Annotated in this window: 44 protein-coding genes (1 of these 44 cut by a window edge); 33 read left to right on the top strand and 11 right to left on the bottom strand. The window is 38.7% G+C overall.

Annotation, left to right across the window (positions count from 1 at the left end):
* Positions 1 to 732: 732 nt before the first annotated feature.
* From FFS26_RS07620 to FFS26_RS07585, 8 genes are all read left to right on the top strand, one after another.
* Complete coding sequence (locus tag FFS26_RS07620; RefSeq protein WP_137904729.1) at positions 733 to 1,968, top strand: exonuclease SbcCD subunit D; 1,236 nt, start codon at positions 733 to 735, stop codon at positions 1,966 to 1,968.
* Between the two features lies 1 nt (position 1,969).
* Positions 1,970 to 5,704: an AAA family ATPase gene (locus FFS26_RS07615; protein WP_137904728.1), complete on the top strand. Its 3,735-nt coding sequence runs from the start codon at positions 1,970 to 1,972 to the stop codon at positions 5,702 to 5,704.
* A gap of 15 nt (positions 5,705 to 5,719) precedes the next feature.
* Positions 5,720 to 7,717 carry an ATP-dependent nuclease gene (locus FFS26_RS07610; RefSeq protein ID WP_137904727.1) on the top strand — a complete coding sequence of 666 codons (1,998 nt, stop codon included), beginning with the start codon at positions 5,720 to 5,722 and terminating at the stop codon, positions 7,715 to 7,717.
* The gene (locus FFS26_RS07605) at positions 7,710 to 9,557 is read left to right on the top strand and encodes a UvrD-helicase domain-containing protein (protein WP_171006262.1); all 1,848 of its coding nucleotides are present in this window, start codon (positions 7,710 to 7,712) and stop codon (positions 9,555 to 9,557) included. Before FFS26_RS07610 ends, FFS26_RS07605 begins: the two co-directional genes overlap by 8 nt.
* Before the next feature lie 122 nt (positions 9,558 to 9,679).
* Positions 9,680 to 11,104 carry a DUF3375 domain-containing protein gene (locus FFS26_RS07600; RefSeq protein WP_137904725.1) on the top strand — a complete coding sequence of 475 codons (1,425 nt, stop codon included), beginning with the start codon at positions 9,680 to 9,682 and terminating at the stop codon, positions 11,102 to 11,104.
* 2 nt (positions 11,105 to 11,106) lie between these two features.
* A complete protein-coding gene (locus FFS26_RS07595) occupies positions 11,107 to 11,676 on the top strand; it encodes a DUF4194 domain-containing protein (RefSeq protein WP_137904724.1) in 570 nt (189 codons plus the stop codon).
* A gap of 8 nt (positions 11,677 to 11,684) precedes the next feature.
* A complete protein-coding gene (locus FFS26_RS07590) occupies positions 11,685 to 15,092 on the top strand; it encodes an ATP-binding protein (protein ID WP_137904723.1) in 3,408 nt (1,135 codons plus the stop codon).
* Complete coding sequence (locus FFS26_RS07585; RefSeq protein WP_171006261.1) at positions 15,085 to 16,251, top strand: Wadjet anti-phage system protein JetD domain-containing protein; 1,167 nt, start codon at positions 15,085 to 15,087, stop codon at positions 16,249 to 16,251. The genes FFS26_RS07590 and FFS26_RS07585 overlap by 8 nt, the downstream gene beginning before the upstream one ends.
* 272 nt (positions 16,252 to 16,523) lie before the next feature.
* On the opposite strand, the gene FFS26_RS07580 is transcribed toward FFS26_RS07585, so the two are convergent.
* From FFS26_RS07580 to mnmE, 5 genes are all read right to left on the bottom strand, one after another.
* Positions 16,524 to 17,630, bottom strand: a complete 1,107-nt coding sequence (locus FFS26_RS07580) for a site-specific integrase (RefSeq protein ID WP_137904721.1) — start codon at positions 17,628 to 17,630, stop codon at positions 16,524 to 16,526.
* A 78-nt stretch (positions 17,631 to 17,708) separates the two neighbouring features.
* Positions 17,709 to 18,089, bottom strand: coding sequence for a helix-turn-helix transcriptional regulator (locus tag FFS26_RS07575; protein WP_047387998.1), 381 nt, complete (start codon positions 18,087 to 18,089; stop codon positions 17,709 to 17,711).
* 117 nt (positions 18,090 to 18,206) lie between these two features.
* Positions 18,207 to 18,488 (bottom strand): hypothetical protein, encoded by a 282-nt coding sequence (locus FFS26_RS07570; RefSeq protein ID WP_066694917.1) that lies wholly within the window; start codon positions 18,486 to 18,488, stop codon positions 18,207 to 18,209.
* A 119-nt stretch (positions 18,489 to 18,607) separates the two neighbouring features.
* Positions 18,608 to 19,177: a helix-turn-helix transcriptional regulator gene (locus FFS26_RS07565; protein WP_098971571.1), complete on the bottom strand. Its 570-nt coding sequence runs from the start codon at positions 19,175 to 19,177 to the stop codon at positions 18,608 to 18,610.
* A gap of 551 nt (positions 19,178 to 19,728) precedes the next feature.
* A complete protein-coding gene (mnmE, locus tag FFS26_RS07560; protein ID WP_110010585.1) occupies positions 19,729 to 21,114 on the bottom strand; it encodes a tRNA uridine-5-carboxymethylaminomethyl(34) synthesis GTPase MnmE in 1,386 nt (461 codons plus the stop codon).
* Between the two features lie 500 nt (positions 21,115 to 21,614).
* On the opposite strand from mnmE, the gene FFS26_RS07555 reads away from it, so the two are divergent.
* Entirely contained in the window at positions 21,615 to 22,616 is a 1,002-nt protein-coding gene (locus FFS26_RS07555; protein WP_137904720.1) for a hypothetical protein, read from the top strand.
* 13 nt (positions 22,617 to 22,629) lie between these two features.
* Positions 22,630 to 23,145 (top strand): hypothetical protein, encoded by a 516-nt coding sequence (locus FFS26_RS07550; protein ID WP_228406528.1) that lies wholly within the window; start codon positions 22,630 to 22,632, stop codon positions 23,143 to 23,145.
* A gap of 78 nt (positions 23,146 to 23,223) precedes the next feature.
* On the opposite strand, the gene FFS26_RS07545 is transcribed toward FFS26_RS07550, so the two are convergent.
* The gene (locus FFS26_RS07545; protein WP_110010588.1) at positions 23,224 to 23,694 is read right to left on the bottom strand and encodes an Lrp/AsnC family transcriptional regulator; all 471 of its coding nucleotides are present in this window, start codon (positions 23,692 to 23,694) and stop codon (positions 23,224 to 23,226) included.
* A gap of 142 nt (positions 23,695 to 23,836) precedes the next feature.
* Between FFS26_RS07545 and FFS26_RS07540 the strand changes: the two genes are divergently transcribed.
* From FFS26_RS07540 to FFS26_RS07505, 9 genes are all read left to right on the top strand, one after another.
* A complete protein-coding gene (locus FFS26_RS07540; protein ID WP_110010589.1) occupies positions 23,837 to 25,225 on the top strand; it encodes an MFS transporter in 1,389 nt (462 codons plus the stop codon).
* Positions 25,226 to 25,346: 121 nt separating this feature from the next.
* The gene (locus FFS26_RS07535) at positions 25,347 to 26,093 is read left to right on the top strand and encodes a metallophosphoesterase (RefSeq protein WP_137904719.1); all 747 of its coding nucleotides are present in this window, start codon (positions 25,347 to 25,349) and stop codon (positions 26,091 to 26,093) included.
* An 85-nt stretch (positions 26,094 to 26,178) separates the two neighbouring features.
* Positions 26,179 to 27,093 carry a helix-turn-helix domain-containing protein gene (locus FFS26_RS07530; protein ID WP_110010591.1) on the top strand — a complete coding sequence of 305 codons (915 nt, stop codon included), beginning with the start codon at positions 26,179 to 26,181 and terminating at the stop codon, positions 27,091 to 27,093.
* A gap of 218 nt (positions 27,094 to 27,311) precedes the next feature.
* A complete protein-coding gene (locus tag FFS26_RS07525) occupies positions 27,312 to 28,457 on the top strand; it encodes an efflux RND transporter periplasmic adaptor subunit (RefSeq protein WP_137904718.1) in 1,146 nt (381 codons plus the stop codon).
* Between the two features lie 9 nt (positions 28,458 to 28,466).
* Entirely contained in the window at positions 28,467 to 31,607 is a 3,141-nt protein-coding gene (locus tag FFS26_RS07520; RefSeq protein WP_110010593.1) for an efflux RND transporter permease subunit, read from the top strand.
* A 17-nt stretch (positions 31,608 to 31,624) separates the two neighbouring features.
* Positions 31,625 to 33,037 carry an efflux transporter outer membrane subunit gene (locus tag FFS26_RS07515; RefSeq protein ID WP_228449408.1) on the top strand — a complete coding sequence of 471 codons (1,413 nt, stop codon included), beginning with the start codon at positions 31,625 to 31,627 and terminating at the stop codon, positions 33,035 to 33,037.
* Positions 33,038 to 33,095: 58 nt separating this feature from the next.
* Positions 33,096 to 33,647 carry a DUF2652 domain-containing protein gene (locus FFS26_RS07510; protein ID WP_137904716.1) on the top strand — a complete coding sequence of 184 codons (552 nt, stop codon included), beginning with the start codon at positions 33,096 to 33,098 and terminating at the stop codon, positions 33,645 to 33,647.
* A 318-nt stretch (positions 33,648 to 33,965) separates the two neighbouring features.
* Entirely contained in the window at positions 33,966 to 34,580 is a 615-nt protein-coding gene (locus tag FFS26_RS22755) for a hypothetical protein (RefSeq protein WP_228449407.1), read from the top strand.
* Between the two features lie 51 nt (positions 34,581 to 34,631).
* Complete coding sequence (locus FFS26_RS07505; RefSeq protein WP_228449406.1) at positions 34,632 to 36,152, top strand: TonB-dependent receptor domain-containing protein; 1,521 nt, start codon at positions 34,632 to 34,634, stop codon at positions 36,150 to 36,152.
* Positions 36,153 to 36,587: 435 nt separating this feature from the next.
* Here the strand turns inward: FFS26_RS07505 and FFS26_RS07500 are convergent, their stop codons facing one another.
* The 5 genes from FFS26_RS07500 to FFS26_RS07480 all read right to left on the bottom strand — a co-directional run bounded on the left by FFS26_RS07500 (position 36,588) and on the right by FFS26_RS07480 (position 42,705).
* Positions 36,588 to 38,798, bottom strand: coding sequence for a glycoside hydrolase family 3 C-terminal domain-containing protein (locus tag FFS26_RS07500; RefSeq protein WP_410493499.1), 2,211 nt, complete (start codon positions 38,796 to 38,798; stop codon positions 36,588 to 36,590).
* 279 nt (positions 38,799 to 39,077) lie between these two features.
* Positions 39,078 to 39,887 (bottom strand): methionine ABC transporter substrate-binding lipoprotein MetQ, encoded by an 810-nt coding sequence (metQ, locus tag FFS26_RS07495; RefSeq protein WP_137904714.1) that lies wholly within the window; start codon positions 39,885 to 39,887, stop codon positions 39,078 to 39,080.
* A 123-nt stretch (positions 39,888 to 40,010) separates the two neighbouring features.
* A complete protein-coding gene (gene metI, locus FFS26_RS07490; protein ID WP_110010601.1) occupies positions 40,011 to 40,667 on the bottom strand; it encodes a methionine ABC transporter permease MetI in 657 nt (218 codons plus the stop codon).
* On the bottom strand, positions 40,660 to 41,688 hold the full coding sequence (locus FFS26_RS07485; RefSeq protein WP_110010602.1) for a methionine ABC transporter ATP-binding protein: 1,029 nt from the start codon (positions 41,686 to 41,688) through the stop codon (positions 40,660 to 40,662). The genes metI and FFS26_RS07485 overlap by 8 nt, the downstream gene beginning before the upstream one ends.
* Before the next feature lie 18 nt (positions 41,689 to 41,706).
* Positions 41,707 to 42,705, bottom strand: a complete 999-nt coding sequence (locus tag FFS26_RS07480; protein ID WP_110010603.1) for an EamA family transporter — start codon at positions 42,703 to 42,705, stop codon at positions 41,707 to 41,709.
* Positions 42,706 to 43,276: 571 nt separating this feature from the next.
* Between FFS26_RS07480 and FFS26_RS07475 the strand changes: the two genes are divergently transcribed.
* From FFS26_RS07475 to FFS26_RS07410, 14 genes are all read left to right on the top strand, one after another.
* On the top strand, positions 43,277 to 44,209 hold the full coding sequence (locus tag FFS26_RS07475) for a ring-cleaving dioxygenase (protein ID WP_171006260.1): 933 nt from the start codon (positions 43,277 to 43,279) through the stop codon (positions 44,207 to 44,209).
* 59 nt (positions 44,210 to 44,268) lie between these two features.
* The gene (locus FFS26_RS07470; protein ID WP_047433770.1) at positions 44,269 to 44,565 is read left to right on the top strand and encodes a GNAT family N-acetyltransferase; all 297 of its coding nucleotides are present in this window, start codon (positions 44,269 to 44,271) and stop codon (positions 44,563 to 44,565) included.
* A 219-nt stretch (positions 44,566 to 44,784) separates the two neighbouring features.
* The gene (locus tag FFS26_RS07465) at positions 44,785 to 45,738 is read left to right on the top strand and encodes a VOC family protein (RefSeq protein WP_110010605.1); all 954 of its coding nucleotides are present in this window, start codon (positions 44,785 to 44,787) and stop codon (positions 45,736 to 45,738) included.
* A 5-nt stretch (positions 45,739 to 45,743) separates the two neighbouring features.
* Positions 45,744 to 46,364 carry an alpha/beta hydrolase gene (locus tag FFS26_RS07460; RefSeq protein WP_137904712.1) on the top strand — a complete coding sequence of 207 codons (621 nt, stop codon included), beginning with the start codon at positions 45,744 to 45,746 and terminating at the stop codon, positions 46,362 to 46,364.
* Positions 46,365 to 46,765: 401 nt separating this feature from the next.
* Positions 46,766 to 48,376, top strand: a complete 1,611-nt coding sequence (locus tag FFS26_RS07455) for a Na+/H+ antiporter (RefSeq protein WP_137904711.1) — start codon at positions 46,766 to 46,768, stop codon at positions 48,374 to 48,376.
* Between the two features lie 285 nt (positions 48,377 to 48,661).
* Positions 48,662 to 48,973: a hypothetical protein gene (locus FFS26_RS07450; protein ID WP_137904710.1), complete on the top strand. Its 312-nt coding sequence runs from the start codon at positions 48,662 to 48,664 to the stop codon at positions 48,971 to 48,973.
* Positions 48,974 to 48,984: 11 nt separating this feature from the next.
* Positions 48,985 to 49,569: a Crp/Fnr family transcriptional regulator gene (locus tag FFS26_RS07445; protein WP_137904709.1), complete on the top strand. Its 585-nt coding sequence runs from the start codon at positions 48,985 to 48,987 to the stop codon at positions 49,567 to 49,569.
* Between the two features lie 462 nt (positions 49,570 to 50,031).
* Complete coding sequence (locus FFS26_RS07440) at positions 50,032 to 50,907, top strand: pirin family protein (protein ID WP_110010610.1); 876 nt, start codon at positions 50,032 to 50,034, stop codon at positions 50,905 to 50,907.
* 45 nt (positions 50,908 to 50,952) lie between these two features.
* On the top strand, positions 50,953 to 51,642 hold the full coding sequence (locus FFS26_RS07435) for a hydrolase (RefSeq protein ID WP_110010611.1): 690 nt from the start codon (positions 50,953 to 50,955) through the stop codon (positions 51,640 to 51,642).
* Between the two features lie 59 nt (positions 51,643 to 51,701).
* On the top strand, positions 51,702 to 53,474 hold the full coding sequence (locus FFS26_RS07430) for an amidohydrolase (RefSeq protein ID WP_137904708.1): 1,773 nt from the start codon (positions 51,702 to 51,704) through the stop codon (positions 53,472 to 53,474).
* A gap of 229 nt (positions 53,475 to 53,703) precedes the next feature.
* Complete coding sequence (locus FFS26_RS07425) at positions 53,704 to 54,135, top strand: DoxX family protein (protein WP_110010612.1); 432 nt, start codon at positions 53,704 to 53,706, stop codon at positions 54,133 to 54,135.
* Positions 54,132 to 55,499, top strand: coding sequence for an alginate export family protein (locus FFS26_RS07420; protein ID WP_137904707.1), 1,368 nt, complete (start codon positions 54,132 to 54,134; stop codon positions 55,497 to 55,499). Before FFS26_RS07425 ends, FFS26_RS07420 begins: the two co-directional genes overlap by 4 nt.
* A gap of 260 nt (positions 55,500 to 55,759) precedes the next feature.
* Positions 55,760 to 56,488 (top strand): M17 family peptidase N-terminal domain-containing protein, encoded by a 729-nt coding sequence (locus FFS26_RS07415; RefSeq protein ID WP_137904706.1) that lies wholly within the window; start codon positions 55,760 to 55,762, stop codon positions 56,486 to 56,488.
* Between the two features lie 407 nt (positions 56,489 to 56,895).
* On the top strand, positions 56,896 to 57,671 hold the start of the coding sequence (locus FFS26_RS07410; protein ID WP_137904705.1) for a type IA DNA topoisomerase. The gene runs 1,351 nt beyond the window's last position; 776 of the gene's 2,127 nt are visible here — the first part of the coding sequence; its start codon is at positions 56,896 to 56,898; its stop codon lies off the right edge, out of view.

Raw genomic sequence — 57,671 nt, 5'->3', positions numbered from 1 at the left:
TGTGCTGTTCCTTCAATCCCTTTCGGAGATCCATTGGGAGTAAATAATTGGATGCCGGGGATTTTCTTTTTACCAAAGGGTAAATTACATACAAGCCATCATAATCCCAATCACAGGAGTAATAGATTGGTAATCCTCTTGTATCTGCATAATCCAACTTGGTAACATTTTTACCTCCTGCATATAATATTGGTAATATGGCTTAATCTGTTTTAAGTTATTCAATTTTATAAATTGTTGGAATTAAATTTTGACTAATTCAACTAAACATTTCCTCCCAAAAGGCATTTTAAAAATCTAACGAAATATAGGTTAGCAAGGGTATTTATCTGTCTAAAATCTTCTAGTAAAAATGAGAGGATTTAGGATTAGCAGATTAAAATTAAGAGTTATAAAGTATATTCCGTATAAAAATATACGTCATTTCCTTACTGTTTTCCGTAAACTCATCTTGTTTTATATAAGTAGTTTAGCCAGATATTTTGATAAAGCTTAAAGAATTTATGAAGAGCATGCAAAATTGCTTGAATTTTACTCGTGGTTTTGAATTAATTATTAAATTGCATCAACTAATAACTCTCACCATGAAAAACCAAATACACAATCCTCTTTAATTTAACAGTCTGCTTCATCAAAAGTATGGAATGATTTGTCCGGAGATTAACAGACAAGTCAGGTCTTTATGTATCCCCAATTTATTGGGATACAGATTAACCATCCTAAAACTGTATTATGAAATTTCTACACACTGCAGACTGGCACATTGGTCAGCTGTTTCACGAATATGACCGCAGTTATGAACACCAGCAGTTTCTAAATTGGCTGGTAGAAACTTTAGTAGCTGAAAAAATCGAAGTACTGCTGATCAGCGGCGATATCTTTGATAGTTCCAATCCATCTGCAGCCTCAGTTCGGATGTTTTATCGTTTTCTCAACCAGGCAACAACATTATTGCCAGGTCTACAAATTATCATTACGGCAGGTAACCATGATTCGGCGGCACGTTTGGAAGCACCGAAACCTTTACTGGAATCTTCTAATGTTCATATTATCGGCTTAGTAGAAAAAGATGCCGAGGGAAATATTGATTACGAAAAACTGCTTGTTAAAATAAATGATGCTTCGGGAGCCATCAAAGCCTGGTGTCTGGCCATTCCTTTTCTGCGTATGGGCGACTATCCGGCCATTGCTGACTGCGCCAACCCTTATACCGAAGGTGTGGCGGTTTTATATCAGGAGGCTTTCAACTATGCAGAACAACATAAATCGGAAGGCCAACCAATCATTGCCATGGGACACCTGCATGCACAACAGGCAGAGGTCACTGATCTTGATAAAACTGAAAGGCTGATCATGGGCGGTGTGGAATGCATTTCAGCCATGGCCTTTCATCAGGATATCAAGTATGTAGCGCTGGGACACATCCACAAAGCACAAAAAATTGGTGGAAAGGAACATATCCGTTATTCGGGCAGTCCCTTGCCGATGTCTTTCTCCGAAATTCATTACAAGCATCAGGTGATTGTTTTTGATCTTGAGCAGGAAATCAGCAATCTGAAAACCGTAGAAATCCCGCTGTTTGTGCCGCTGCAAAGGGTCCCGCTTCAATATAGGTCTTTGCATGAAGTCATTTCCCTTTTGGAACAATTGCCATTAGCCGATTCCAATCCGGAAAACCTGCCTTATCTGCAAGTGAGAGTCTTGCTGGAAGGACCTGAGCCCGCTTTGCGCCATAAAATAGAAACAGCACTAGCCGGTAAAGGCGTCAGGCTTGCGAAAATTGATGTCCAATATCCGAGTGCAACTAAAGAAACACCGAAACTGATCACACCTGAAAAGCTGAATGAACTGCAGCCGCTTGATGTATTCGGCAAAGTCTACCAGTCCCGATACAACAGCGAAGTTCCTGATCATCTGTTGCAGCTCTTTCAGCAGGTGGTGCAGGAAGTAAACCATAAAGCCGAATAAGATGAAAATCCTTGCCATACGCATTAAAAATTTAGCTTCTTTAGAAGGAGTTACCGAAATCAACTTTACGGAAGAGCCTTTATGTTCTGCTGGGATCTTTGCCATTACCGGTGCTACCGGAGCTGGAAAATCAACAATCCTGGATGCTTTATGCCTGGCCTTATACGGTAAAACACCCCGTTATCTCCAGGCCAGGGAAACCGGCGTTGAAATTCAAGATGTACAGGGCAGCACGCTAAGCCAAGGTGATGTGCGGGGCATTCTGCGCGACGGCACGGCTGATGGATTTGCTGAAGTCGATTTCAGAGGAATCGACGGGCAAAATTACCGCGCTAACTGGAGTGTGAGACGGGCCAGGAACCGTGCTGATGGAGGCATACAGTCTGATTCCATAACGCTCAAAAACCTTAGCACCGCTGTTGATATGCCCGGCAGAAAAGCAGAAACCTTCAATGAAATCGCACGATTGGTCGGCTTGAATTTTGAGCAATTTACCCGGTCGGTGTTGCTGGCGCAGGGCGACTTTACCGCTTTTATGAAAGCCAACCGCGACGAGAAATCTTCTTTGCTCGAAAAACTGACGGGAACCCATATTTATTCTGAAATCTCCCGGAAAATCTTTGAAAAATACAAGGCCGAAGAATTACACCTACGCGATCTCCATGCCCGTAAAGAAGGTATTGTCACCCTGAGTGATGAAGAACAGCAGGTCCTATCTGCAGATCAGGAGCTGCTGGAAAGCCGGATCAAAAGCCTTGAAGCAGAGATCGAAAAATACACTGCCGGGATCGGATGGTACGAACAACTCACCAACTTTCAACAAAGCAACGATGAAGCGCAAAATGCCTTACAAGTAGCTGCTGAAACCAAAACTTCCGCTTTGCCGAGAAGCCTTAAATTACATGCGGTCGAACAGGTACAGCAAACCCGAAGCTGGGCAGATGCCTTACAGCAAGCGCAAGCACAACAGATCGATAAATCAACCCTGCTGATCTCTTTAAAGGAAACCCTGGCTTCACTGCAAGTACAACAGGAAATACTTGAAAAGCAGCTAATAGCAGCTGACCATCAGCTTTCCGCTGAACATAAAGCCCTTGCGGATGCGCAGCCATTACTGGAAAAAGCAAGGAAGCTCGATACGCTGCTGTCGGAGAAAAAAGAGCAGGTCAGCCAGCTGAAAGAAGAGGCTCAGAAAGCAAATGAAGTTAACCAGCAACATCAGGCTATACTTAAAAATAAAGAGGAAGCATTTGCTGCACTGCTGGGAGAAATAGAAACCATCAGCCAATGGCAGACTGAACAAGCTGCCCGAAAGCCGGTTGCCGAAAATAAAGACCTCATCCTCTCCAAACTGGAAGATGCCCAAAAACTGTTGGAAGCGCTGCAAAATGCTGCGACAAGTTTAGCACAGTTACAGAATAAAATCCAAACTACCGAAGCCCAAAAAGCCAATATTGAGCAGCAGTGGAAACAGCAGTTGCAGGCTTTGGAAGATCAACAAAAAAGCTGCAATGCCCAATCCAAAGCATTACTGGCCATTCCGATTGAAACCCTGAACCGCAATAAAACTGAAACTGACGTTCAGGTAGAAGATCTGATCAAGGCACAGACACAATGGCAGCTGTACTATTATGCACAGACCGAATGCGAAAGTTTAAAGCAGAAGCAAGTACAGGATCAAACCGATCATCAAAACAAACAGGTGCTTTTACAAGAGCTGGACCAACAGCTGCCGGTCATCAAGGCGGAAAGAGATACGGCTGATCAACTCCTGCAACAGGTCCGGCTGGCATCGGCAGAAAATGTAGAAACGTTGAGGGAAGCACTGACCGAGCATGAACCCTGCCCGGTATGTGGCAGCACACACCATCCTTATGTGGTGGAAAATCCCCAACTGGAAAAGATTTTGGCTCAACTCGAAAAAGCCCATGAGGAAAAAGAGCAAATCTATCTGGCCAGCCATAGCAAACATCAGGCCTTAGAGCAGGAATGCGAGCGCCTGCAAATCGCTATTCAACGGCAAGAGGAAGATCTTCAGGCTAAACAATCCGCCCTTGAGATCCAAAGACAAGCCTGGGAACAATCGGATGCGGCGAAAAAAAGTCTTTCCATAACCGATGCGGAAAAAGCAGCCTGGATCGAAACCCAATTGCAGGCTTTTAAAACAAAACAAACTGATCTGCTGACCCAATTACAAACCTACGCTAACCAAAAACAAGCGCTGGAAACGGCTAAAAACGTGATGGATCTGCTGAAGGAAAATACCGACGGCCTGGCGAATCAAATCAAAGATATTCAGAACAACCTGTCCTTGTTTCAGGAACAGCAAAACCAGGTGAAACGCGAACAAGAAGTAGCTGCGACCCATTTGAAAGGAATTGAAGCACTTCTCTCGCCATATTTCTCCGCAACCGGCTGGATGGAAAACTGGAAAGCTGCCCCTGCTACATTTACAGATGGTATTACAACTTTTGCCGGACAATGGAAAGCCCATACCGAAAAACTGGATCAATGTACTCGAGAAAAAGCTGTCCTGGAAGCGACTCTGAAAGAAATGGGACACCAGGCAAAAGCACTGGCATCAGAAGCCGTAAGGAAAATGGAAATCAATCTCTCGCAACAGGAATTGTACCTGGATCTGAGTCAACAACGTAAAGATCTGTTTGCCGGGCAGCTCGCTGATGACAAGGAACTTCAATTGAAACAGGCGATCACCGAATCCCAGGAAATATTTGACCAACTTAAAGCCAGACAACAACAACTGGCCATCGATCATACCAAAGCCCTTACACGGCAGGAGGAACTCACGACCGCCTTAAGCACACTGGAAGCCACAATACAGAAAACTTCACAGAATCTGTTGGATTGGCTGAAGGCGTATAACCAAAAGAATGATCAGCCACTCAGCCTCGAAGCACTTCATAATTTGCTGGCACTGGGCAACAACTGGATAGACACCGAACGCAAGGCATTACTGGCCATTGATGAAGAACTGACCAAAGCCAACAGCATTCTTATGGAACGGCAACAGGCTTTAGCACGTCATCAGCAAAATGGTGCATCGCAAATCCCATTCGAAGAACTCATCTCCCTCAACGCTGCGGCTAAATTGGAAGAGGAAGAAAAGAAACACAAAAAAGGAGAAAATAGTTTCCGATTGCAACAGGATGAAGTCAATAAAAACAGGATTGGCGAACTGCTGCAAAGTATCGCAATGCAGGCAACCGTCACCGAAAACTGGGCCAAGCTCAACGAGATTATCGGTTCGGCCGATGGAAAGAAATTCCGGCAGATTGCCCAGGAATATACCCTGGATGTGCTATTGGGTTATGCCAACATCCATTTGCAAGCCTTGACCAACCGCTACCGGATCGAACGCATTCCGGCATCGCTGGGCCTCCAGGTGGTGGATCAGGATATGGGCGATGAGGTGCGTACGGTTTACTCGCTTTCGGGTGGGGAATCTTTCCTGGTGTCGCTGGCCTTGGCCTTAGGTCTTGCCTCGCTGTCATCCAGCCGCATGAAAGTGGAATCTTTATTTATCGATGAAGGTTTCGGTTCGCTGGATCCCAATACACTCAACATCGCCATGGATGCCCTCGAACGCCTGCACAACCAGGGCCGAAAAGTAGGTGTGATCTCGCACGTCCAGGAAATGACGGAACGGATCCCGGTGCAGATCAAAGTGAGCAAGCACCAGAGCGGCAGGAGTAAGGTGGAGGTTAATCATAAATAAAAATCAAATAAGAATATGGCACAATTTAAAAATCCATACATATCAAGAGTACAAATAAAAAATTTTCGAAACTTTTTGGATGTGGATGTGGCTTTGGATCACAAACAGGTGATTATTGGAGAGAATAATGTTGGGAAAACAAATTTTTTAAGAGCAATCCAATTAATCTTGGATAAAAGTTATTCCGATACTGATCGAGAATTACTTCCTGAAGATTTTCATGAGAGTATTGAGTCTCCTATGGAAAATGGTGAGGTAATCGAAATTAATCTTGAAATAAGGGGGTATGAACATAATAGTAAACTTAAGGCCCAGTTTGTAGATGCAGTAATATCAGATACTCCTCCAACTCTTAGATTCACCTATAAGTTTAAGCCTAATGTTGATGAATTCGGTAATATCATTAATTATAAATACGAGTTATTTAAAGGGAATAATGAAGAAAAAAGATTTACTAATGAAGACCGCAATTATATTAATATTTATGTTATAAAGGCATTGAGAGATGTTGAACGAGAATTAAAAGCAAACAAAAACTCTCCATTGTATAAACTTGTCAAACAGTATGAAATATCTTCTGAACATCTTGAAGAAATATCGAACGCTTTGAAATATGCAGCGAAGGGAATTCTTGAACTCGATGAAATTGAACATATAAAAAATGTCCTTACGAATCAGTTCACTACATTGTCTGGATTACATACTGATCACCAAATTACATTAAGAACATTCGACATTGATACTGAAAGATTGCTATATACATTGCAGGTATATATGGGATTAAAGGAAAGATCTGTCTCGGAATTAAGCTTAGGCCTGGCCAATATTCTTTATATCTCTTTAATGTTACTCCTTTTAAAAGACAAAACTATATTGCCCATTATAAAACCTGCCCAATTTGAATCATTAGCGGCCGAAGATGGAGGTGGATTATTAGCAGAGCTATATGAAGTAAGTGATAAAGGAAACTATATCTTGAAGCAAGAAATTGAAGATGGCAAGGTTGAATCATTGTATGATTTTATGGATGAACATAATTATAAACATCAGGCATTTACAATTTTAGCGGTAGAAGAACCAGAAGCGCATTTACATCCAACATTACAGCGGTTGATCTATCGAGAGGTATTGCATAACAGTAATACTTCAGTAATATTTACCTCTCATTCAACTTATATTACATCTGTAACGCCACTAAACTATATTGTCCATATTCGAAAAGTAAGTGAAAGCAGTAAAGCTTTCTCAACAGCTAATTTATCCCTTGATGATAAAGAAAAAAAGGATATAGAGCGTTATATCGATGCGAAGCGGGGAGAAATTTATTTTGGCAAAGGCGTTATTTTGGCTGAGGGTATTACAGAGGAATATTTTATTCCTGCTGCTGCAGATTTAATGGATACACCATTAGATAATTATGGGATTGTAGTATGTAATATCGACTCTACGAATTTTAGGCCATACATTCAATTACTTAAAGCACTAAATATTCCATGGGTGCTATTTACAGATGGAGATTATTATGAAATTGAAGAACATACAGATGAAGACGGAAATCATAAGACCAAACGTGTTTATCATATAATGGATCAAAATACAGGTAGGTCTTGGGGGTACAAAGGAAATGAGAATATTGTAAATATTCTTACTATGCTTAGAATAATAGCAGACGGCTCTACATTAGAGGAAGAAGAAATAAGAGATAAAGGAGGTTTTATAGGAGAATATACTCTTGAAGTTGATATGATGAACAATTCAGGCGATGAAGGAATTGAAATACTCAAAACCGTATACGATGAGCTCAAGCCGGGAGGAGATGAAATGCAAGAGAATTTTGAAGGAGCACTTGATAATAAAGATTATTGGTCTGCTCTTAAAAAGATCGAGGGAAATATTAGCAAAGGACGTTTTGCCCAGCGATTAGCTGAAGAACTTATTCTAGAATTAGTTCCGGATTATATAGGCAAAGGTATTGAAGCAATTATTCAAAAGGTTAATGAGTCTTATGAATAGTCAATTTTTTCAAGATTTAGAGCTGATAAAAAAAGATGCTAAACAGTACGAAGCTTATCAATCAATGGAGAGTTCTGTAATTGTTGCAGGTCCGGGGAGTGGTAAGACTCGTGTATTAACTTTAAAAGCTGTAACGCTTGCTAAAAGCCATATTAATAAACCGTCTGGACTAGCTTGTATTAGTTACAGCAGAGAATCTGTTAGAGAGCTTAAGAAAAGATTAAGGGCTTACGGTTATATTCCTACTAACAAAGACTTTATAGGAACAGTTCATAGCTTTAGTTTATTGCATGTTATCCAACCTTTTGCGCATCTATATCCCCAATATAATGTAGCATACCCGATTAAAATTATCCCAGATGATATAAAGGATAATCTCTACAATTCTGTACTTAAGGAACTGAATGTTGAGGATTCTCGTCAATTATCTCTGGCTGATATCAATAAACACAGGTCCCTTTCCCTAAGAGGTCGCAGTATGGTTCAAATGGGCACAACTGACCTCATTGCGAAAGGAGCGGAACTTTATGAAGCTAAGATTAATGAGACTGAGTTTATAGATTTTATTAACATTATCAACTTATCTGCTAAAATCATAAATGAACAGCAATATGTTAGGGAAACATTAAAAAGTCAGTTTCCTTGGCTATTAGTGGACGAGTACCAGGATTTAGGTAAGGCATTACACGAAATGGTGCTTGAACTAGTATTTAACGCTGGAATAAAATTATATGCGGTTGGTGATACAAACCAATCTATTTATGGGTTTAACGGAGGGTATCCAGATTTCTTATTGGAACTAATGTCAAATGATAATATAAAAACTATTAATCTTGTTTCAAATTATAGAAGCTCCCAACACATTATCGACGCTTCCATTGAAGCATTGCAACCAGTTCCTCCTTATCCAAAATATATAGCAGGGAAAAGAAATGATGATATAGCTGATTTCACTTTTATTACTTGTGACAATGGGATGGAACCTCAGTATGAGATTGTAGCAAAAAAGATAATTCCTAATTTGTTAGCTAAAAGTGTTCCTCTAAATGAAATTGGAATTATAACTAGTTCTAATGCTCAAATTCAGCATATGGCAACTTTTATGAAACAAGAAGAAATCCCTTTCTTTATTGTTAAATGGAGTTTTGAAAACAGTGCAGTTGTTGTATGGTTACAAGATTGTGCCCAATGGAGTATTGATAAAGAAACACAATCATTTGATGAATTGTTTAATTTTTGGAGAAGATTAATAAATAATCATAATGATGCTAGGAAAGATAAAGAAGAAATATATTTAAAAACAAGATTTTATAAAGTACTTGCTAATAGTTTGGAAAGTAATAATTGTTTTGAATGGCTAAGCCATATTATAAACCAATTAGAGCTTAAAGAGACGCTTAGTAATTCTGAGATGTATCCAAATGAAGTTGATAATTTAAATAAGCTATTAGACGAAGCTAACTTACGCAATTTAAAAGATGCAGAGATAAAAAGATTTGCAAATCTTGGATCTCCCGAAAACGAGGTCACTATTACAACCAGGCATAGCTCAAAAGGATTAGAATTTGAGGCCGTAATATTATTAGGAATGGAGGAAGGAAACTTCCCATATTATTTAAATATAGGTAATGAAATTGCGCTAAATGAAGATCAAAGACTTTGTTATGTTTGTATTAGCAGAGCAAAACAAACATGTATCCTTCTGAGATCGGAGTCATTTACTAGGGAAACTAAGTATGGTGTAAAGACCTTTCCTTATCCTCCCTCTAGATTTTGGGTTAATCTACACGATAAATTTGGAAATGAAAATAATACATTTACCGCGGAAAATTATAAATAATTAAATTTTTATTTATCATGTAATCACCAATCATTAACGCTCCATCAGATTAAAAGAAACCGTTCAATTTTTTGTCTAATCCTAAAAAATAATTCCAACAACTCCCCGAATTCTTACCAAAAATGAACTACGAAAAAGCGCTCTCCCTCTACAAAAACGACAAAACCCTTCAGCTCCTGCGGGCTGAACACTTTCCGCTGCTGGTGAGCTTTTTCCACCTCGTCTTCAAGCAGCAGGACAGGATTTCGTACCTGCAAACCGAATTGCAAAGCATCCTGGGCGATTACATCTTTTCGCTTCAACGGCTGGGCATTGAGGATTACCAGAAAGCACCCGTAGATTATTTACAGAAATGGGCGGAACAGGGGTATCTTCGTCGATATTATGAAAGGGCCGACGAACCCATGTACGAACTTTCCCCAGCGACGGAAAATGCGTTAAAATGGCTCGAAGATCTGAATAAACAACAGTTTGTGGGCACCCACAGCCGGCTCATCCAGTTTTTTGATCTGCTGCAGCGCATTGTCAATACCACTTCCGGGCCTTATGAGCGCATCCAGCAGTTACAGGAAGAACGCCGGAAAATTGATCAGGAAATCGAACAGATCCGCCAGGGCAATTATGCGAAACCTTCCGATACCCAGCTGAAAGAAAACTATTTTCTGGCCGAGGAAACTGCGAAACGTTTGTTATCCGATTTCCGGCAGGTCGAAGAAAATTTCAGAGAATTGGATAGCCAGACCCGCCAGACCATCATCAAAAGCAATCTTGCCAAAGCAGATCTGCTCGATAATGTTTTTCAGCAGCAGGATTTCCTCTGGAATACCGATCAAGGAAAAAGTTTTAAGGCTTTCTGGGAATTTCTGATGAGCGAGCAGATGCAGGAAGAACTCGAAGAATTGCTGGATAAGATCAATGCCATCCCGGCGATTGTCGAAATCAAAAAAGAACAGACCGTAGATCGTATCAAAACCAACCTGGTGGATGCCGGTGATAAAGTAAACCGAAGCAACGACGGCCTGATTGAGCAGCTCCGGAAATTTGTGGAACAAAAAAACCTGTCCGAAAGCCGTCATATCCTCCAAAGCATCGAAGAAATGGAAAGCTTGCTGCTGGAGCACAAAGAAACGCTTGATCAGCAAGCCGCATGGATGGAAATTGATGAGGTTTTTAAACCCTCCTTTACCATAGACCGCCCTCTTTTCAATCCGCCGGTTAAAGTTACCTTTGCAGCTACCGAAATTGCCGATGGCGTGGCTACGGCTGATACCGACCTACTGTTTGAACAGTTTTACGTGGATGTGGAAGTCTTACGAAATCATGTGAAAACCCTTTTGAAAAGCCGTTCACAGGTTGCGCTTTCCGAGTTGCTCAACCATTACAAACCCACCAAAGGCGTTGCTGAAATATTGGGCTATGTGCAAATCGCAACTAACGAAGGTAAACATTTCGTCAACCGTGATCAATTCGAATATCACATCATCGAAAACAAATCCACCGGAAAAACCTATCGCATGCAAACCCCTATCATCATCTTTAACCGATAAAAATGGAATACCGTTACTCTGCAAGCCTCATTGCTTTATTGAAAGGAATTGTATACAGCCACCAGAAGGAAACCTGGGAAAACCTGCTGCAATATGAACCCGATGTCAAAAAATATTTTATCCCGATCGGGCTGGAGCTCTTTCTGGATAAGAGCGAAGGCTACGCCTTTCTCCGCCAGAAGGAATGGGAAGAAGACGAAAGACCTTTGCCGAGAATAGCTGAAAAACGATCGCTCAATTTCATGACTTCTTTAGTCTGTATTGTCCTGAGAAAATTCTTACTCGAACACGATGCACAGGGTGGCTCGGTGCGCTCCATTATCGGCGAACACGAAATCATCAACCGGGTGAAAGTATTCTTGCCCAATGTAAATGATGAAGCCAAACAACAGGAAAAGATCAACACCGCTATCAACCGCGTACTCGACATCGGATTCCTCAGAAAACTGGAAGACCAGGAAAAAAACTACGAAATACACCGGATCATCAAAGGCTTTGTGAATGCCGATGTGATCGATGAAACCCTGCAGAAGTTCAGGAACTATGCTGCTGAAAACCAACCTAAAGATTAAACTCATTTATGGAAGAACTATTTGATACCCATCCTGAAGAACTCAATCTGGCCGGTTACCGGCTTCAATACCTGGAAGTACTCAACTGGGGGACCTTTAACCAGGTGCGCTGGCAGATCCAGCCCAATGGACAAAATGCCCTTTTGACAGGCGATATCGGTTCAGGAAAATCTACGCTGGTGGATGCCCTGACCTGCCTGCTTGTGCCGCACCATAAGATTATCTTTAATAAAGCCGCCGGTGCCGAAGGAAAAGAGCGCAACCTGCTGAGTTACGTTAGAGGAGAATTTAAAAAAGAAAAGGAAGAAATCACTAAAACCGCAAAGAAGGTTTACCTCCGTCCGGATGATCATACCTATACCGTTATTATCGGAAATTTTTATAACAAGGGCTATAATGAACACATTTGCCTGGCCCAATTTTTCTGGATCGGCAAAGAGGGAAAAGTAGAAAAGTTGCTGATCATCGGCACGATTCCTTTAACTATTAAAGATCATTTTCAGCATTTCGGCGATATCACTGAGTTGCGAAAGAACCTGCGTAATACGCCGGGCATACAATTATTCAATGATAATTTCTCGCAATATAGCGAACATTTCCGCAGGCTTTTTGGCATGAACAGCGACAAAGCGATCGACCTGTTTTATCAGACTGTTTCCATGAAGTCCGTCAGCAGCCTGACCGATTTTGTCCGCGAGCAGATGCTGGAAAAAACCGATGTCAAAGAACAGATTGATGCCTTGCTCAAACGTTTTGATGACCTTAATAAGGCCCATGCCGCCGTAGTGCATACCAGGGAACAATACCAGATACTAAAGCCTTTGGCAGAGGCCAGTGAAACCTACGAAACGGTTACCCGCGAAATTGAAGATATAGAAGCCATGCTGGAAGTGATGCCGGTCTGGTTTGCCGAAAGGAAATGGGAATTGCTGGAACAGGCCATTGCAGATGCCGGTCAGGAACTCTCAACATCAGAACAGCAGCTACACGCCATCACCCAGGAAATTGAAGCTTGGGAGGAGCGGCGGCAAACTATTGTACAGGACATTGCGAGCAACGGAGGAACACGGATCGAACAAATTGCCGGAGAGATAAAACGGCATGAGCAAGACAAAGAAGTCAAGCAAAAGGAATTCGATGATTATGAGCGTCTTGCCTTGCAGACCGGGTTAGCAAGTATAAAGCAGGAAAGTGATTTTCAGAACAACATCAAGCGGGCTAACGAATCAATGGAGAAATGTGATCAGATAGAAGAAAAACTTCGGGAACAACGCGATAACGAGGTCAGTGAACTGCGTAAACAGGAAGCGGAATATCAGGCAGAGCGAAAAGAACTGCAATCACTCAAAGAACGAAAAACCCAGATCCCGGCATGGCTGATTGCCTTTCGGTCACAACTTTGTGCCGATTTGCGGATTGACGAGGAAGATTTGCCTTTCGCCGGGGAATTACTGAAAGTGAATGAACAGGAAACCGAATGGGAAGGCGCAATCGAAAAACTGCTCCGTGATGCAGGCATCAGCTTACTCGTTCCCGGAAAGCACTACCGGAGTGTCAGCCGTTACGTCAACAGCAATCCGTTAAAAGGCGCTGATGGAAGAGGCATCAAGCTTACTTATTTGGAAGCAGATCTGAATAGTAACGCTCGACTTCTAAAAGAATTGGATGAAGACAGCATCGCTTATAAAATAAATATTAAACCTGAAACGCCTTTTTACGATTGGCTGGAAAATTACCTGCAACGCAGCTTTGGCGATTATATCTGTACTGATGTTGACGGTTTGCCACATGTTCCTTTTGGCATCACCCGGCAAGGTCTGATCAAGAGCGGCCGCATCCGGCATACCAAAGACGACCGCAAACGGATTGACGACCGGCGTAATTATGTATTGGGCTGGAGCAATGCCGAAAAGATTAAAGCACTTGAAAATTCGGTAGATAAGCTGGAGCGAAACATTTATGAGCTAAAATCCAGGCTAAAGGACATTGAAGAAAAAGAGAAAAAGAACAGCGAACAGAAGCAACTGCTGGGACATTTGCTTTACGTGAAAGACTTTTCCCGCATCAACTGGCAATACCATATGGCCAAAATCTATGAACTGGAACAGGAACGCGATCAATTGCTGAATAACAATGATAAGCTTGCGCAGCTGCAACATAACAAAATCGAAGTGGACCAGCAGATTATGGATGGAAGGACCAGACAAAAACAATTCACGGAAGATATCGGCGGATTCAAAACAAAGATTCAAAACTATCGGGATCAGCAACACCATGCCATACAGCAAAAAGAACAATTAGCCCCTCAACTGAAAGAAAAATGGTATCCTTTGATCGACGAAAAACTCACTGGAGTAAAGATTAACCTCAGGGGCATAGAAAATCGGCAGGAAGAATTCCGAAAACAATTTCAGGGAGAGAATGGCGAATTGAAAAGGCTTCGTGGACGTCAGGCTGGCCATCGAACCCACATTGAGAAAAAGATGCGGGAAATCAAAGAACATTCCCGTGCCGAATACAGTGAAGTTACCGACAACATCGATGCCCGTACCGAATACATTAAAAAATTCAGACAACTGGAGTCTGAAGACTTAAAAAGGCACGAAGAGCGCTTCAAGGAAGAACTGAATAAAAACGTGATCAACAGCATCGCTGTCTTCGACAGCCAGCTACAGAAACACGAAAAAGATATCAAACTGAAAATCCGGACGATTAACGAACATCTTTCAGAAATTGTTTACAATGCGGTGCAGGATACCTACATCACCATTCTGATGGATACCACCCCTAATAAGGAAGTACGGCTATTCAGGGAAGAATTAAAAAAATGCTATATCCATTCCTTTAGCAGCCATAATGATCTGTATACGGAAGAGAAATACGAACAGGTAAAAAGGATCTTAGACCGTTTTGCAAGTATGGAAAATGCAGACCGCGAATGGACTTCAACTGTTACCGATGTACGCCAGTGGTTTGAGTTCAACGCCAGTGAACGTTACCACTCTGATGAAACAGAAAAAGAGTTTTATGAAGGTTCTGGCGGAAAAAGCGGTGGACAAAAGGAGAAACTGGCATACACCATTCTGGCCAGTGCACTGGCCTATCAGTTTGGGCTGCAGTTCGGAGAGCGCAAAAGCAAAAGTTTCCGTTTCGTGGTGATTGATGAAGCTTTTGGCAGAGGCAGCGACGAAAGTACCCGTTACGGACTCGAATTGTTTAAAAAACTGAATCTCCAACTGTTGATTGTAACCCCGCTGCAGAAAATCCATGTGATAGAAGGTCATGTCAGCTCTTTTCACTTTGTGAGCAACCGGGAAGGTAACAATTCGCAGGTGAGTAATTTTACCAAAGAAGAATATGAAATCGAACGCGATAAACACAACGGAATCTTTCCTAATACCCCTGAAAATGATTAGCCCGGCAGAAATAAGAAAACAGGCGTTGAAATGGTGGAAGCCCTTGCTGCAAAGCCATATCCAGGAAGAACCCTTTTTTCCTAAAATAATAGACCGTATCGGGAAAGTGAAATCGGGTCAGATTACAGAACGCTTTGAAATGCTGCAAAATGAAATAGAAGAACTGTATCGTTATTCTAAAAATCAAACCGGCAAAGGCTACCTCGTGCAAACCGCCGGTCGGAATTTCAGGCGGACAGGCAGCCATGATTTGCCGGATACCATTATTTTTGAAAGTTTTGAAGACTACCTTCATTTTACGGGCTATCAAAAAGATTGGACCGTTTTTCTGAAGCATTATGACATGGTCATTAGTAACATTCCTGTATTAAAAGACTGGACTTTACAGCATTGTTTATGGTTAACGGATCGCCATATCAACTGGGAAGATGTGCTGAAGGTTTGCCGATATTTTATAAAGACACCCCGGCCTAACCTTTACCTGCGGCAGCTGCCTATCGAGATCCACACCAAATTCATTGAAGAAAACAATACGCTGATTCAATCCTTACTTGATTTCCTGATTCCGGATCATGTGCGTTCGGCTCAACAAAAACGTTTCGCCGACCGTTTCTTTTTACGGTACGATGAACCGTTGATCAGGCTCCGCTTTCTGGATGAAAACCCGAATCCGGATTTTAAATTCAGGGACATCAGCATCCCGCTCTCCGATTTTGAAACCCTTGAACTTCCGGTGGAAAATATCCTGATTACGGAGAATAAAATGAATTTTTTAACCTTACCGCTGTTAGGATCCACTGTCGCCATCTGGAGCGGAGGGGGCTTTAATATTTCTTTTCTCAAAAATGCGGACTGGCTGTCAGACAAAAAGATTCGGTATTGGGGCGATATCGATGAACATGGCTTTCAGATTCTGCATCAGCTACGATCATACCATCCGCATACGCAAAGCGTCATGATGGACCGGACGACTTTTGAAACTTTTCAAAATTATGCAGTAAGTGGCGCAAGAAATAAATCCCAAAATCTAAACCTCTTGAACAAAGAGGAAAACGATCTTTTCCAGTATTTAAAGGCTTTGGAAAAAAACAGGCTGGAACAGGAGAAAATTCCGCAGATGTATGTGGATAGATGTTTGAAGAATAGGATCGAATCATGAACTGGTTGCATAAAACTATATCAGTAACTGTATTTAGAGCCAGTATTGCTTAATAACAGTAGAGTTAATGGAGTATAAATCTCTAATTTTTGATGGGTATGTTAGTATATTTTTTTTCTGATAATTTTTCCAAACCAGCCCTACTACAGCATATCAATTTAGAGTTTCATCAATATCTTTTAACATTGTTTTATCAAACAACAATGGATAATAATATATAATATGCTTTAATACACCAAACTATAATAAGCAGTAGAACAATTATTCAGATTTTAATCAAAATCTAACTTAATTTTTAATGACGCTTCCCTGGCAACGGAATCTATTATTTTGGTATAAATTTCTGTTGTCTTAAGGTTTCTATGACCCAACAGTTTAGAAATTGTATAAATAGATGTACCTGATGCGAGCTGTAATGTAGCAAATGTATGTCGAAAGCCATGAAACGTAAAGTATTTGTTGATGCCGGCATTCTTTAACCATGGTTTAAGAAACTTAACAACATCATCATACTTAATTCCTTCAAAAACTTTTTCATTGTTATCCTTTGGAAGCCCTAATATTTCTAATGTCTTATCTGATATAGGGTAGTATTCTGCATTTCCAGTTTTACTTTGTTTGTATAAGATGTAAAAATTGCCGTTAGAACCTTGTATGTCACCCCATACAAGTTTTTTAATATCGGAAAAACGAAAACCTGTTAATGCAGAAAATAAACCAGCTTTTTTAACTAATTGTGATTCACATTTTGCATCGGCCATACTTTGTAGCTCATTTAAGAACAGGAAACATCGATGAGTTTCCTCTAATTTTATTCCTTTGACCACAGTACTGAGATCTGTTAAAAGATATTTATTAATGAAAGCACTCTTAATGGTATTTCTAAATTTGTCAAAATAAGATGATGCAGTATTAAGACTGATTTTTCTTTCGTATCTGCCAACAGATGGATTAGATAATAGAAAATTTTTAAACTGTTCACATGTAGAATAGTCGAGATCAATAAAAGGTAAATTTTTTCCGCAAAAATTCTGAAAATACCTTACAGCCATTTGCCAATTGTATGAATCTGGTCTTTTGTTTGCTTCAGCTTGAAAGAATTCCGTAAAATCTGATATCCTTTTTTTGATTAAAAATTCATAGTTTTTATTTTGAATATCTATTAAACGTTCGGCTTTTCTATATTCCACTAATTTCAAAGTTTCAATATTATGTAGTTTTTCTACATTATTTTTAGGATTCAAATAGGTGTGTAAATGTAGAAAATACTTTCTCTTAAGTTCTCCCGTTATTGGATGTGCTATGGGAGGATAGATATCCAAATAATGAGATTCTTGTCCATTACTTATGGGCTTTTGTCTTAGTTTTACCCTTGTCATCACCGGTTTATTTTCTCATTAATAAAACATAGTTTAAAGGTCAAAAGGTCTTTTTCACAATTGCAATTTTTTCGACTGCTAATTCTCTTTGACTTTTCGAATACTAATCTTAAAAAGATTATCAATTTCTATTCTACTAATTCTGGTATTTCTTACAGATAGTTTTATTGATTTTAAACGGCCAGAATTAACTAGATCATATATCATTTGCTTACTACATTTCAATAAGCAGGCTGATTCTTTAACGGTTAGAAAAGCAGAGCTATTTATAGTATCCATAGAGGATTCTTTAAAAAATTGAGTGTTGATGTTACTTTTTTCTATTTTTTTTGCTTTTAGTTCAGCTTTATATGCTTTTTTATTACAGGTATGGCTGCAGTACTTTGTGACTGTTGTTTTTGCGATAAATTCCTTGCCACAATATTGGCATATTCTTATGATCTCAATGTTAGAACTCATATCAATGTTTTTAAAGTGGACTGTTAACCAAATAATTTAATATGGGATTAACCCATAACATTTTTGCAATGTGTATCCATAATAGTGGATACTGTAATGTTTGAAAATTCTAGAAGTTTAGTAATTTCCTGATAATATACTCATTCGTAGTTTATTGCTAATCCTATTATTATATACTTCAAGCATCATTTTTACTCTTAAATTTTCTGCTAGGAACAGTGTTTGGTCATTATGTTTTTTTTCAAGTTGCGATTTAGGCATGCGATACAGAAAAAGTTTTAAATAAAATTTTCGCTGCGATTTTCCAGTTAATGGATCATAGATAGGAGGATAGGCATCTAAATAAAGTCTAACAGTATTTTTAGCTGCAGGCTTTTTACGTAATTTAATAAGTGTCATAATATTTTGTTTTAGAGTTGTCTACAAAAATATTATGAACTCTATTTAGTTTTAAATTATGTCTTTGAAAAGCCTAATTTGTCTTTTATAGGCCTTTCAATAATATAAAATCAACTATATTAATTATTATTTTTGATAACTGTATTGAATAGCCTACGTATAATTTCTTTAGATACATAAACAGATTTTCCCTTCTTTATTTTAATTATATTATATATTTTCAATTTATTGTAAAGGGCACTGGCAGAGATTTTATATAGGTTAATGATCTCATTTATTGTCCAACAGTTTTTTATTTTTGTATCTTCATCTTTAAATATAAAAGGTTCTATTTCTGTTTTATTTTGATATAATAACTTTTCAATCTCTTCCTTAAAAACTCTGGTTTTTCTCTGACTAAAATTAATAGAAGATAACTTTCCTTTTTTGATCATATCATAGATTGTAGTTCGGGCGCATCCTATAATACTGGAAGCTTCTTTTATCGTCATGCAATCAAAGGGAGAATAAGTGTACATTTTAAAATTGCATAAATTCTTATTTTCTATTGTTTGAGATGAATTTTTATTATATCTCTTATACATTTTTGTCCTACATCTTTGACTGCAAAACCTTGTTACAGTGGTTTTGGCTGCAAATTCTAATCCACAATATTCGCATGTTTTCAATATGTGGATATGTGTACTCATTGCTTTATTCTAACTAGTTGTGCATCTTGAATGTATATCTAAAAATAGAATGGTTGTAAATGAATGCAATAAATTGTCCAAAGTCTAAAATAATACAGTTAAGTTGTCTCAAAAGTGGATTATAAAATGCTTAAAAGAATCTTAGAAATCAACTTTAATAATTGTTAATCAATTTATATAGAAATTAGATTCATTAAGTACAGTAAATTAACCTTTATACTAATGGTAAATTGTTTAAATCTAAATCGTTTTGTATGAAAATGAACTATCATAAAAAAGGCTGTAAAAGTTCTAAAGAATTACCTTTAAATAAATACTAATTAATTCATTTAGAGTATGCTAGTATATATTACGTGCAGTGAATTAACCAATAAAATCGTACGATTTTTATTTTGAAACTAGGGGACAAAACTGGGGACAAATTTAACTGATTTATAGTGCTAATTTTCTTTTGTAAAACACATAAAATGCTGTAATACAGTGATTTATAGTATATTTAAAAGGATTTGCTTGGTTGCTGTAAGTTGTTGATTTTCAGTTATTTAAATACATTATTTCCCGATACAAAACTTAGAAAAAATATTCCCCAGCACTTCATCATTGGTTACCTCTCCGGAGATTTCTCCAAGATGTTCCAGTGCATTTCTAAGCTCGTACGCGAGTAATTCTGTAGAGATCTGGAAAGAAATAGCTTCTTTTACTTTATGAACGGCATCCATGGATTTTCTTAAGGCTTCAAAGTGTCGTTGATTGGTGATGACAACGTTATTTTCTTCAGTTTTTAGATGTTCCACATACGAAGAAAGTTCATTTTTCAGATCCTGGATGTTTTGATTTTCAACGGCTGAGATTTTAATAAAATCAAAATCATGAGAAATGGCGTTTCTGAAAATATCTTCTACCGTTTCGTATTTTGTGGGAATTACTTCGTCAATTTTTGTTGCGCAGATAATCAGCTTCAGATCTTCTCTTAACAAGGATTGAATCATTTCAATATCTTCAGAAAAATCCTCGGTCGCAGCATCTGCCAGATACACGAGAATATTGGCGTTTTCTACTTTTTCTTTTGCTTTTTTTACCCCGATCGCTTCAATTTCATCCACCGTTTCACGAAGTCCGGCAGTGTCAATTAACCGGAAAGCATGACCTTTAATATGAAGAACTTCCTCAATGGTATCTCTCGTGGTTCCGGCAATATTACTTACGATAGCTCTTTCTTCTTTTAAAAGAGAGTTCAGCAGCGTAGACTTTCCGGCATTCGGTTTTCCGATGATGGCAACGGCGGTTCCGTTTTTAATGGCATTTCCGTATTGGAAACTTTCAATCAAAGAATTTAGTTTGACTTCAATTTTATCCAATAATCCACTTAAAGCACTTCTGTCAGCAAATTCCACATCTTCTTCGGCAAAATCAAGCTCCAGCTCAATTAAGGAAACGAAATTTAAAAGATCCGTTCTTAATACAGAGATTTCATTGGTGATGCCTCCTTTTAATTGATTGATCGCAACTTTTCTCGAAGCTTCATTTTCAGAAGCAATCACATCAGCAATCGCTTCCGCCTGGGAAAGGTCAATTCTCCCGTTGATAAAGGCACGAAGAGTAAATTCTCCTGCTTTGGCCATTCTCGCTCCGTTTTTGATCAGGGTTTCAAGAATACGTTTTCCGATATGTGGAGAGCCGTGAAAAGCAATCTCCACAGAATTCTCAGTGGTGAAACTTTTCGGAGCCAGGAAAATAGAAAGCATCACTTCATCAATCGCTTCCTCTTCATCCATAAAATAACCGTAATGGATGGTGTGGGATTTCTGTTTTTCCAGATTTTTGGCCGGAAAACTTTTCTGAACCACAGATAAAGCTTCATTTCCTGAAACACGGATGATGCCTAAAGCACCTATTCCATTGGCCGTAGCCAGCGCGCATATCGTATCGTTATTCATGCTGCAAATTTACGGTTTTTAATGTGATTTTTCATTCAGATCTGCTATTCAGATTATCTATTGCTGTATTCAGTTAAAAACTGCATAGGTTTTAAAAACAAGCTATGTTTTGAGAGGCTTGCTGTATAAAGAAGTACCTGTTATATCAACAAGTGCAGAATTATTTCTATTAAACACAGGGTGAAAATACGATTTGAAATGTAAAAATTTGAAAAATAATTCTGCTGAATATAAACACAATTTGGAAGGTGTAGTTGGTTGTGGTGTAATATTTATAAGAGTTTTTTAACAACGCCGGTAATAATGTGGGGTGGTAAAATATCATGTAAGTATTAAAAAATTAAACAATTGTTTGGTATGTTAATTGTTGTTAGTGGGGTCGATGATGTTGAAAGTTTAAAAATTTATTATTAAAGCAGTAATAATTTGTTAAAGTATTATAAATGTATATGAATAAACTATTTTTTTTAAATTTTAATAAAAAATTGATTTTTTTATTAATGCTCATTTTCAGTGCTGTAGCCTATGCTCAGTGTATTCCTTATACAGGGCAGGCCATGACAAGCGGAAACACGTATTGCCTCAATGGAAACCTAAGTGTAAGTACCAATATCAGCATTCCGAACGGGGCTGCCCTTATTATACAATCCGGACAGCTGCAATCCAATAGTATTCAGGTTGATGGGATTCTGGAAATTACTGACGGAACAAGTGTTAAATGTACAGGAACTGTGAAAGTAGGAACTTTTGGGTCTCAGAAAAATTCAAAAATTAAACTGGGAACCAAATCTTTCTTATCTCTTGTAGGATCAGTGATTCAGGAAGACCCGACATTTGGCGGTTTCTATCCCGGAACAACTTCCGTTATTGAAATGGGAACAAGCAGCGTGGTAGAAATTTGCGGAACATTTACCCAGCAGTCTACGACATACCCTTCTGTTGAATATGTAGGTGTTCCTACCGGAAGAGCTTACTGTATTGCAAAAGCAGACGTAAGTGGTGGTGGAGGAGCTTCCATTATCAGTGATGACAGCCAGATCGTAACCATTGCCATGGGATCTGTTATAGGATTGGGAATGGGGAATTCAAGCTTCTGCGGACCTAATGCAACCAAAGCCATGTGTCCTGCTCTCTGGCCCGAAGGACTATCAGAAGACAAAACGAGCTGTGGAAATGCTCCCGTGATTATTGATGAGATCGACGGATTTTGTACAAAGCCCGGAATTTCTGGGACACCGGACGGATATACAAAATTTGGAATTACCATACAGCAGAAAAGCGATTCGTGGCCTGAAAATATACCTAACGGATTCCTGGCCATGGAATCAAAAAATAAAGGCTTTGTGATTACCAGAGTTCAGCATGTAAGCCAGACGCCACAGCCCGGAGACGCCATCGCAGAACCGAAAGAAGGAATGCTTCTGTATGATATTCAGGATAAATGTGTAAAACTGTACAACGGTACGGAATGGAAATGTGTAGAAAGAAGCTGTAATGATTAAACTGATAAAGAATATGAACAATATAAAAAATATAAGTATAGCAGCTGCTTTGGTTATTTCCAATACATTTTTTGCTCAGGTTGCGATTGGTAAACAGTCCGTGGATGGAAACAGTACGGTCTTAGATTTTGATAACGTAGCAGGAAATACAAAGGGTATAATTCTTCCCGCAACATCTGGTTTTCCTGCAGGATCTTTGGAGAACGGAACATTCATCTTTGATGTCACGGACAACAAAGTAAAAATGTACGAAAATGATGTTTGGAAATCCCTGTCAGATGCCGGTAATTCAAGTGTGGTTATCGCTAATAATTCTGCAGAAACGGGAAAAGGAGTCATTATGGGGGAGACTGCAAGTTCTGCTGATGGCGTATTGGTTCTGGAATCTCAGAATAAAGCGATGATTCTTCCTCAAATAGCAGCACCGCATCTTAATGTGAAAAATCCTTATCCGGGTATGATGTGCTATGATACAGTCAGTAAAACACTGGCGGTATTTGACGGATCAGTCTGGAATTACTGGAAATAGATGATGAAAAATTAATCTAATATTGATTGACTATAAAAAGCAGCTGCATGTTTTCACGCAGCTGCTTTTTATTTTGTCTTACACAATCTGCGCACTTTCCTTAATGCTGTTCATAACAAAAATGCTCTTCGTCTGGCCGATTCCTTCAATTTCTGATAATTTGTTCACGAAAAACTCATGAAATTCATCCATATTGGGAGCAAGGATCTTCAGCATAAAGTCAAAATCCCCGCTGATATTGTAAAATTCTACCACTTCCTTCAATCTGCCCACTTCCTCAATGAATTTTCCCGCAGTTTTCTTGTTGTGAACATTTAAAGCGATCATACAGATCACCATCATTCCTTTATTAACCTTTTTACGGTCAACCACAGCAGTATACTCTTTAATGATCCCCTGTTTTTCCATACGTTTGATACGCTCATGCGTAGGTGTAGGACTCAAATTGATTCTGGCCGAAATATCACGGATACTCATCTTCGCATCTTTCTGAAGAAGACGGAGGATAGATAAGTCTTTTTCATCAGGAATATAGTTTTCAGTTGCCATTTTGTTCTGTTTTTATAGGTTTTTCCTGGTAGATCAGATGTTTTGTTCTTTTAAATATTTGAAATATTTAATATTGTTCCAAATTTAAGATTAAATTTTTATATACGTTCTGTTAATTTTAATTTTGCAGGAAATTTGAAACATGGATACAAGGAAGAATTTAATATTAATTTTAGCATCGGTAGGAACATTTGTAGAAGCGTTGGATATTGCCATTATTAATTTGACCATTCCTTCTATTCAGCAGCAGTTTCAGATTGGAGCAGAGACTGTTCAGTGGCTGCAGACGCTCTATGTATTATTCTTTGGGGGATTTCTGATCATTGGAGGAAAGCTTTCAGATCAGATCGGAAGAAAGAAAATGTTTTTGCTTGGAGCGCTGATCTTTATGCTGACTTCATTAGGCGCTGGATTATCCCAAAACTTTGAAGTGCTGACAATATTCCGTGCTTTGCAGGGATTGGGAGCAGCATTGGTAATGCCTTCAGCGTTATCCATTGTGACCAATACGTTCAGAGAGGAGCAGGAGAGAAACCGGGCTATCGGAATTTTCAGTTCATTTGCTGCCATTGGTTCAGGAAGTGGTCTTTCAGTAGGCGGAATCATCAGTACTTACCTGAGCTGGCATTGGGTTTTCCTGATCAATGTTCCTATTCTTTTGATCACATTGGTGCTGTCGTACTATTATCTGCCAACCGATGAAAAAAGCGAAACCGCTCAGAAAACCGATATGGTTTCAGGAATATTGATGGTGCTTGGATTGCTAAGCCTGACTTACGGAACGCACGAATTGGTTCACATCAAAGAACAGCCTTTCCTGGTAACAGGTTCTATAATACTTGCTTTAGTACTTCTTGTTATGGTATACTACCGTTTAAAATCCGTTGCAGAGCCATTGGTAGATTTAAAACTGTTTAAACACAGATCTTTAGTAGTTTCCAATGCTGTATTCTTTACTCTGGGAGCATTTTTTATCGGATTTTTATTCCTGATTTCACTGATGCTTCAGAAAGATATGGGCTACAGCGCTGCTTCTGCAGGATTAATGCTTGTTCCGTTCAGTATCCTGTCTGCTTTGACGGCTAAATTCATTCTGCCACACCTATCAAAACGTCTGAGCTCTTCTCAAATGGGTGTTTTAGGATGGTCGTTTATGCTGACCGGAGGATTGCTGCTGTTGATTTCAGTTTACGCAGGACATCCGCTAACAGTAGTTTTATTGGGAGCTGCATGTATCTCCGGAGTTGGAATGACATTTTGTTTTACCGCACTTTCAGTAATGGGAATTCAGGATGTTGAGCCTGCACATTACGGATTGGCATCAAGTTTGAGCTCTACAAGTTACTTTTTGGGAGCAGGTATCGGGTTGTCATTCATGACGTTGATGAGTCAGATCTTTCCATCAGAATTATCAGTAGGAAGTCTGAATCTGATTATTTTGATCAGCTACGCTTTATTAGCTCTTGGAATGTTATTCTATTTTATATTGAAAAGCGTAAAAGTGAAACAGGCAGAAGTAGCCGTTTCATAATAAGCGGTCTTAAAAATATACAAACTATATGAGGAAAGAATCGGTGTTTAGGTATCGGTTCTTTTTTTGGACTTTTGCTATTCTGTTTCCCTTTACTACCTTTGCTTTTTAACTATTCATCATGAAAATACAGGTCATCAGCGATCTTCATCGGGAATTTGGAAGTACGGAATTATGTTTTGATCACGCAGATGTGGTTGTGCTGGCAGGGGATATCAATCTGGGAACCAAAGGAATGGAATGGATTAAAGAAGCAATACCCAATAAACCTGTAATCTATGTTTTGGGTAATCATGAATACTATAAAGGTTCTTACCCGAAAACACTTCATAAAATCAAAGAGGCAGCGTTGGGCTCCAATGTCCATGTGCTGGAAAATTCATTTGTAGACATTGATGGAATTCGTTTTCATGGGGCAACGCTGTGGACGGATTTTTCCATCTTTGGAAATCCTGTTCAGTATGGAATACTTTGTCAGTCAAAGATGAACGACTATAAAATGATCAGAAGAGATCCTTCCTATTCGAAAATGAGAACTTTGGATACCTTTAAAATTCATCAGCTTTCAAGGCAATGGCTAAAAGAAAGCCTTGAAGACTCAAAAGGATTTAAAAATATTATCGTTACCCATCATGCACCCAGCATACAATCTGTTCCTGAACATTACAAAGAAGATCCGTTAACAGCTGCTTATGCTTCAGATTTAGAAGATTTGATTACAGCGTATCAACCATTATACTGGATTCATGGGCATATCCATACGCCGTGCAGATATAAGATTGGAGAAACAGAAGTGATCTGTAATCCTCATGGCTATATTGATGAAAAATATAACGGATATGATAAGGAATTACTGATTGTTATTTAGCAAGCAATAAAAAGTAAAATTTGATAATTGGGCTTCTTGGCACTTTTTCCTTTTTCCACTACCTTCGTGTTTAATTTTCTTTCCAATGCCTAAAAAATCCCAACCAAAACCTGATTTTGTTTCCCAGCTGGCCTTTGATGAAGTACTTCAGCAAGTGGAGTTTGATCTTAGAATCAAGGAATTTGTAGTGATGGAAATTGATAAGGCAAACTACATTATACAACCGAATATGCCTTATCGTTCTGATTATTTCTGCATTTTTATGGTGCAGAAAGGAGGTGTTACATTCAGGTTGGATGATAAGAGTTATAGTGTTACCAAAGGCGATATTATTTTTTGTCCCATGCTGGAAACGTTTTGGCTGGATGAAATTACAGAAGATTACAATGCTAAATATATTTTCTTTTCACTGAACTTTATATCCGATGCAGGTTTTAATTATAAATCAAATAATGTCCTTAAGAGCTTATCTTCTGATCCGGCCAATATCATCAGGAATGAACCGGACGTGTACAGGAAAGTGAATTTCCATCTCGATGAGCTGAAGGTTTTGAATGATAAAGAAAAAGAGAATTATTATTTCAAAGAAATGATATGGCATCACTTTTCACTGGTGATTTACGAAATTGATAATTATTTCAAGAAAACGGAAAGACCTCATCCGGTTACCCACAGAGAAGATGAGTTGACGACCAGTTTCTTTAAACTTGTTCAGGATCATTTCAAAGAAGAACACAACGTCCAGTTCTATGCCGATAAACTTTTTATCAGCCGTAAATACCTTACAAAGGTGATCAATAAAACAGTGTTTAAATCTCCAAGAGATATTATTCATCAGGTGCTCGCTGTGGAAGCCAGGCTGTTATTGAAAAATCCCAATCTGAATGTCAGTGAGGTCGCATCAAAGCTGAGTTTTTCAGATCAGGCGTCTTTTAATAAGTTTTTTAAAAAACACGCGGGAAGATCTCCATTGGAATATAAAAAAGATGATTTGTATTGATAATCAGTAATTTGTGTTTTTAAGACGTCTTTTTACCAAATTTCAACTATTATTTTGATTAATAATAGCAAATAGTGTCATTTATATTGTCTATGAATGATATTTCTCATGTTTTTCAAAATAAGGAGTCTTTTTGACAAAACAAGGAGTTTTTCGAATAATCCTATTGAATTTTTTTCGTTCGATTTTTGTGCGGAAAATTTAAAAGGACTATTGTTATGCAAAGATTTTTTATTCAAAAATCGACTCTACTTTTCCTCTCACTGATCATATTGGCAGGATGCAGGAAAAATAATCAAAACCAGGGCTATCAGCAGCAGGCACAGGAATTACCTGTGGCCAAAGTAACACAGGGAGACGCTTCTGTTTCCAGAGAATATGCAGCATCTATCGAGGGAGTTTCCAATGTGGAAATCAGACCTCAGGTAACAGGATATTTAAGCAAAATTTTTGTTGATGAAGGTGACTTTGTGAGGGCAGGACAGCCATTGTTCAAAATTGAAGATCAGGTTTTCCGTGAACAGCTGAAAAGTGCTCAGGCATCTTTGATTACCGCTCAGGCTAATCTTTCAACTTCTAAAATTGATCTGGACAGAAAAAAAGAACTGTTCAGAAACAAAATGGTTTCGGAAATTCAGGTGAAAGAAGCGGAGGCGGCTTATAATGCAGCACGTGGAGCGGTAAGCCAGTCTACGTCTACCATTGAATCTGCAAAAATTAATTTAAACTTCTCTGCCATTAAAGCTCCGGTAAGCGGATTTATCGGAAGATTCAATTATCGTCTGGGAAGTTTAATGACGCCGGGTAATCAGGATCCGATTACTCTGTTATCAGACATTCATCAGGTGTATACTTACTTCAGTCTGAGCGAAAATGATTTTAATAATTTCCAGAAACAGTACACGGGAAGCAGTATTGATGAAGTGATAAAAAATACTCCGGCAGTTTCATTATTGCTTTCAGGAGGTGAAAAATATGCTGAGAAAGGAAAGATTGATGCGGTGGAAGGTCAGTTTAATAAAACAACCGGATCAATCACGCTAAGAGCAAAATTCAACAATCCCAACAATCTTTTGAGAAGCGGAAACACGGGTAAAATTGTACTGGATCAGTTCTACAGCAATGTTGTTCTACTCCCGATTGCTTCTACCAGAACCATTCAGGATAAAGTTTTTGTATTCACCATTCAGGGTGGGAAAGCAGCCATGTTGCCTGTAGAAGTGAATGGAAAAGCAGGGGACAATTTCATTGTAGCCAAAGGACTTAAGGCTGGAGATGAATATATCACCAGCGGTTTTGACCGTCTACAGCCGGGAACTCCTGTCGTGGCACAAAAGAAAAATGCTCAACAGAAAAAATCCTAAGAAGAAATCATGTTAAAGAAAATTATAAAAAGACCCGTACTGGCAACGGTTATCTCCGTATTGCTTGTTATTCTGGGGATCGTCGGGATGGTAAGCCTTCCGATTACAAAATTTCCGGACATTGCACCTCCTACCGTTATGGTAACAGCGGCCTATCCGGGAGCCAATGCTGAAACCATTGCCAGGTCCGTAGCACCACCTTTGGAAAATGCCATCAATGGAGTGGAAAACATGGATTATATTACTTCCACAGCGAGTAATGATGGTACTTTAAGTATTACTGTTATTTTTAAATTAGGAACAGATCCCGATCAGGCGGCCATTAACGTTCAGAACAGAGTGGCGCAGGTGACCAACCAGCTTCCCGCAGAGGTAATTCAGGCTGGAATCACTACGGTGAAAAGACAGAACAGTATGATCGCGATGGTCTCTTTGACCAGTAAAGATGGTACGATGAGTGATCTTTTTCTTGAAAACTATGCGAAAATCAATATCGTTCCTGAGCTTAAAAGAGTAAAAGGAGTAGGAGATGCCATGGTATACGGAAATAAAGATTATTCCATGCGTATCTGGCTGGATCCGAATAAACTGACTTCGTATAATCTTACGCCTTCCGATGTTTCCAGAGCCATTCAGACTCAAAACCTTGAAGCAGCACCCGGAAGATTAGGGGAAAGAAGTAAAGAGGTCATGGAATATGTGCTTCGTTACAAAGGAAAATTTACAGAACCTGAACAATATGAAAATATTACAATTAAAGCGTTGAATGACGGTTCTGTTTTAAAGTTAAAAGATATTGCCAAAGTAGAATTCGGAGCGTACAGTTATACGGTATCTTCCAATTATAATAAAAAAGCTTCGGTAACGATGGCGATCTTCCAGATGGCAGGATCCAATGCCAATGAAGTACAGATTGCGCTTCAGGAAAGAATGAAAGAACTGAAAAAATCCTTCCCGGCAGGAATGGATTATGAAATTCCTTATGCTACAAAAGATGCACTGGATCAATCCATAGAACAGGTAATTCATACCCTGATAGAAGCATTTATCCTGGTTTTTATTGTGGTATATATTTTCCTTCAGGATTTCCGCTCCACGTTGATTCCGGCTATTGCGGTTCCGGTATCGATTGTAGGAACATTCTTCTTTATGAAGGTTTTCGGATTCTCTATCAATATTCTGACCTTGTTCGCATTAGTACTCGCGATTGGTATTGTGGTAGATGATGCTATTGTAGTAGTAGAGGCAGTTCATGCTAAAATGGAACATAAAAAACTCAACCCGAGAGCAGCTACTATGTCGGCCATGAGTGAGATCACAGGAGCAATTGTTTCGATTACGTTGATTATGTCTGCCGTATTCGTTCCTGTAGCCTTTATGAGTGGTTCTACAGGATTATTCTACCAGCAGTTTGCATTGACACTGGCGATTGCCATTGTGATTTCAGCGGTGAACGCATTGACTTTGAGTCCGGCTTTGTGTGCTTTATTCTTAAAACAACATCATCCGGGAACGCATGAGAAAATGAATTTTAAAGACCGTTTCTTTGCAGGTTTCAATGCAAGTTTCAATAAACTTACTTTCCGTTATGGAAAAGCAGTATTGTTCCTTTTAAAAAGAAAATGGGTGGCTTTGGTTCTGATTGTAGCCTTCGGAGGATTGTTCGCATGGATGTCTATGACAACACCTAAAGGGTTTATTCCGGATGAAGATCAAAGTTTTATTATTGTAACTGCTAATCTTGCTCCCGGAGCTTCAAAGGATAGAACGTCTAAAGTAGTTTCCGATACGGAAGATCTTTTAATGAAAAATCCGGCTGTGGATAAAGTAATTTCTGTAGACGGACTGAACTTATTCAGTGGTTCCATGTCATCTTCGGCAGCTTCTATTTTTGTTAAATTAAAAAAAGGAGGCGAGAGAGGACCTGTTAATAATATCAACGATATCATCGGACAAACTCAAGGCATGCTTTCTCAGGACAAAAGAGCGAATTTCCTTGTGATCAATACCCCAACGGTAGATGGTTTCGGTAATACCAGTGGGATGGAACTGGTGCTTCAGGACCGTACCAACGGAGAACTTCAGAATTTAGGAAATATCTCCTACGGAATGATGGGCGCTTTGATGCAGAGACCTGAGGTTGCCGTGGCATTTACTACGTTTGACGTTACTTATCCGCAGTTTGAGGTGCTTGTAGATGAAGTGAAGTCTGCGCAGCTTGGAGTAAATGTTTCTGATGTTTTAGGTGTGATGCAGGGATATTATGGAAGTATTCAGGCGTCTGATTTCAACAGATTCGGGAAATATTACCGAGTATTGGTACAGTCTACACCGGAAACAAGACAGGATAAAGAATCTCTGAACGGAATTTTCGTTAAAAATAACCTGGGTCAGATGGTTCCTGTCAATACATTGGTAAGCCTGAAACAGGTGACAGGAGCAGAAGTAGTAGATCGTTTTAATCTATTCAACTCTTCTAACTTAACAGTAATGGCAGCTCCGGGATACAGTACCGGACAGGCTATGGCAGCCATTGATGAGGTAAGCAAGCAGGTACTTCCTCCGGGATATACTTATGATTATAAAGGGATGAGCCGTGAAGAAGCAGGTTCAAGCTCACAATCTGTTATGATCTTCGGGTTATGTATTGTATTTGTATTCTTCCTTTTATCTGCGCAATATGAAAGTTATATCCTTCCATTAGCGGTTTTGATCGCGATTCCGGTAGGGCTTTCAGGAGTATTTGTGGGAATTACGTTTGCGGAACTTTCCAATAATATTTATGTACAGATTGCTTTAGTGATGCTAATCGGATTGCTGGCGAAGAATGGTATCCTGATCGTAGAATTTTCCATTCAGAGACGTAGAGCGGGGAAAAGCCTTATTGCTTCTGCAGTAGAAGGAGCAAAAGCCCGTTTACGACCTATTTTAATGACTTCTCTTGCATTTATCACCGGGTTGATTCCATTATTATTCGTGGTAGGTCCTTCAGCAATGGGGAACCATTCCATCGGGTATGCAGCCATTTCAGGGATGCTTTTCGGAACCATTTTGGGAATTTTTGTAGTTCCTGTTCTTTTTGTGGTATTCCAGGCATTGCATGAAAGAATCAACGGAAGAGTAGTAACCGATGCGGATTGGGAATATTAATTCAAATGATTTTAAAAATGAAAATTAAAAATATAGCATATATCGCATTCATTTCAGGAACAGCAATCTCCTGTAAGGTTCAGAAATATGAACAGCCTGAAATAAAAATGCCTGAAGCTTTCAGAGCTGACAGTATTGTGGTGGATTCTCAGCAGAATATTGCTAAAATAAGTTATAAAGACTTCTTCAAAGATCCCCTTCTGGTAGGATTAATTGATAAAGCAATGATGCAGAATAATGATCTTCAGGTGGCTTTAAAACAGATAGAATTTGCATCACTGGCTTACAATCAGAGCAAATGGGCCAATATCCCAACGGTAAGTGCTTCTGCCAATGCCAATATCAACCGTCCTTCAGACAATAGTATGAACGGAATGATGGCGGGACAGTTTATGGGAAAAAGATATATGGAAGATTATACAACTTCTCTGAGTTTCTCCTGGGAAGCAGATATCTGGGGGAAGATCAAAGGCAGAAAAGAACAGGCTTTGGCAGAATATCTTAAAACACAGGAAGCGGCAAAAGCGGTAAAAACGCAAGTTGTATCTGCGGTTGTACAAGGGTATTATAATTTATTAATGCTGGATATTCAGCTGGAAATTACAAAATCCAATCTGGCGTATGCGGATAATACCCAGAAATTTCTGACCAAACAGCAGGAACTTGGTTTGACAACAGCTTTGGCAGTACAACAGCAGGAAATTGTAAAGGACCAGATTCTGAAATCAATTCCTGCTATTGAAAGTTCTGTAACCACTCAGGAAAATGCTTTGAGCCTGTTAACGGGTTCTATGCCCGGAAAAATTGAAAGAAGTGCAAGTCTGAACCATGTACAGTCTCCGGATCATCTTGCAGCAGGCATTCCTTCAGAATTATTAAGCTACAGACCGGATATTAAAACGGCAGAACTTGAAGTCAGAAAAAGTGCAGCAGCCATTCATGTGGCAAAAATGAGCATGTATCCTTCATTGAATATTACCGCACAGGGTGGAGTGAATGCCTTCCAGCTCAGCAAATGGTTCAGCGTTCCGGGATCTCTTTTCGGAATGGTGGCGGGAGCCGTGGCACAGCCTATTTTGAATGGAAAACAGTTGAAAACACAGTATGAGCAGTCTAAAGTATTAGCTGATCAGGCGGAAATCAACTTTAAGCAGTCTGTTTTAAAAGCGGTAGGTGAAGTGTCTGATGCATTGGTACAGATCAAGAAGCTGGAAGAACAGCAGAAAATTGCAGAAGGGCTGGCTGTGAAATCTGGTGAAGCCGTGAAGAAGGCTGATTTATTATTTAAATATAATTCAGCAACGTATGTAGAAGTGATTATCGCACAAACGAATAAACTTCAGGCAGAACTGGAACTGGCTTCTCTGAAAACTCAGAAACTGAACGCGATTACAGCGCTTTATCGCTCTGTAGGAGGCGGATGGCAATAAAGTAAAATTGAATCTGCTTCGTCTGTAAGGATGAAGCAGTTTTTAATCCATTATCATTATGAAGACAAATATACAAGAGGGGATCATTCTTATTCCGGATTTCAGCGGATTTACTGAATTTGTGTTCAATACAAAATTGTATACAGGCGAGTATATTGTACGGCAATTACTGTCGACACTCATTGATGTGAACGATCAGTATTTTGAAATTTCCGAGATTGAGGGAGATGCCATTTTATTTTACCGTTATGATGAAAATCCGTCTTACCAGAGTATTTCAACAATGCTGTGGAAGATGCGGACTGCTTTCAACAGGAAAATAGAAGAGTTAAGTAAAAGTTTAAGTACCAAAATTGATCTGGCTCTCAAGTTTATTGTTCATTACGGATCTTTTTCACAGTATAATATCGGAAACTTCAGAAAATTATATGGAAAAACAATTGTGGAAGCCCATCAGCTTTTAAAAAACGGAGTGGCAGAACAGCCTTCTTATGCACTTTTCAGTAATTCTTTTCTGGAAAGCAGCAGGAATAAAGAATCCGGTTTTAATAAAGATCCGTTTCGTTTGCCTGAGGTAGGTGTTATTCATTACTTTGAAAGTGTAAACTAGCATATATTTTTTAATAGTAATCCTTGTCAATTTGCTATTGCTAACGGCCCGGGTGAGATCCGGGCTTTTTTGCTGGTCAAACTATTGGAATTTTAAATAAATTTTCAATTTCGTGTAAATATTGATTTTTAAGAATATTTATAATGGAAGTGAGTTTTATTGGTTTGATTTGTTGAAAAATTTACATCATTTTTAAATTTATGTTTACGTTTTAATTGTTATATGGTTGAAAATTAAATAATTATTTTACTTTTTTTTATTTTTCAATGTAACATATTAATGAAGATAGTGGTCTTATAGAAAAAACTATAATTTCACATGAAAATATTATTATTTCCCATAGCAATATTAACAGGCGTATCAGCAATGGGCCAACAGGTTCCAGCTCCGGCTGCCAACGATACTGTAAAAGGAAATGCAAAAGAAATAGAAGCGGTTACGCTGGTTGCCAGAAAACCAACCGTAGAATCTAAAGTAGACAGAACTGTATTTAATGTAGCGAATAGTGCAATTCTTGCCGGAAATACAACATGGGATGTGCTGAGAATGACTCCTCTGGTAAGTATTGATAACAATGATGAGGTAAAAGCTGAGGGACAATTGGTTACCGTATACATCAATGACAGGAAATCTGTTTTTACAGGTAAGGAGCTCAAGGAATATCTTAAAACAATTCCTGCCGATAACCTGATGAAAATTGAAGTAATCACCAGTCCGTCTTCCCGTTATGAAACTTCCGGTTCCGTGATCAATATTGTCCTTAAAAAAAGGGATGATGAAGGATTAAAAGGAAGCATATCTCTCAACAACAGACAAAGTACCAAAAACTCGCAATACACGAATTTCAACCTGAACTACCATAAGAAAAAGTTTACCCAAACCCTTATAGGAGGTTATAATAACGGAACTTATGTACAGACGAATCAGACATGAGATAACCGCTATGCGGAAAATAGACTGACACAGTTTAATCTGAAAAATGTAATGAGAAATGAAAGCCCTTCTGTTTCTTCCACTTCAGAGTTTGAAATTAATGATAAAAATAACTTCGGGCTTGTACTGGAATATTCACAAAACAGGAATTTTCATACTGCAGAATCTAATGGAGCCACTACAAAAGACGGAGATCCGGGAGAATCTTTCCTCCAGAACCAAAACAACTGGGGATTCAGCCGTAATCTGGGGACTAATGCTTTCTACAAGTACTATGATAAAGAGAAAAACAGGATTTTAGATATTAATTTAGGAACCAATTATTCCAGTAATAATAATGATAATCTGATCGACAAGCAAATTACTAAGCAGGGGGTGATAACCCATCAGCAGCTGGGCGTTATCAGTAGCAATCAGATGCGTAATTATTATCTGAAAGTTGATTATACACAGCCTTTTGGTAAATCGGGAGGCACCATGGAAGTAGGAGGGAAGACCGAAATAAACAACCATGTTATTCCTAACAGCCTGTATGGATTCAGTATTGATAATGCCATCCCGGAATTCGCTAATCTTTCCCGCAATGACAGATTCCATTATGAAGATCATCTGAGTTCTTTATATGCCAATTACAGCAAAACATTTTTTGAAAAACTGGAAACAAGAGTCGGAATCCGTTACGAATATATTGATTATAAAGTAAGACAGGATGTAGCAGGTACGGAAAGAAGGGATTCTTACGGCTCTTTTCTTCCCAACTTATTGCTGAAATATAGTTTTTCAGAGAAATTTGACCTGAGTCTTACCTACAACCGAAGCATTTGGAGACCCTGGTATTCTGAATTTAATCCCTTCCTTATGCCTGAAATTAACGGAACGTATTCCAGAGGAAACCTTTATCTGAATCCTAACCCGAATGACAGGCTTTATCTGAAGTTCGGAATTCTGAAAAAGTACTTTATCTCTGCAAGATATATGCACACGAATCAGGATTACTGGACGACTTACGTAACGGAAAATGGCAGAACAGTTTCATTGCCGGGGAACTTTGATGGAAAGGTTGAAAAATACTACCTATTTGCCAATACCAATCAGAATTTCCTGAAAAATAAACTGAATGTGAATGCCGGATTTGGATGGTACTACATTAATAATAAGGATTTTAACGAGAAGAATAAATTGGGAGCTAAGGATTATATCAGCTATTGGGGAGCCTCAGCGAATATATCTTATACTAATCTGTTTAATAAAAACATTAATGTAAGTGCATGGATGGAACTTGCCAATCAGAATAACGGTAACTCATATGCCAACAATACCAATGTTTTCCATAATATTTCAGTGACTAAAATATTCCCGAAAACCCAGATGGAGCTGAGCATGCAGCTGATGAACATCTTTAAAAGGCCTTATGGCGATAACACAACATACAGCGCGGACGGAACTTTCAGAGAGTACTCAAAATGGGACTGGTATGGAGTTTCTCTTACTTTTGTAAAGCGTTTTGGAAACCAGAAGGTAAAGGAGAATACAAAAACCGACGTAGAGAAAAACGGCGGCGGCGGAAAATAATTCAGGATTTGTTAGATATAATGAAAGCAGGTTTCCAATTGGGAATCTGCTTTTTATTTCTGGCTGGAAGCTAGAAGTAGTGAGGTCCGTCCTTGATTGTCTTTAAAAATCTGTGCAATCTCTGTAATCTGTGGGAAAAAAGAATAAATTTTTAGCGCAAAGTTCTTATCTGAATTTTTTATTATTTTAAGCCGGCAAAGTTTTGAATCAATTACATTGATTCTTTCTAAGCGAACGTAATCGTAATCTTTCTTAAGCAACAAAGTTGCTTTCTTAGCTTCCTTAAAATGTTACTTTTTTTATTTAAACTTGCGTTAGAAAAACGCTGATAAGTTTAGCACCCACAAAAAAAAGGAGAAATAAAAAAACAGATCCCAATCCGGGATCTGTTTGCATTCTATCAAATAATTATAAATAGAGTTTATAATCTGCTTTTTATTTAAGGGTAAACTTTACTTTGGTTTTAATAGCATCGGAAGAATTTCCAATCTGTGCTTCAAAGTCTCCCGGTTCAGCTACCCAATCGTGTTTTTGAGCATCAAAATAGCTTAAAGCCGTTTTATCAATGGTGAAAGTCACTTCTTTCTGTTCTCCCGGATTCAGGTATATTTTTTCAAAACCTTTCAATTCTTTTGCAGGGCGGGGAACAGAGGATTTTAAATCACTGATATAAAGCTGCGCCACTTCAGCACCTGCCTTTTTGCCTGTATTTTTAACGGTTACTGTAAATGTGATTTTACCGTCCTGTGAAATAGTAGTCTGGTCTGCTTTTGCTTTTCCGAATTCAAAAGTAGTGTAGCTCAATCCATGTCCGAAACTGAAAAGAGGTTTTATATTCTTCGTGTCATGCCAGCGGTATCCTACAAAAATGCTTTCGTTGTACGTAATATTGATAGGATTTTTCTGGTCTTTTCCTTTTCCTGCTGCCAATTCATCTTTCTGTCCCGGATATTCTCCCAGCTGGTGTGCTGAATTGTCTTCAAGTTTTACCGGAAATGTAAACGGAAGTTTTCCTGATGGGTTGGCATCTCCTGCTAAAATGGCAGCAATAGAGTTTCCGGCTTCGGATCCAAGATACCAGGCTTGTACAACCGTCGGAACTTCTTTGATCCACGGCATGGCCACTGCATTTCCGGAAACTAAAACCACAGCAAGATTTTTGTTCGCTTTGGCCAGCACAGAGATGATTTGATCCTGATTGTAAGGCAGTCCATAGCTTTTTCTGTCGTTTCCTTCACTGTCCTGGAAGTCTGCTTTGTTCAGTCCGCCTACGAAAATGACGTAATCTGATTTTTTTGCCAATTCTACGGCTTCATTCAATAATTCAGCCTCAGATCGGGTGTCTTTTAAATCCTGTCCGGATTTTACTCCGTTATATTCTCCTCCGATATCTCCTACATAGCCTCTTGCATACTGTACATCAGCCTGTTTTCCAAATCTGGCTTTGATTCCGTCTAAAGGAAGCGTTTCATATTTCACTTTTAAAGATGAAGAACCACCGCCAACAGTCATTATTTTGATGGCATTCTCTCCGATAACCGCTATTTTTTTAGCCTTGTTAAGATCAATCGGAAGAATATTCCCCTGATTTTTTAACAGAACAATTCCTTCTTCTCCGATTTCTTTGGCAACCGCTTTATGTTCTTCAGAAGCAATATTTCCGAAAGGCTTGTTGCGGTTCATTGTTGTTTTGTAGGCAAGACGAAGTAATCTTGTTACTTTGTCATCCAATTCTTTAGTTCCTACTTTTCCTGCTTTAATCAAATCAAGGTAAGGCTTTGCCAGATAATAATTGTCATAGGCATTTTTAGTTCCTGCAGAAAGTCCGTTGGTCCATGAACCGAATTCAAGATCAAGACCATTGTGGATAGCTTGTTCTGTATTGTTTACAGCACCCCAGTCGGACACAACAACTCCTTTATAGTTCCATTCTTTCTTTAAAATATCATTTAAAAGATACTGATTCTGGCTGGCATACTGGCCTTTGTACATATCATAAGCTCCCATGATCGTCCACGAATCACCTTCTGTCACAGCTGCTTTGAAAGGTGGCAGATAAATTTCATACAACGCTCTGTCATCTACATTCACATTGCTTGTATGACGGAACATTTCCTGATTGTTCAGAGCAAAATGTTTTACAGAAGTTGCCACTCCGTTAGATTGTACACCTTTAATATAAGGAACCACCATCTTGGATGTCAGATAAGGATCTTCACCCATGTATTCAAAATTTCTTCCGTTCAGTGGAGTTCTGTAAATATTAACTCCAGGTCCCAGAAGAATATCTTTTTTTCTGTAGCGGGCCTCTTCGCCCAATGCTTTTCCATAGTTCCATGACATTTTTTTGTTCCATGTTGCGGATAAAGCAGTCAGGGCAGGGTAGGCGATAATAGAGTCGTTGGTCCATCCGGCCTGATCCCATTCGTCCCACATTACTTCAGGACGAACCCCGTGCGGGCCATCGGTGGTCCAGAATTCAGGAATTCCCAATCTTGGTACACCCGGTGAACTGAATTTGGACTGTGCATGAAGCATAGCCACTTTTTCCTCCAGTGTCATTCTTGATAATGCATCCTGAATACGCTGTTCAACAGATTTGGATTCATCCAGATAAACAGGAATGGTAGTATTAGTCTGAGCCATATAAGAAGCAGAAATAAAGGTGAGTAAACTTATAATGACGGTTTTCTTTAACATAATGCCTTTCTATTTGATTAAAAACAAAAATAGACAAAAATTTTATTATCTCAAATTGAGAAAATAAAAAATTGACAAATAAAAAAACTGCCTGATTATTTGCAGACAGCTTTTTATTAAATATTGCAGGTGTAAATGCGAAAAAACTGAAGAGAAGTTATCAGGTGAAAAAGAAAAACCCGAATCCACTCTCACAACTCTAATATCCTCAAACCCTCTCACTCATCAATCCCATCCTTTCACAGCACCTCCTTTGAAGATTTCCTTAGCTTTCTTTTCCACTTCCGGAGACTGGTAGGCTTTTACAAAGTTTTTTACTTTCTGGCTGTTTTTATTATCCTGTCTGGCGACTACCACATTCACATAAGGAGAATCTTTGTCTTCAACAAGAATACCTTGCTTTTCCTGATCCAGACCTGCCTGTGCTGCAAAATTATTATTAATTACCCCCACAACAACATCTCTGTCATCCAGAACCCTTGGAATCTGTGCTCCTTCAATCTCCATAATTTTAAGCTGTTTTGGATTCTCTGTAATATCCGTTACTTTGGGTAGAAGTCCAACTCCGTCTTTCAATTTCAGCAGGCCATTTTTCTGTAAAAGAAGTAAGGAACGTCCTCCATTGGTAGGATCATTGGGAATAACAATCGTATTGCCTGCCTGTAATTCACCAACGTTTTTAATTTTTTTTGAATAAGCTACAATAGGATACACAAATGTATTTCCTACAGGCACAAGGTTATATCCTCTCTGCTTTGACTGTTCTGTTAAATAAGGAATATGCTGAAAGGCATTGGCATCAATATCTCCGTTAGTAAGGGCTTCATTGGGAACTACATAATCGTTGAAAGGGATCAGTTCCACTTCAAGATTGTACTTATCTTTAGCCACTTTTTTAGCCACTTCAGCAATTTCCTGTTCCGGGCCATAGGTAATCCCGACACGGATAAAGTTCGGATCATCCTTTCTTCCCGAACAGGCACTGAACAGCAATATTCCGGCAGCCACTAAACCAAAAATCTTTATTTTTTTCATTCTATTTTTTATTTAAATACTATTGAAGCAAAAGAGTAAAAAATGATCTTATTCATCCCCATATCCCGAAACTCGCACCCCGGATCTCAAACACTCCCACTCTCAAACCCTCTCACCCAAAAACTACCTGTGATCAAATCTTTTTGACAATCTGTCGCCCATAAACTGGATAATGAAAACCAAAAGAACAAGCAGAATCAAAACGGTATTCATAATTACAATATCATATCCGATATATCCGTACTGGTAACCCACCTGTCCAAGCCCGCCAGCTCCTACAGCACCACCCATTGCAGAGTAACCTACTAAGGTAATCAAAGTGATAGTCGCATTATTGATTAATGAAGGAAGCGCTTCGGGCAGCAATACTTTTCTAATGATCTGCAGCGGAGAAGCTCCCAAAGCTCTTGCCGTCTCTATAAGACCGTGTGGAACTTCGATAAGGCTGTTTTCTACAAGTCTAGCAATAAAAGGAGCAGCTCCCACACTTAACGGAACCAAAGCCGCATTCACTCCAATGGAAGTTCCTGCCAGAATCCTTGTGAAAGGAATCATCCATACAATTAAAATAATGAAGGGAATGGCACGAAAAATATTTACCAATATAGATAATCCTCTATGGTAGGCTGCATTTTCCAGCAGTTGTCCTTTTCTGGTTAAAAATAGCAGGATTCCTACCGGAAGTCCCAGCACAAATCCAAAAAATCCGGATAAAAATGTCATATAAACCGTTTCCCAGGTTCCTTTTGCCAAAAGGGCAATTACCGCATCACTAAGCATATCCTTTTACTGTATTTTGAATTTTATTTTGATTGAAATAATAGATCGCCTGCTGGTTTTCTTCCGCTTCACCCTGAAGCTGCAACAGTAGTTTACCGAAATTGGAATTTCCAAAATACTCTACATCCGCCTTTAACAATTTATATGGGATTTTATATTGGTTGTATAGTGTTGAGAGAATTTGTTCAACACTGATGTTTTCGTTAAGTTCTATTTCGACCAGTGGAAATAAACCTTCTTGAGGTTCTTTCTGCAGTCTGCTGATGAGTTCCTGTGGCAGGGTCATGATGTCTGAATTGATGAACTGACGGATGATCGGGTTCTCTTTTTCCGAAATAATCTCGCTTAAAGTTCCTTTTGTTAATAATTTTCCTTTATCGATAACGGCCACGTGGTTGCAGACCGATTTGATGACTTCCATTTCGTGGGTAATTAAAAGGATGGTAATTCCCAGTCTCTGATTGATATCTCTTAAAAGCTGCAGAATAGACTGTGTTGTAGCCGGATCCAGTGCACTTGTAGCTTCATCACAAAGCAGAAGGTGAGGATCATTGGCCAGAGCCCTTGCAATGGCAACTCTTTGTTTCTGTCCTCCGGAAAGGCTTTTGGGATAATCGTTGGCTTTATCTTCAAGTCCTACAATCTTCAGGAGTTCGTTGACTTTCCTTTTGATTTCGTCCTTGCTGGTATGATCAAGTTCCAATGGAAGCGCTACATTGTCAAAAACAGTTCTTGAAGAAAGAAGATTAAAATGCTGGAAGATCATTCCGATTTTTTTACGCTCCTCAGCCAGTTGTTTGGAGCTAAGTTTGGTAAAATCCTTTCCATTAATAATAATTTGTCCTTCATCCGGCCTTTCCAATAAATTAACGGTACGGATCAGCGTACTTTTTCCTGCCCCTGAAAAACCGATAATTCCTACGATATCTCCTTTATCTATAGTAAGACTTACCTTATCCAGTGCTTTGAAAGACTGTTTTTTCTGGTGAAATGTTTTTGATATGTTTCTGATTTCTATCATTCTGATTTTATATACTTTTTAAATAGGCTGATATCTTCTGCCTGTTCTGTTTAAAAATCTCCTTACTCTTCTGATTTTGACCTTGGCCCTTTTTGAAAGTCTGAAATACTTGGTGACATTGGTTAGAAGTACTCCCAGCAATATAATGAATAAACCATACAGCTGACCTCCATTGATGCTTTGGTGGGCAACAATCCAGCCAGCAATCACTGTTACAATAGGATTGATGTAGGTGTGGGTGCTTACCAAAGCAGCGGGTTTTACGGACAGAAGCCAAATGTACGACAAATAAGCGACTATCGATCCAAAGAAGATCAAAAATAGAACCCCAAACCATGCCGATAGCGGAACCGCAGAAACTGAAAAATCAGTCCATTCTTTTCTGAAAAAAGCGATGAGAAAAGAGGCTAATCCTGCTATTATAAGCTGTTGGGCAATATTCATAAACGTAGATTGGGATGCCGGATTTTTCTTTGAATATAATGAACCCAATACCCATGAGATCGAACTTAATCCCAGAACTACAAATGCTGTAATCCGTAAATTTTCATTAACAACAGCATGAGCAGCATTTGAATGTACACTGCCTTTTAAAAACATAATCAATCCAGCAAAACCAATCACCAATCCTATCGGAATAAATTTATCTGAAAAATAATATTTCCAATTATTTTTGTCAATAGCAATAAACCAGAATGGCCCTGTTGCAATGGAAATAGCAGCTTCAGAAGCGGTTACATATTGTTCTCCCCAGGCTACAAGCCCGGTTCCTCCGGTAAGAATAAGAATACCGGTAATGGCATTTTTCTTCCAGTTGATCAGTGAATTTGCCTTTTCTCCTTTAGAAAGAAGATAGGCTATCATGAGAATTCCGGCTACCAGAAATCTCAATCCGGAAAGAATGAAGGGTGGGAAACCTTTTAAGCCAAATGAAATAGCTAAAAACGTAATTCCCCATATCACATAGATATTTGTAAAAGCCAATGGAATCAACCATTTGTTTTTAGAATTGCTCATTTTTATGTTTTTAATGTTGTTATTCAATAAAAAAAGGCTCTACCACGTGGTAAAGCCTTCGAAAATATGTCTAAATAAAAGTAAGGTCAACCACAGTATTCTTGATGTACAGGCATACACATATCCTTCATCATATTTTTGATGGTATGTTTCTTAATTGAATTATATTTTAATTCTGCCTTCATTTTGTCTTATTTCCTGAATACGTTTGCAAATATAGAATATAATTTTTATTAGTCCACTAAAAAAGTAGACATTTTGAATGTTAAATTATTATTAATGGATTAGTGTTTTGTAAATCAGTGATTTGTATGTTGTTCTGTTTTGAAATTAAAGTATTGAATAGATTAATTTCATAATGTTTTGGTAAGAAAAGGTCAGATTTTGATTAAAACAGGCGTTATGGAAAAGGTAATATAAATTGAATTTTTTGAGGATTGTGTAAAGGTTGGTTGAGGACTGTTTAAAAATGATTTAAAATGTGTTTCCGGAAACGGAGTTTTGCATTTATTAAACTAGTTAAATGCACAGGATTTCTGTTCACTGTAATTTAGCATCAAAATTAAAAGACATGGACAATAGAATTTTAGGTCTGCATCATATTACTGCTATTGCAGACAACGCGAAAAGAAATTTAGATTTTTATACCAAAGTTTTAGGTGTAAGACTGGTAAAGAAAACTGTAAATTTTGACGATCCGGGAACGTATCACTTCTATTTCGGAAATGAAAACGGAACCCCGGGAACCATTCTTACTTTCTTTCCCTGGGAAGGAATAGGAAAAGGAAACAACGGAAGCGGAATGGCAACTCATATCGGATATTCTGTCCCGAAAGGAAGCCTTGAATTCTGGAAAAACCATTTACAAAGCTTTAATGTAGCCGCAGAAGAAGGAGAAATATTCGGCGAAAAGATGATTTCTTTTAAAGATCCGGACGGCCTCCAGTTACAGCTGATAGAGCCTCTAAGTGAAGACAACAGAAAAGTATGGACAACGGATGATATCAAAGATGAAAATGCATTAAAAGGTTTCCATAATGTGACTTTAACCTTGAAAAAAGCAGATCCTACGATCAAAGTTCTGACCGATATTTTAGGATACGACTTGCAGAAACAGGAAGGCGAAAGATACAGACTGGCTACTGATGCCATTGATACCGCTAATATTGTTGATATTATTGAAAATGATACCATTCCGACAGGTAGAAATGCAGCGGGAACCAATCACCATATTGCATTCAGGGTAAAAGATGATAATGTTTTGATGGAATATCGTGAGAAAGCCTTATCCGCAGGACTAAGCATCACACCGAAAATCAACAGAGATTATTTCTACTCACTGTATTTCCGTGAGCCGGGTGGAGTTTTATTTGAAATTGCAACTGATAATCCTGGATTCACTGTAGATGAGCCTTTGAATGAGTTGGGAGCCAACCTTAAACTTCCTGTTCAATACGAAGGTATGCGTGAGAAAATAGAAGGAGTATTGCCGAACTTATCATAGATCATCGGTCATATTTTATAAAGATGCTAATTTTGAATAAAGATTTAAAAACAAGAAAAATGGAAAGAACAGAAATAGTTTTAGAAGGAAGAAAAGGAGAGATCCAGCTTTTCTCAGACGATCATAAAGCAGGTAAAATGGACATATCAGTGATTGGAAAAAAACTGACCGTTTACCATACCGAAGTAAATCCGGAATATGAAGGAAAAGGCTTTGCCAAAATTTTACTGGAAAGACTGGTTTCCTACGCAAGAGAAAATGATTTGAAAATTCTACCGCTATGTCCTTATGTTCACGCACAGTTCAAACGTCATCCGGAAGAATATAATGATGTATGGTTGAAGGAAGAACTGTAGGGAGTTTGAGATGCGGGATGCGGGTTTTCGATATTCGAGATTTGGGTTTCGGGATCCGGGTTTTTGAGATTCGAGTTTGAGAGTCTGAGGGGAAGAGGGTTTGAGAATCTTGAGCTAAAAAACAGAAGATGAATAAAGTTATTTCCGAACTTATTAACTCGAATCCCGAACCCCGAAATCTCGCCTCCATCATAATAACCAATTAACAATTTTATCACAATGAAACTTATCACAGGATTGCATCACGTTACGGCAATTACCGGCAATGCACAGGAAAATATAGATTTTTATACCGGAGTTTTGGGGCTTCGATTGGTCAAAAAAACGGTCAATTTTGATTACTCAGATGTTTATCATTTTTACTTCGGTGACGAATACGGAACACCGGGAACGATTATGACTACTTTTCCTTATGGTAAAGATCTGATCAATGGCAGACATGGTAAAGGAATGCTCAATACAACGGCTTTTTCGGTTTCTATCGATGCCCTGGATTATTGGATGAACCGTCTGGAACAATTCAATATTCCTTTCAAACAGCCGCAGCAAAGATTTTCTGATGAAGTTTTCATTTATCTTGAAGATTTTGATGGATTGGGATTGGAATTGGTTTTTAATGATGAAGACGAAAGAAAAGGATATTACAATGGTTATATTCCTAAAGATTATGCCATCAAAGGGATTCATCATGTAGAAATCTGGCAGGATGCTTATGAAAGAACAGCAGCACTTCTGACCACTCAGATGGATCATAAAGTGATCAAAGAAAGTCCTGACCGATTGAGATTGGGAACCGACAACATGCCGGGAAAATATGTAGATCTGCTTTCTACCCCAAATGCCTTAAAAGGTTTAGCAGGAAGAGGTACCGTTCATCATGTGGCTTTTGCTACTCCCGACGCAGAGTCCCAGCTTGAAATGGTAAAAAGATTAAATGCCTATGGATTGGAGCATACCGAAGTGAAAGACAGAAAATATTTTACTTCCGTATATTTTAAAGAACCGGGAGGCGTTTTGTTTGAAATTGCTACTTCAGGCCCAGGGTTCGACGTGGATGAAGAAGCTGCATTTTTAGGTGAAGATCTGCAATTGCCGCTACAGTTTGAAAAAAGAAGAGAACGTTTGAAAGAAGTTCTTCCTAAAATTGATTATCCAACAGAAAAATTCAGATAGAAATAATGAGTCATACTTTAAATATAAAAACAGCAGGAATACCCTTAAATCAGGCGGAAAAAGCTTTGATCATGATTCACGGACGCGGAGGAAGTGCTCAGGATATTCTGAGTTTATCCCAGCATTTGAATGTAAAAGACTATACGCTGCTAGCCCCACAGGCTTTGAATCACAGCTGGTATCCTTTTTCATTTATAGCTCCGGTGGAACAAAACGAACCGTGGTTGTCATCAGCTCTTGAAATGGTTGAAGAGACTGTAAAAGCAGCCGTCAATGCAGGAATAAAACCTGAAAATATATACTTTTTCGGATTTTCCCAGGGAGCCTGTCTTACCCTTGAATTTTTAGCCCGCAATGCTCAGAAGTTCGGTGGAGCGGCAGCTATTATTGGTGGCGTGATTGGAGATAAAATCAACCGTGAAAATTATAAAGGTGATTTTGCAGGGACTCCGATTTTCCTGGGAACCAGCAATCCTGATTTTCATGTTCCGGTAGAAAGAGTATATGCTACAGCTAATATTTTAAGAGAAATGAATGCGGAGGTAACTGAAAAAGTATATGCCAATTTTGGACATTCTATTAACGAGGAAGAAATTGAAATAGCGAATTCAGTTATATTTAAATAGTTTAACCACAAAAGTCACAAAAGATTTGATAAGTAAATATCGAACGCTTAAAAAGAACACTTAAGTTGTATAAAAATCTTTGATTTTTCTCTCATGTGATCTTTATATTGTATATTATTAAACTTTGCAAACATTTTAAAACAAAAACTTTGTGACTTTTGTGGTTATTACATTTTAAGTAACCTAGTGAAGTGGAGATTCCTACGGAATGGCAAAGTATGAGGATTAACTATCCATACAGATTGTCACTCCGTAGGAGTCTCAATAAATAAATTAACATTCAATAGCGGCGGGCTTTAGCCCGCCAAACAAAAAACAAAAAATCACTAGCTTTAGCCCAACTTAAATAACCCAAACCTAAAAACTAACTTCTAACCTCTAATTTCTAACTTCTAAAAAACATGCACGAACAACTCCTTTTAATCCTTGGACTTTTATTACTCGTCATGCTGCTGGTCATGCTGGCACAACGGATCAAAATTGCCTATCCTATCTTTCTGGTACTTGCCGGATTGGGGATCAGCCTTATTCCCGGAGTCCCTGTTTTAAAGCTGGATCCGGAGATTATATTTCTGATTTTCTTACCACCTCTTTTATACGAAGCAGCCTGGTACACTTCATGGAATGATTTCTGGAAATGGAAACGTCCCATCAGCTTATTGGCTTTCGGGCTGGTATTTCTGACTTCTCTGGTCGTTGCTTACACTTCACAAATGTTGATTCCGGGATTTACGCTTGCATTAGGATTTTTATTGGGAGGAATTGTTTCGCCACCGGATGCCGTAGCAGCCACAACAGTTTTAAAAGGATTAAAAGTACCGAAACGTACCCTCGCTATACTGGAAGGAGAAAGTCTGATTAATGATGCCTCTTCACTGATTGTTTTCAGGTTTGCTCTGGCAGCTGTAATGACAGGAGCGTTTTCAATGCATGAAGCGACTGGACAGTTTTTTCTGGTGGCAGGTATGGGTGTTGTCGTAGGGATTGCCGGAGCACATATTTTTTATGCCATTCACCGTTTTTTACCTACAACACCTGCTATTGATGCGGCACTTACCGTAATGACGCCATATATTTTATTTCTTTCTGCAGAACATTTCCATTTTTCGGGAGTGATGGCTGTGGTGAGCGGAGGATTGTTTATGTCATTCCGTGCTCATGAGATTTTCAAAACCGGAACTACGAGAATCAATATGACAGGAGTCTGGAACACACTCATCTTTGTGATGAATGCTTTGGTTTTTGTATTAATAGGTCTTGAACTTCCTGATATAATCAATGGATTGGGTGAAATTTCAGTAATGGAAGGCATCAAATATGGTTTGGTTATAAGTTTGATTGTCATTGTGGTACGTCTTTTATGGATCTATCCCGTAGCTCATCTTCCAAGATGGTTCAGTGAAAAAGCCCGTCGTGATCCGAGTCCGGGATGGAAAAATCCTTTAATCATAGGCTGGGCAGGAATGAGAGGAGTGGTTTCCCTGGCAACAGCTTTGTCTATTCCGGTGATGATGAATTCACAAGCTGAGTTTCCGATGAGAAATCTGATCATTTTTATCACATTTGTCGTCATTTTTGTGACATTAGTGTTTCAGGGACTTACCCTGCCTCTGATTATTAAATTAACCAAAATAGGAGAGATTGATCATATTTTGCCTTCTCACGAACAGCAGGCCGGAATTCAGATGAGACTGGATAAACTTGCCGTTCATAAACTTGATAATGAATACAATGAAGCAGTAAACAGCAATGGTCTGCTGGAGAACCTTAAAAATACGCTGGAAAGTGATATCAGACTTCACCAGAATCATCTCAATTCTATTGAAATGTGTACCAACAGGCAAAACGATATGGCCGAATATCATAAAGTAATGATGGATATATTTGCCTTACAGAGAAAAGAACTCTTTAAAATGAAACGCGAAAAACTCTTCAGTGATGACGAGATCCGAAAAGCAGAATCACAACTGGATCTGAATGAATTAAAAATTACAGGAAATAAGCATTTGTAGCGGGTTTGCGAGATGCGAGATGTGGGTTTCGGGTTTCGGGTTTCGGGTTTGAGAGTAAGAGAGTTTGAGAGTGGGTCGAGGTTTCGAGGTTTTGGATACGAGTGGGAGAGTTTGAGGATGCGTGCGTTTGAAATTATAAGAGTGTAAATTGTTACAGACAGAATGGACAAACTACGCACTTTATTTATCCATGCACTATGTCATTCCGCAGGAACCCAAATCGTCATTTTACTATTTACGTAAACACTATAAACCTTAAACCCTGAACTTTAAATATAGAACAACATGAAAACATTACATTTTTTAGTCATAGGAAAGAACCAGGAAATTCTGGATACTTTAAAAAGAATTATAGAAAACAATGAAGGCTGGACAGCAGACATACAAAGTGATGAAAATTTCTGCTATGAGTATATAAAGAATAATATGGTGGATATTGTCCTTTTAAGCTCTGGCCTAGAGGAGGATTTTGAGAAAGATATAAAAATATTCTGTGCCGGTTTGGATAAGGATATTAAAGTAATCGATCATTATGGAGGAGGAAGTGGACTGTTAAAGAATGAAGTTTACAGTCTTTTTCCTAATTTGCAGGGATAAAACCTGACATTATGTTCGAAAATATCATCAAAAATATTACGCGATTTATTTCAATCACTCCCGAAGAAGAAAAAAACTTTACAGATCTGCTTGTCTGCCAGTCGTTTCCAAAGAAAACGGTTTTGCTCAGAGAAGGAGAGATCTGCCAGTTTGAAGGGTATATTCATAAAGGATGTGTGAGAATGTATTGTTTGGATGATAATGGTTCTGAAGTAACGTTACTGTTTGCCATCGAAGATTGGTGGATCAGTGATATTGCATCATTTCATGAACAGAAGCCTTCTAAGGTTTTTATCGAAACGCTGGAAGATTCTGAAATCTATATGTTGAATACTACAACAAAAGAAAAACTGCTGCAGGAAGTTCCCAAATTTGAAAGAGTTTTCAGAATGCTGGTTCAGAGGAACCTGGCAACCCTGCAAAGCCGATTGGTAAATACCATTTCAAAGACTGCATCAGACAGATACCTTGAGTTCATCAAAGTATATCCTTCAATCCCCCAAAGAGTTGCGCAGTATTATATTGCTTCCTATCTGGGAGTTTCAAAAGAATTTGTCAGTACCATAAGAAAGCGTCTTGCTTCAAAAGAAAAATAAATCTTAGTTTTTTATACTTGCAGATTGCAGAGATTTGCATGGATTTTAAATTATATTCACCCATTTTATCGGAGATAAATCCTTGCGTCATAAAAATATTTAGCTTAGAAAACAACTTGCGTCTTTGCGTTTTCCAACTATTTTTTTGCTTGTCATTGATACAAAGATTCTTATGGAATGACATAATTGCAATGATGGCCTTGCCCACACAGTTTGTCATTCCGGTAGGAATCTAAGTGAAGTTATTCTTTAAAATATTATATCAAATTAAATAGTTCCTAAGAGTAAAAAGACTTTTACACTTTCCAAAAAAAACAGCAATCCACTATAGTTATACTGCCGAATACAAAAGTATCCGGCATTTTTTTTTGCTTCAAAGTCATTTATTAAACTAGTTAAATGTGCAGGGTTTTCGGTCTCTCTAAATTTGTCCTATCAAACAAGAACAAATAACAATCTGATATGGACAGAAAAGATTTTTTAAAGAAAGGATTATTGGGAACAGGAATGTTTGTAGCATCAGCTTCTTTGGCCGGCGCTATGAAAAATGACATCGACGAGATCGAACCATTAGAACCGATCGGATACAATCATCTTCCCAATACAGAATCAAAAATAAAAGAAAACTCTGTGATCCACAGAGCAGACTCAAGAGGGAAAGCGGATCACGGATGGCTGTTGAGCCAGCACACTTTCAGTTTTGCCAATTATTACAACCCTGAAAGAATGCACTTCGGCGTATTGAGGGTTTTGAATGATGATAAAGTGGAAGCAGGAAGAGGTTTCGGAACCCACCCTCACGACAATATGGAAATCATCAGTATTCCTTTGGAAGGTGATCTTGAACACAAAGACAGCATGGGAAATACAGCCGTGATCAGAAGCGGAGATATTCAGGTCATGAGTGCAGGAACCGGAATTATGCACAGCGAATTCAACAAAAACAGTGATCAGCCGGTGAAATTCCTTCAAATCTGGATTTATCCCAAAAAAAGAAATGTGACGCCGAGATATGATCAGATCAATTTAGACAAAACTAAAGGTCACAATCAATTTCAACAGATTCTTTCCCCTAATGCAGATGACGAAGGTGTATGGATTCATCAGGATGCATGGTTTCACCTGGGAACTTTTGATCAGAATAAAGAAATCCATTACCAGATCAGAAAAAAAGGAAACGGAATCTATGCTTTTATTTTGAAGGGAAGCGCAGAAATAGGCGGTGAGATCATAGAAGAACGTGATGGATTCGGAGTCTGGGATATTCAGGAAATTACGATCAAAACCTTTCAGGAAGGTACAGAAATCCTTTTGATGGAAGTACCAATGACACTATAAATAAAAAATTAAACAAAAATAACAACTCTTAAATTTTAAATTATTATGAAAAAATTAATCCTATCATTTGCAGCTGGTTTATTATCATTAACCGCATCAGCTCAAAACCCCGGAAAATCATTATTAAATCCTACCAATCATGCCGTAGTGCTTATAGACCACGAAGGACAAATGGCTTTTGCAACCAAAAGCATCAGTATGGAAGAATTAAGAAATAATGTGGCACTGGTAGCGGGTGGATCAAAAATATTCAATGTTCCTACAGTAGTAACAACGGTGGCAGAAAAGTCATTCAGCGGACCTGTTTTCCCGGAAATTTCAGAAGTATACCCGCAAGCAACCAGTGGATATGTAGACAGAACTACTATGAATACGTGGGAAGATGTTAATGCTCACAAAGCCATTACAGGAAAAAATAAAAAGAAACTGGTTTTCGCCGGATTATGGACAAGCGTATGTATCGTAGGCCCTGTATTATCAGCGATTGACGAAGGTTACGATGTATATGTAGTAACAGATGCTTCTGGGGATATTTCTAAAGAAGCGCACGATCAGTCAATCACCCGTATGGTTCAGGCAGGAGCGCATCCTATCACTTCTGTTCAGTATGTATTGGAGTTGCAGAGAGACTGGGCTAGAAAAGAAACATACAAACCGGTTAATGACCTGATGAAAAAACATGGTGGAGCTTATGGTATTGGAATTCAGTATGCTCAGGAAATGTTAAAACACTAATGGGACTGTTTCGGCAGGCTGAAAGCCTGCCGAAACCTTCAAACTTAAATATTGAAATAATGAAACTACTGAATATACTTACACTTTCCACGGTTTTGGCAGCAGGAATTCTGAATGCTCAGAAAGCAGAAATGATCATTACTAACGGAAAGATTACCACAATGGATGATAAGAATCCGGAAGCACAGGCTGTTGCCATCAAAGACCACAAAATCTTACAGGTGGGAACCAACGCCCAGATTTTAAAATTAAAAAACGGCAGTACAAAAGTCATTGATGCTAAAGGAAACAGAGTGATTCCCGGCTTGTTTGACAGCCATTTGCATGTGATTCGCGGAGGAAGGTTCTATAATACCGAACTTCGTTGGGATGGTGTGAAATCTTTAAAAAGAGCTTTGGAAATGCTGAAAGAACAGGCTCAGAGAACACCGAAAGGACAATGGGTAAGGGTCATCGGAGGCTGGAATGAATATCAGTTTGAAGAAAAAAGACTCCCTACGCTGGCTGAAATTAATGAAGCTACAGGAAATGTGCCCACTTTCATCATGTATCTCTATGGAAAAGCGTGGTTGAACAAAGCCGGATTAAAAGAACTGAATATCAATGGAGATACTCCCAATCCTGCCCAAGGTTTAATTGAAAAAGACAATAACGGAGATCCTACAGGATTACTGGTAGCTGAACCCAATGCATTTATCCTTTATTCAACATTGGCGAAACTGCCGGAGCTGAAAGAAGAAGAAAAAGTAAATTCTACCCTTCAATACATGACGGAACTGAACAGATTAGGAGTGACTGCCGTAATGGACGCAGGCGGAGGATTCCAGAATTTCCCGGATGACTACGGAACAACAGATCAGCTGAACAAACAGGGGAAAATTACCGTTCGTCTTCCTTACTATTTATTTGCCCAGAAAAAAGGATCTGAGCTTGCCGATTACACCAAATGGATTGGAATGGTAGAAATTGACGATCATGGTCATAATGATTTTAATGAAATCGATTATCATGTCAACGGAGGAGGGGAAAATCTGGTGTCAGACGGAGCCGACTTTGAAAATTTTCTTTTCCCAAGACCGGAACTTCCTGCTACCATGGAGAAAAATATGAAAGAGGTAGTAAGTCTTCTGGTAAAAAACAAATGGCCTTTCAGAATTCATGCAACCTATAATGAAAGTATCACAAGGTTTTTGAATGTCATTGAAGAAGTCAACAAAGAGACACCGTTGAATGGATTAGTATGGTTCATTGACCACGCAGAAACCGTTACCGAAGATAATATGAAAAGAATCAAAGCGTTGGGTGGAGGAATTGCTGTACAGCACAGAATGGCGTATCAGGGAGAAAGTTTCATCCACAGATATGGTAAAAAGCCGGCTTTGACATCTCCTCCGGTGAAAAAAATGCTGGAAATGGGAATTCCGGTAGGATTGGGAACTGATGGAACAAGAGTAGCAAGTTACAATCCATGGGTGGCTTTATACTGGATTACTACAGGAAAAACAATAGGAGGAACTCAGGTGATGGCTAAAGAAAATACACTGGACAGAAAAACAGCTTTATCACTTTCTACTTACGGAGGATACGAATTGATCAAAGACTATCAGAAAGGAAAAATACAGAAAGGATACTTTGCAGACCTTACTATTTTGGACAAAGATTATTTCACAGTCAATGATGAAGACATCAAAAACATCACTTCAAAACTGACGATCGTAGATGGAAAAGTAGTGTACGGAGATAAAACCTACAAAACAGAAGCACCCGCACCACTTCCAGTCATTCCGGACTGGTCACCTGTAAAATATTACGGAGGCTATCAGACAAAATAATTTTTTAAATCACAAAAATTTTTAATTATTCAAGTATCAACCAACGTTCCAACTGAAGGGGGTAAAAATTCCCCTCCTTTGGAGGGGTGTCAAAAATTCAAAGAATTTTTGACGGGGTGGTTTTACACTCAAAGCTATCAACAGTATTAAATACCCCCAATCATCCGTGTCAATCCGTGTAATCTGCGGTTAAAAAAAACAAAAATCATTTTAAAAATTTATTCCAATCATGAAAAAGTTAATCCATATCATCACCAATACCAATCCGGGAAGAAAATTAACAGATACAGCTCTTTTAGTTTTCAGAGTTTTACTTTCCATAGAATTAATCGTAGCCCACGGATTAAAAAAAATAGGAGTAGGTGTTTCAGAAGCAGAACAGGTTCCGAACCCGCTGCACCTTCCGGAAGCATTCAATAGCCTTTTCGCTGATGCAGCCAATCTGGTATTTCCGGTATTTGTGATCTTTGGTTTTTTCACAAGAATTGCTGTGTTGCCGATCTTAGCGGTGACGCTTACAGGATACTTTATTCTCCATTGGAATGATGCACTACTGGTAAAAGATACTCCTTTTATGTACAGTTTGTGTTACCTGTTTTTACTGTTTATGGGAGCGGGAAGATATTCAGTGGATCATTATTTAACAAAGAAATCATCATGAAAAAACTGATTGCAATAGTACTGTTGCTGCAGATTTTTATTCCCGTTCAAATTTCTGCTCAGTTCAAGCTGATGAGGTTTGATGAAGATTATGCTTCCTATAAAGACTCTGCAAAAACTTTTTACAACTCCATCAAATACATACCTATTGCAGAAAAAAGCAACCATTATCTTTCATTGGGGGGAGAAGCAAGACTGGAATTTGTAGATTTTAATAATGAAGATTGGGGAAGAATGGATATTGGGAGCAATCCTTTTCTTATTCAAAGATACAATGTACATGCAGATCTGCATCTGGGCTCACGGGTAAGAATTTTCGGGCAGGTGAGAAGTGCATGGGAAAATGGAAGAAAAAATGGGCCGAGACCTATTGACGAAGACCATTTGAATATTCAGAACCTTTTTATTGATATTGATGTTCTGAAAAATGAGAAAGAAAAGCTTACAATGCGTGCCGGAAGACAGGAACTTGATTATGGAAGCGGAAGATTAATTTCAGTAAGAGAAGGTCCGAATTTAAGACTCTATTTTGATGGATTCAAGTTCATGTACAAAAGAGGGAACTTCAGATCTGATGCCTTTATGATGGCCGCCAGTGAAATCAATCCGGGAGCTTTTGATAACAAGTCTTCAAAATCAATCAATCTTTGGGGAAGTTACAACATATGGATTATTCCCAGAAGCGGAAATCTGGAGCTCTATTATTTAGGCATTCACAGAAAAGATGTACGTTTTGAAGACGGGCTTTCCGATGAGAACAGACATACTTTTGGCGGAAGATTCTGGAAATATGGAGGAGGTTTTATTTACAATTTTGAAGCAGCCTACCAGTTTGGTAATTTTAATAAAGGAAATATCAGCGCATGGACGGCTTCTGCAGACATCGGATATATGTTTGAAAATGTAAAAGGAAAACCGACCATCAACCTTAGAAACGATTATATTTCAGGAGACAGTAATAAAGGAGATGGAACATTGGGAACATTCAATCCATTGTATCCGAAAGGAGGTTATTTTGGATTTAATCCTCAGATTGGTCCGGTGAATTTAATTGATATTCATCCCTATGCAACTATTGATTTAGGTAAAAAAATAACGGTGCAGGCAGACGTAGTTTTCAACTGGAGATATTCTATCCAGGACGGGATTTACAGACCCAGCGGAACACTAAACCTGGCGTCTTCCAACTCAAAAAAGAGATACATCGGAACCGCATTTTTAGGAAGTTTCAATTATAAGATCAATCCATTTTTAACCTTTAATACAGGAATACAGTATTTCAATACCGGAGCTTTCATTAACGATGTAATCGACAACCACAAAGACGGACTCTTCATCAATTCCAGAATTGTATTTAAATTTTAAAAAAACACGGGGATTTGAAAATAAGATAATTTGAAAATAAATCGAACAATTATCCCACATCAATGCACCTCTCCATCACAGAAACTACCTTTGAAAAGAAATAAAATTAGCAGGAGCGAATCGACTCGCACCTTAACAACATAAACCTTAAAAAACTTAGCGCCCTTGCGTTATTCCAACAAACAAAAATTAAAACCCGCAACAAAAATAACCCGCAACTCGCATCCCGAACCCACAACAAACAACAAAAAATAAATCACATGAAAAATACACTAAAACAATCACTGGTAATTGCAGCTTTAGCATTATCTACCTTAAACTTTGCACAAACTACAACCACAGCTCCTGCAAAAACAACAGCCATCGGAACTTCCAAAACCTGGGGAACCGTAGACGGAATCTCCATGATAGGATTGGTACAGGGCCCATCGTCTGCTGACGCCCAGCTTCAGGTAGCCTGTGTTTTCGAATATACAGAAGGAGACATCTTCAACGCTCAGGCATTGCCTGCTAAATTGAACGGATTGGTTCATCTGGATGAGGCCTTAAAAGGAGAACTGACCAACCTTAGAAAAACAGGACAGTTTCAGGGACATTCCTTGGAAACGATTTTAATTACACCTCCTGCAGGATCGATGTCTGCAAAGAAGTTATTATTGATCGGTTTAGGTGATCGTAATAAATTCACACCCGATTTAATGACTTCCGTAGGCGAAGTAGCAGCCCGTGAAGCTATGAGACTAGGCGTTACGAATTTTGCATTTGCCAGCGACCTGAAGGATGCGGGAATAGATTCACCAACCGCTTTGGTAGCCGGGAATGTAGTAAGAGGAATCGTACATGCCAACCGTTCTGAAAATTACCTTAAAGAACACAAATTATCCACCACCAAAAAATTAGAAAAAGTATACCTTCTGGCTGGTCCTGCCTTCTTTGAAACAGCCGGCGGAGGAATTTCTGATGCCATTTCAGAAGTAAAAAAGAAATAATGAACTAGTTTCATTACATTGTTGATCCGGCCCTCTTTTTATAAGGGGGCTTTTTGTATAAAAATGATTATGATTACATATCTAAAAAGCAATTTGTTAAACGCAAAGTGTAATATCCCTTTTTTAAAATTCTAAGGAAGCAAAGTTGGAATCAATGAAATTGATTCTATCTTTGCTTATGGATTTATCCTTCTGCTTCATCAGCGACTTTAGTCGCATTTCTTTGCTCCCTCAAATAAATAATAGAATCCAATAACCTTTGCGTGAAAATATATTGTAAAACTTTACTCCTTTTATAGAACAAAACGTAATTTACTCTTTCTCAACGCTAAGTCCTCAACATTTAACTAAATTTGAAAAGTCAAAAAAAATCCCGATTTTTGCACTCCTTCAATAAACCCGAGTTCATGAAATTATGTATTGCCGAGAAACCCAGTGTTGCCAGAGATATCGCCAAAGTATTGGGCGCTACCACGCCTAAACAAGGCTATATGGAAGGAAACGGCTATTGCGTAACATGGACGTTCGGACACCTTTGTACTTTAAAAGAACCTCACGACTACGGTCCGCAGTTCAAATCCTGGAACCTTTTTTCACTGCCGATTATTCCCAGCAGCTTTGGAATCAAGCTGATTCCGAATAAAGGCGTGGAAAATCAGTTTAAAGTCATTGAAAAATTAGTTGAAGAATGTGATGAGGTCATTAACTGTGGGGATGCCGGGCAGGAGGGAGAACTCATTCAGCGTTGGGTATTGCAGAAAGCAAAGTGCAACAAACCGGTTCAGCGTTTATGGATTTCTTCACTAACGGAAGATGCTATTAAAGAAGGATTTGCAAGCTTAAAACCTGCAGAAGATTATAAAAATCTGTATCTGGCCGGAAATGCCAGAGCCATAGGAGATTGGTTATTGGGAATCAATGCTACGAGGCTTTTTACGAAGAAATTCGGAGGAAATAAAGCGGTTCTTTCCATTGGAAGAGTACAGACTCCTACATTGGCGATGCTTGTGCAGCGTCAGAAAGAAATCGATGCTTTTACCACAGAAGAATATTGGGAACTGAAAACCAAATACCGTGATGTCCTTTTCAGCGCAGCCATAGACCGTTTAAAGACGTTGGAACGCGCAGAAAAAGGATTGGAATACCTTAAAGTCAATCCATTTGAGATCGTTTCTTTCGAAAT

The sequence above is a fragment of the Chryseobacterium sp. 2VB genome (assembly GCF_005503635.1).
Classification (GTDB): domain Bacteria; phylum Bacteroidota; class Bacteroidia; order Flavobacteriales; family Weeksellaceae; genus Chryseobacterium; species Chryseobacterium cupriresistens.
The sequence above is the reverse complement of the archived record's forward strand: the minus strand, read 5'-3'. Positions and strand labels throughout refer to the sequence as shown.

Excerpts from the sequence above, each read along its gene's own strand:
- FFS26_RS07620 (WP_137904729.1), top strand. The coding sequence starts at position 733 with ATGAAATTTCTACACACTGCAGACTGGCACATTGGTCAGCTGTTTCAC.
- FFS26_RS07615 (WP_137904728.1), top strand. The coding sequence starts at position 1,970 with ATGAAAATCCTTGCCATACGCATTAAAAATTTAGCTTCTTTAGAAGGA.
- FFS26_RS07610 (WP_137904727.1), top strand. The coding sequence starts at position 5,720 with ATGGCACAATTTAAAAATCCATACATATCAAGAGTACAAATAAAAAAT.
- FFS26_RS07605 (WP_171006262.1), top strand. The coding sequence starts at position 7,710 with ATGAATAGTCAATTTTTTCAAGATTTAGAGCTGATAAAAAAAGATGCT.
- FFS26_RS07600 (WP_137904725.1), top strand. The coding sequence starts at position 9,680 with ATGAACTACGAAAAAGCGCTCTCCCTCTACAAAAACGACAAAACCCTT.
- FFS26_RS07595 (WP_137904724.1), top strand. The coding sequence starts at position 11,107 with ATGGAATACCGTTACTCTGCAAGCCTCATTGCTTTATTGAAAGGAATT.
- FFS26_RS07590 (WP_137904723.1), top strand. The coding sequence starts at position 11,685 with ATGGAAGAACTATTTGATACCCATCCTGAAGAACTCAATCTGGCCGGT.
- FFS26_RS07585 (WP_171006261.1), top strand. The coding sequence starts at position 15,085 with ATGATTAGCCCGGCAGAAATAAGAAAACAGGCGTTGAAATGGTGGAAG.
- FFS26_RS07580 (WP_137904721.1), bottom strand. The coding sequence starts at position 17,630 with ATGACAAGGGTAAAACTAAGACAAAAGCCCATAAGTAATGGACAAGAA.
- FFS26_RS07575 (WP_047387998.1), bottom strand. The coding sequence starts at position 18,089 with ATGAGTTCTAACATTGAGATCATAAGAATATGCCAATATTGTGGCAAG.
- FFS26_RS07570 (WP_066694917.1), bottom strand. The coding sequence starts at position 18,488 with ATGACACTTATTAAATTACGTAAAAAGCCTGCAGCTAAAAATACTGTT.
- FFS26_RS07565 (WP_098971571.1), bottom strand. The coding sequence starts at position 19,177 with ATGAGTACACATATCCACATATTGAAAACATGCGAATATTGTGGATTA.
- mnmE (WP_110010585.1), bottom strand. The coding sequence starts at position 21,114 with ATGAATAACGATACGATATGCGCGCTGGCTACGGCCAATGGAATAGGT.
- FFS26_RS07555 (WP_137904720.1), top strand. The coding sequence starts at position 21,615 with ATGCTCATTTTCAGTGCTGTAGCCTATGCTCAGTGTATTCCTTATACA.
- FFS26_RS07550 (WP_228406528.1), top strand. The coding sequence starts at position 22,630 with ATGAACAATATAAAAAATATAAGTATAGCAGCTGCTTTGGTTATTTCC.
- FFS26_RS07545 (WP_110010588.1), bottom strand. The coding sequence starts at position 23,694 with ATGGCAACTGAAAACTATATTCCTGATGAAAAAGACTTATCTATCCTC.
- FFS26_RS07540 (WP_110010589.1), top strand. The coding sequence starts at position 23,837 with ATGGATACAAGGAAGAATTTAATATTAATTTTAGCATCGGTAGGAACA.
- FFS26_RS07535 (WP_137904719.1), top strand. The coding sequence starts at position 25,347 with ATGAAAATACAGGTCATCAGCGATCTTCATCGGGAATTTGGAAGTACG.
- FFS26_RS07530 (WP_110010591.1), top strand. The coding sequence starts at position 26,179 with ATGCCTAAAAAATCCCAACCAAAACCTGATTTTGTTTCCCAGCTGGCC.
- FFS26_RS07525 (WP_137904718.1), top strand. The coding sequence starts at position 27,312 with ATGCAAAGATTTTTTATTCAAAAATCGACTCTACTTTTCCTCTCACTG.
- FFS26_RS07520 (WP_110010593.1), top strand. The coding sequence starts at position 28,467 with ATGTTAAAGAAAATTATAAAAAGACCCGTACTGGCAACGGTTATCTCC.
- FFS26_RS07515 (WP_228449408.1), top strand. The coding sequence starts at position 31,625 with ATGAAAATTAAAAATATAGCATATATCGCATTCATTTCAGGAACAGCA.
- FFS26_RS07510 (WP_137904716.1), top strand. The coding sequence starts at position 33,096 with ATGAAGACAAATATACAAGAGGGGATCATTCTTATTCCGGATTTCAGC.
- FFS26_RS22755 (WP_228449407.1), top strand. The coding sequence starts at position 33,966 with ATGAAAATATTATTATTTCCCATAGCAATATTAACAGGCGTATCAGCA.
- FFS26_RS07505 (WP_228449406.1), top strand. The coding sequence starts at position 34,632 with ATGAGAAATGAAAGCCCTTCTGTTTCTTCCACTTCAGAGTTTGAAATT.
- FFS26_RS07500 (WP_410493499.1), bottom strand. The coding sequence starts at position 38,798 with ATGGCTCAGACTAATACTACCATTCCTGTTTATCTGGATGAATCCAAA.
- metQ (WP_137904714.1), bottom strand. The coding sequence starts at position 39,887 with ATGAAAAAAATAAAGATTTTTGGTTTAGTGGCTGCCGGAATATTGCTG.
- metI (WP_110010601.1), bottom strand. The coding sequence starts at position 40,667 with ATGCTTAGTGATGCGGTAATTGCCCTTTTGGCAAAAGGAACCTGGGAA.
- FFS26_RS07485 (WP_110010602.1), bottom strand. The coding sequence starts at position 41,688 with ATGATAGAAATCAGAAACATATCAAAAACATTTCACCAGAAAAAACAG.
- FFS26_RS07480 (WP_110010603.1), bottom strand. The coding sequence starts at position 42,705 with ATGAGCAATTCTAAAAACAAATGGTTGATTCCATTGGCTTTTACAAAT.
- FFS26_RS07475 (WP_171006260.1), top strand. The coding sequence starts at position 43,277 with ATGGACAATAGAATTTTAGGTCTGCATCATATTACTGCTATTGCAGAC.
- FFS26_RS07470 (WP_047433770.1), top strand. The coding sequence starts at position 44,269 with ATGGAAAGAACAGAAATAGTTTTAGAAGGAAGAAAAGGAGAGATCCAG.
- FFS26_RS07465 (WP_110010605.1), top strand. The coding sequence starts at position 44,785 with ATGAAACTTATCACAGGATTGCATCACGTTACGGCAATTACCGGCAAT.
- FFS26_RS07460 (WP_137904712.1), top strand. The coding sequence starts at position 45,744 with ATGAGTCATACTTTAAATATAAAAACAGCAGGAATACCCTTAAATCAG.
- FFS26_RS07455 (WP_137904711.1), top strand. The coding sequence starts at position 46,766 with ATGCACGAACAACTCCTTTTAATCCTTGGACTTTTATTACTCGTCATG.
- FFS26_RS07450 (WP_137904710.1), top strand. The coding sequence starts at position 48,662 with ATGAAAACATTACATTTTTTAGTCATAGGAAAGAACCAGGAAATTCTG.
- FFS26_RS07445 (WP_137904709.1), top strand. The coding sequence starts at position 48,985 with ATGTTCGAAAATATCATCAAAAATATTACGCGATTTATTTCAATCACT.
- FFS26_RS07440 (WP_110010610.1), top strand. The coding sequence starts at position 50,032 with ATGGACAGAAAAGATTTTTTAAAGAAAGGATTATTGGGAACAGGAATG.
- FFS26_RS07435 (WP_110010611.1), top strand. The coding sequence starts at position 50,953 with ATGAAAAAATTAATCCTATCATTTGCAGCTGGTTTATTATCATTAACC.
- FFS26_RS07430 (WP_137904708.1), top strand. The coding sequence starts at position 51,702 with ATGAAACTACTGAATATACTTACACTTTCCACGGTTTTGGCAGCAGGA.
- FFS26_RS07425 (WP_110010612.1), top strand. The coding sequence starts at position 53,704 with ATGAAAAAGTTAATCCATATCATCACCAATACCAATCCGGGAAGAAAA.
- FFS26_RS07420 (WP_137904707.1), top strand. The coding sequence starts at position 54,132 with ATGAAAAAACTGATTGCAATAGTACTGTTGCTGCAGATTTTTATTCCC.
- FFS26_RS07415 (WP_137904706.1), top strand. The coding sequence starts at position 55,760 with ATGAAAAATACACTAAAACAATCACTGGTAATTGCAGCTTTAGCATTA.